Origin of the sequence: Kitasatospora sp. NPDC127067, assembly GCF_042724755.1 — a bacterium.
Taxonomy (GTDB): domain Bacteria; phylum Actinomycetota; class Actinomycetes; order Streptomycetales; family Streptomycetaceae; genus Kitasatospora; species Kitasatospora lactacystinica.
This window is the reverse complement of sequence record NZ_JBHXEM010000041.1, coordinates 1-57,671: the sequence shown is the minus strand read 5'-3', so window position 1 is coordinate 57,671 and position 57,671 is coordinate 1. Positions and strand designations below refer to the sequence as shown.

The window sequence follows — 57,671 nt, the reverse complement described above, 5'->3', positions numbered from 1 at the left end:
CTCCAGACGCCGATCGCCCGGGCGCGCTGCCGGGAGTCGGTGAAGGTGTTGCTGATGATCGACATGGCGACGGGGTTGAGCATCGATCCGCCGACCGCCTGGAGCATCCGCGCGGCGATCAGCCAGCCGAGCCCGGGGGCCAGGCTGCACAGCAGGGAGGCCGCGGTGAACACCACCAGTCCGATCCGGAACACCCGGCGGCGGCCGATCCGGTCGGCGGTCGAGCCGGAGAGCATCAGCAGGCTCGCCAGCACCAGGGTGTAGGCGTCGACCGTCCACTGCAGGCCGGACACCGTGGTGTCCAGGTCGCGCCGGACGGCGGGCAGGGCCACGTTCAGGATGGTGTTGTCGAGACTGACGATCAGCAGGCTCATGCAGCAGATGGCGAGCACGAGCCAGGGCCGCGGTCGAGCGGCATCGGGCATGACGAACGCTCCAGAGTTAGTTGTGTTGCTGTAATCATTGTGATGCTACAACTAATCCGGGGGGCTACTCCACCCCCGACCGGCCCTGGACAGCGCAACGGCCGCGCCCCGCCGATCTCCTCGACGGGGCGCGGCCGCTGGGGGCCCGCGGATCAGGCCTTCTTGACCACGCCGGACTTGAGCTGCATGGCACCGAAGCCCTCGATGCGGCAGTCGATGTCGTGCCCGTCGACGCCGTCCACCAGGCGGATGTTGCGGACCTTGGTGCCGGCCTTGATGCCGGAGACGCTGCCCTTGACCTTCAGCGCCTTGACCACCGTCACGGTGTCGCCGTCGCTCAGCACGTTGCCGACGGCGTCCTTGATCACGCGCTCGCCGGCCGGCGCGCCCGCCTGGTCGCCGCCGCCGGGCACCCACTCGTGGGCGCACTCGGGGCAGACCATGAGGGCGTTCATCTCATAGGTGTACTCGCTGGAGCACTGCGGACACGGGGGAAGGTTGTCGCTCATGTGTTCAGGATATCCAGCTGTTCGGAGCTGATCCGGGCACCAGCGAGGAGGTCAGCGGGGGTACCGGTACCGGTCGGCCGCCGCTCCCGGTGGGCACGGGGTCATGCCCGGTGGCCGCACCCGCCCGGCCTTCCCCGCCCGCCTCCGCCGCCGGGCCGTCACCCGCCCAGCGGCGCGGGCAGCGGACGGGAGTGCAGGACGTCCAGCCGGGAGACCGCCCGCGTCACCACCACGTACAGCCGGTGCAGGCCGCGCGCCTCGGCCTCCACGATGGCGGCCGGCTCCAGCACCACCACGTGGTCGTACTCCAGCCCCTTCACCAGCGAGGCCGGCAGCACCGTCACCCGCGCCGTGGTGCCGACCTGATCGGCCGCCCCGGTCGGGATCCCCGCCGCGAGCAGCGCCTCGGCGGCCTCCGCCACCGCGCCGTCCGCCGCGATCACCGCGATCGAGCCCTCGCGCTCCAGCGCGGCCCGCACCGCCGCGACCGCCGCTCCGCCCAGGCCGCCCCCGGCCACCCGCCGCACCGTCAGCTCCCCGTCCTGCCGCAGCGACACGGCCGGCGGCACGTCCACGTCCAGCGCGCCCAGCAGGGTGTTGGCGAGGGCCGTCACGGCGGCCGGGACCCGGAAGCCGGTGGTCAGCGGCACCACCGCGGCCTGCGGCTTGCCCAGGTGGGCGAGTTGCTCGGGCCAGCTGCGGGCTGCCCACGGGGCGGTCGCCTGGGCGAGGTCGCCGAGGACGGTCAGGGAGCCGAAGGCGCTGCGGCGGGCGATCGCCCGGCACTGCATCGGGGAGAGGTCCTGGGCCTCGTCCACCACGACGTGGCCGAAGCCGGCCGGGCGCTCGATCAGGCCGGCCACCTCGTCCAGCAGCATCAGGTCGTGCTCGGACCACTTGGCGCTCTTCTCCGAGCGCGGCGGCCGGCGCCACAGGATCGCCGCCTGCTCCTCGGGGCCGAGCACCCCCTCGGCGGCCTCGGCCAGCAGGGCGGGGTCGCTCAGCAGCGCGGCGACCACGGCCTCCGGGCGCAGATTCGGCCAGGCGGCCTCCAGGAAGGCGGCCACCGGCCCGCAGCGGCCGATCTTCCGCGACCAGGCTCCGGACCGGACGCCGGTCCGCCGCTCGGCCTGGTCCTGGAGCATCGCCACCACCCGGGTGCGCAGGCTCTCCCGGCCGATCGCGTACGGCGGCGCCTGCTCGCGCAGTTCGGCGACCGTCCGTTCCAGCCGCTCCGGGGGCACCCGCCACCGGTAGGAGCCGTCCGGTACGACCAGCGGCTCCGGGCCCGTCGCCCGGATCCGGCCGTACAGCGCCCGGCGCAGCACCGTCGCCATCCGCGCGTCCTGCTTGACCGCGGCGGCCCGCTCGTCGTCCACGACGGCGACCGGCCGGGTGGCGACCAGGTCCTCGACGGTGCGCTGGGTGACGTCGATCTCGCCGAGCGCGGGGAGCACCTCGGCGATGTAGCGCAGGAAGGTCCGGTTGGGGCCGATGACCAGCAGGCCGCCGCGCTGGATCCGCTGCGGGAAGCTGTACAGCAGGTACGCGGCGCGGTGCAGCCCGACCGCGGTCTTGCCGCTGCCGGGCGCGCCCTGCACGCAGACCGACTCGCTCAGCTCGCCCCGCACCAGCACGTCCTGTTCGGGCTGGATGGTGGCGACGATGTCCCGCATCGGGCCGGTGCGGGGCCGCTCGATCTCGGCGGCCAGAATGCCGCCGGCACCGCCCTCGCCACCGTCCGCCGCGCCGTCGCCCGCCCCGTCGCCAGCCACCGCGTCGCCGTCCGCCGGGCCGTGCCCGCCGTCCGCGCCGAGGGGTTCGTCCTCCAGCCCGGTCAGCTCCTCCGGCGCGCCCAGGCTCCACGGCGCCCAGCCGAACCGGCGGCGCCGCGCGAGCCCGAGCGGGGCGTGGGCGCTCGCCTGGTAGAACGCCCGGGAGACCGGGGCACGCCAGTCGACCACCAGCGGCGGCACCGTCGGGTCCTCGGAGATCCGCCGGCGGCCCACGTAGTAGCGCTGCCGCCGGTGGTCCCCGGCCTCCGCGGTGTCGGCGAAGTCGAGGCGGCCGAAGAAGGACGGGCTCTCCGGCAGCTCCGTCATCCGCTTGGCGCGGGTGCGCAGGTACCGGCCGAGCGCCTCCGCGCCGGCACCGTCGCCGGAGACGTCCTCCGCGGCGACGACCTGGTGGCCCGCGTCCTCGACCTGCCGGGCCGTCGCGACCCGGCAGACCTCGACGTAGGCCCGCTCCCGTTCCAGTTCGCCGTCCAGGTTCCGGATTTCCGAGGTCATCGTTCGCGCCCCTTCCCGCACAACGGGCTCATCTGCCGCTCGGAGTCCAGCATAACTTAACTCAGTAAAAATACTGACTTGGTTGCTGCTCCAGGGAGCGGGTTCGGCCCGGGCGCCTCAGGACACCAGGGGCGCCTCCTCCAGCTCGGTCAGCGTCACGGTGCACAGGCCGCCGCGCTCCGCCCGGACGTCGGTGACCTCCAACTGCGTGCCGGGCAGCAGGATGAACTCCTCCTCGCCGGTGAACGCCGAGAAGTTCCTGATGCCGGCGGCCCGCACCGGACGCACCTCGAACAGCGTCCGCTTGCCCCGGCTGCCCAGGAAGGACCGCGCGACGCCGAGCTCGGAGGTGCAGGAGGAGACGCCCCACCACGTCACCGTCCTCCCGAGCGGGTACTGCCGCCGCAGGTCCAGCGAGACCCCGCGCCACAGCGGCGCGGTGCGGACGGGCAGCCGCGACACCGCCGCGAACAGCAGCCGCAGGTACGGCAGGTAGGGCACCAGCCGGCTGCGGTCCGGCGAGCGCAGCACCGCGTTGATCTCCCGGTAGAAAGCGGACTCGCAGGTGTACAGGTACAGCGCGGCGATCTCGTCGGCGGACAGGCCGGTGGCCGCCTCGTCCGCCCGCCGCTTGCCGAAGTCGTGCGACAGCGACACGTGCCGGTCCAGGCCGCGCAGCAGCTCGGCGACCGGCGACACCGCCTCCCGGAAGCCCGTCGGCGGGGTGTCGAACACGCCGGTGATCGCCGGCAGGACGAGGCCCTCGTCCTTCACCCCGGCGAGTCGGTCCAGGTAGAGCTGGTGCAGCTCCATGGTGGAGGCGATGAAGGCACCCATCCGCTCGGCGACCCCGGCCTCCGCCCCGCCGCCCTGCGCCGACGGCGCGTTCCACCCCGTGCTGGGCAGCCAGTCGACCTCGTCGGCACCGAGCGAGGCCAGGGCTGCGTTCACCGTGGCGAAGTGCTCGCCGTCGCAGAAGATGTCGCCCTGGGCCGCCGGGTTGGCGTGGTCGATGTGGCGGACCTCGACCTCGGGGTACTTCTCCTGCAGCCGCAGCACGACGTTCTTCAGGCTGCGGGCGTGCGCGCCCCACCAGGCGAAGACCACGTAGCGGTCCTCCTCGGCGGCCCGCTGCTTGGCGCGGAGGATCTCCTCGACGATCCGCTCGGCGACCGGCCGCCAGAACCCGGTGTGCTCGTCCGGCCCCATCGCGCCGTCGCTGCTCGCGGTGAGCGCCGCGTTCAGCAGCAGGACGCCCTGGGTCAGCATCGCCTGGAACCACTCCGGCGGCTGGACCGTCTCCTGCTTCTTCAGCAGCGCCCGTATGTCGGCGATCGGCGTCTTCTTGGGGATGCCGTACTTCCACATCGCCGCGGCCTTGATCAGGCAGCGGATGCTGATCACCCGGCCGAACTGGCTGTCCTTCCAGTCGTGGAAGGTGTTGTCGAACATCGCGATGCCGGTGGCGCTCTCCGGCCTCGGGTACGGGTTCTGGCCGAAGACGACGACCTTCCACCGGTGCGGCGCGTGCGGCTTGAGCGCCTGGAAGGTCAGCTCGCGGACCGGGACGACCTCCGGGCCGCGGCCCGGGCCGATGAACGAGGCCGCACCGGGCTGCGCCTCGATCACCGGCTTCAGCAGCGGCAGCCACGGCTCTCCGCCGCCCGTGAAGAGGTCGGCGAGGGCGAGCGGGTCGTTCGGGTCGGGCTGGGTGGCGGGGGTGTCGACAGCGCTCATGGTGGTGCGACTCCGGCTGGTCGGGACCGTACGAATGTCAGACGAACGGCAGGTGATGGACCGTCAGCTTCCCTGGCGGACACCACAGTCCTACCAGCAGGTTCCGACAATCCGGCCCGCGCCGACCGGCCGCCGACCGGCGCGGGCGAGGCGCCGACGGGGTGCCGAAGGAGCCCGGACGGATTGTCAGTGCCGGGCGCTAGCTTCGTCGGTGTCACCAAGGAACCGGCCCACCGGGCACCCCCGACCGACAGGAGCCCAGCATGACCACGGACCGCACCGAGCCGCCGCTCAAGGTGGTGCTGACCGACCTCAACGCGACGGTCGTGGAGTCCTGGCGGGCGGCCTTCGCCGACGTCCCCGGGATCGACATCCGGCACGCCTCGCTGCTCACCGCGAAGGCGGACGCCTGGGTCAGCCCCACCAACTCCCGCGGCCGGATGGACGGCGGGACGGACGCCGCGATCAAGCGCCACCTGGGCGCGGGCATCCAGCTGCGGGTCCAGAAGGCGATCCGCGAGCAGCACGCCGGCAGCCTCCCGGTCGGCAGCGCGGTCTGCGTCCCGTCCGGCGCCGTCAACCCGGCGTTCCTGATATCGGCCCCGACCATGCGGACCTCCTCGCAGAACGTCAGCGAGACCTTGAACGTGGCCCTGGCCTGCGCCGCCGCCTTCCAGGCCGTCCACCGGCAGAACCGGCTGCGGCCGGGCTCGATCCGGTCCGTCGCCCTGGTCGGCATGGGCGCCGCGACGGGCAAGGTCCCGCCCCGGGTCTGCGCCAACCTGATGTGGTCCGGCTACACCCTGTTCAACGACCACCACTTCGAGGACGACGACGACCTGCGCGCCACCGTCCTGGCCCAGTTGGACGACCTCGAAAAGGCGCCCGCCACCGAGCGGGTGCGCATCGTGCCGCCCGCACGCCGCGGTTCGCCCGCCCGCCGGGCCTGACCCCACCTCGGAGCGGCCACCCGCACCGCCGCCCACCGTCCCTCGCATCACGGCCGCCGGGCGGCGGCGCCACCCCCACCCATCTCCACCCGGCCCCGGCCGGACGCCCGCCCCGTGCGCCCTCAGCCCGCCGTGAGCGCCAGCCGGATCCAGCGCTCGGACTCGGCGACCGCCAGCCCCACGTCAAAGGCCTTCGGAGCGGCCGCGGCCTGCACCACCAGCCCCTTGAGCAGCCCCACGAAGGCCAGCGCGAAGGCGCCCGGGTCCACGCCGGGGCGCAGCTCGCCGTCCCGCTGCCCCTGCCCGACCACCTCGGCCGCCCACGCCCGGGTCCGGGCGTCCAGCTCCGCCACCGCGGCGGCCAGCTCCGAGGCCCCGGCGAGCGCCTCCGCGCCCAGCACCACGAAGGCCCGGCCCAGGTCGGTCGGGTTGCGCACGCCCTCCAGGCAGCCGCGCGCGAACCCGCACAGCTCGTCCACCGCGCCCGCCCCGCTGCGCTCCGGCGCGGCCACCGCCATCGCCTCGGCCAGCGCCGCCTCCTGGAGCCGGGCGAGCAGTGCGGCCTTCGACCCGAAGTAGTGGGTGGCCAGGCCCCGGCTGAAGCCCGCCTCCTCCCCCACCCCGGCCAGCGTGACCCCGGTGCTGCCGTGCTCGGCGATCAGCCGGGCGGCGGCGGCGATCAGCGCGGACTCGGCCCGGGCCCGCCGTTCGGCCTGGGTGCGGCGCGCGGGCGCCTCGCGGAGCGTCCCGGGTCCGCCGGTTCGGCCCTCATCGTGCGTAGACATGCCACCATGCTACGGTGAACTTGCTTGTTGGATAACAAGTAACTTCCGGAGCGGCGGACACTCCCCCGGCCCGCCGCCCCCGCGAGAAGGGAAGTCCTGATGACCGCCACGATGCTCGCCGGCCGGCTCGACGTCGCCAAGGGCGCCTTCGCCGTGGAGGAGGTCCCCGTCCCGGTGCCCGGTCCGGGCGAGGTGCTGATCAAGGTCGAGGCCGCCGGCGTCTGCCTCTCCGACGTCCACCTGATCGAGGGCATGCTCAAGCCGCTCTTCCTCAAGGGCGACAAGGTCACCCTCGGCCACGAGGTCGCGGGCACCGTGCACACCCTCGGCGAGGGAGTGACCACCGCGGCCGTCGGCGACCGGGTGCTGCTGCAGGCCGGCGAGAACCGCGACGGCGTCGTGCACACCCGCGGCGTGGACTACGACGGCGGCTGGGCCGAGTACGCGCTCGCCACCGCCACCACCCTGGTGCCCATACCGGACGAACTCCCCTTCGAGCAGGCCTGCTTCATCCCCGACGCGGTCTCCACCCCCTGGGCCGCCATCACCGCCACCGGCGCCGTGCGGCCCGCCGAGGCGGTCGGCGTCTGGGGCGTCGGCGGCCTCGGCGCCCACGGCGTGCAGCTGCTGCGGGCCATCGGCGCCTTCCCGATCGTCGCCGTCGACCCGCTGCCGGCCGCCCGTGAGCGCGCGCTGGCCTTCGGAGCCGACGCCGCCCTCGACCCGGCCGACCCCGCGTTCGTCCAGCTGCTGCGCGAGGCCACCGGCGGTCGTCCGCTGTCCGTCGCCTTCGACTTCGCCGGGGTCGCCCCGGTGCGCGAGCAGGCCATGGCCACCCTGGGCGAGCACGGCCGTCTGGTGCTGGTCGGCCTCACCGACAAGCCGCTGACGGTCACCAACGGCACCCTGGTCAGCTACCTGCGCCAGCAGATCCGCGGCCACTACGGCTCCGAGGGCCAGGACGTGGTCGACCTGGTCAACCTGGTCCGCGGCGGCCGGCTCGACTTCTCCCGCTCGGTGAGCGGCACCTTCCCGCTGGCCGAGGCGGCCCGCGCGGTCGAGGCGCTGGAGCGCAAGGAGGGCAACCCGATCCGCCTGGTGCTCAAGCCCTGACCCGGCCCCGCCGACCCGGCGCCGCACCTCCGGACTGAGCCCGGCGGGTGCGGCGCCGCCGCTTTCCCGGCCCCCGCACCTCGACCCCACGCGCCCCGACCCCGGAGCATGCAGCACGCAGCACGCAGCCCAAACGCCCCAACTCCGCGCCCCCGCAGGGAAAATGGCATGCACGCCACTAGCCAACCGGCCAGTAGCACCCCTACCGTCGACTCTTCCGTGAGACTTCGACGGAGGAGTCCGCCTTGCGTTCACGCCAGCGCCCCCGCCCCCGCTCCCTCCGACTCCCGGCCGCCGCCCTCGCCTCGGCCCTGCTCGTCACCGCCGCCCTGACCACCAGCCCCACCGCCACCGCCGCCCCCACCCCGGCGACGACCGCCGCCAACGACTACTGCGGCGGCCACTGCGCCGACATCCTGCCGCCCGGCGAGAACGGCAACGCCACCCTCGCCGACATCCTGCTCAACCGGGCCTTCGGCACCCGCCCCGCGCACACCGACGACCAGCTCGGCCCCTACGCCGCCCTGGCCTCCGGCTACCCCGGTCTGACCGAGGCCAAGCTGCGCGACTTCTTCAACGACGCCTCCTTCGGCGTCCCCGCCGACCAGGTGGCGAGCACCACCAGCCCGCGTCCGGACGTCACCATCGTGCGTGACAAGGCCACCGGCGTCCCGCACATCTCCGGGACCACCCGCTACGGCACCGAGTTCGGCGCGGGCTACGCCGCCGCCCAGGACCGCCTCTGGGTGATGGACCTCTTCCGGCACGTCGGCCGCGGCCAGCTGTCCGGCTTCGCGGGCGGCGCCGCCGCCAACCGCCAGCTGGAGCAGACCTTCTGGCAGGCCGCGCCGTACACCGAGGCGGAGCTGCAGCAGCAGATCGACGCCATCGCCGCCCGCGGCGGCCGGGCCACCCAGGCACTCGCCGACGCCAACGCCTACCTCGACGGCATCAACCAGTACGCCAAGGAGTCCTACAACGCCCGCACCTTCCCCGGTGAGTACGACCTCACCGGGCACATCGACCCGATCACCAACGCGGGCTCGATCGAGCCGTTCAAGCTGACCGACCTGGTGGCCCTCGCCTCCGTGGTCGGCGCGCTGTTCGGCTCCGGCGGCGGAGGCGAACTGGCCTCCGCCCAGGTCAAGTCGGCCGCCGAGGCCCGGTACGGCAAGGACGCCGGGGACGCGGTCTGGAAGTCGCTGCGCGAGGCGGACGACCCGGAGGCCGTCCAGACCCTGCACGACGGGCAGAGCTTCCCGTACGCGACCGTCCCGGACCAGCCGCAGGGCACTGCGCTGCCGGACCCCGGCTCGGTGGTGCCCGAGCGGGTCGTCTACGACGCCACCGGCTCGGGCAGCTCCGCCACCACCAAGGCGAACGGCGTCCTGCCCGGAAACCTGCTGACCGCCAAGCACGGCATGTCCAACGCCCTGCTGGTCTCCGGCGCGCACACCGACGACGGCCACCCGGTGGCCGTGTTCGGCCCGCAGACCGGCTACTTCGCCCCGCAGCTGCTGATGCTGGAGGAGATCCAGGGCCCCGGGATCAGCGCGCGCGGCGCCGCCTTCGCCGGCCTGAGCTTCTACGTGCAGCTCGGCCGCGGCCAGGACTACGCCTGGAGCGCGACCTCCGCCGGTCAGGACATCACCGACACCTACGCCGTCCCGCTCTGCACCACCGACGGCTCCCCGGTCACCACCGCCGCCAACTCCTACCTGTGGCACGGCCAGTGCCTGCCCTTCGACCGGCTGGAACGCAAGAACGCGTGGAAGCCCACCACCGCCGACTCCACCCCGGCCGGCTCCTACACCCTGGTGATGTACCGCTCCAGGTACGGCCTGGTCAGCGCCCGCGGCACCGTCGGCGGCGCGCCCGTCGCCTTCACCTCGCTGCGCTCCACCTACCGGCACGAGGCCGACTCCATCATCGGCTTCCAGGAGCTGAACGACCCGGGCGCGGTGCAGGGCGCGGCGGGCTTCCAGCGGGCCGCGCAGGACATCAACTACACCTTCAACTGGTTCTACGCCGACTCGCGCGACATCGCGTACTACAACTCCGGCAGCAACCCGGTCCGCGCCCCCGGGGTGGACCCGGGGCTGCCCGTCCAGGCCCAACCCGCCTACGAGTGGGCCGACTTCGACCCGGTCGCCAATACCGCCCGATACACCCCGGCGGCCGAGCACCCGCAGTCCGTCAACCAGGACTACTACATCTCCTGGAACAACAAGCAGGCGAACGGCTTCACCTCGGCCGGTTTCGGCAACGGCTCGGTGCACCGCGGCAACCTGCTGGACGACCGGGTCAAGTCCCTGCTCAGGAACGGCGGCAGGGCGGGCCGGGTCTCGCTCACCCAGGCCATGGAGAGCGCCGCCCTGGCCGACCTGCGGGCCGAGGACGTGCTGCCCGACCTGATCCGCGTGCTGCGCAGCGCGCCCGTCACCGACCAGGCCGCCCTCACCGCCCTGCAGCAGCTGGAGGCATGGCTCGCCAACGGCGCCCTGCGGAGGGAGACTTCGGCGGGCAGCCACGGCTACGCGGACGCCACCGCGATCCGGGTGATGGACGCCTGGTGGCCGCTGGTCGCCGAGGGTGTCATGCGGCCTGGCCTCGGTGACCCGCTGTTCGGCGCGCTGACCGGCGCCCTCCAGATCAACGAGTCCCCCTCGGGCGGGCAGACCGGCTCGGCCACCGGCCCGGTGAGCGCCAACGAGTCCATCCCGCACAAGGGTTCGGCCTTCCAGTACGGCTGGTGGAGCTATCTGGACAAGGACCTGCGCGCCGTCCTCGGCGACCAGGTGGCCGGCCCGCTGGCCCGGCCGTTCTGCGGCGGGGGCGACCTCGCGGCCTGCCGGACCGTCCTGCTGAACACCCTGAAGCAGGCCGCCGCCCAGACCTCCGCCCAGGTCTACCCGGGCGACGCGGACTGCTCGGCCGGCGACCAGTGGTGCGCCGACACGATCATCCAGCGACCGCTGGGCGGCGTGACGGACGCCAGGACCACCTGGCAGAACCGCCCGACCTACCAGCAGGTGGTCCAGTTCCCGAGCCACCGCTGACCGACGCGGGCGGTGCCCCCGGCGAGGGGCACCGGCCGCCGGTCACTCCGCGGCGCCCACCCGCTTCGCGACTGCCGCCGTGTCCTCGCGCAGGTACCGGGGCTGGACCCGCAGCCGCCGGACCGCCTTGATGTACGTCTCCCGGCTGTCGCCCGTGGTCATCCGGTCCGAGGCGGCTTCGGCCAGCTCGACGATGGCCTCCATCAGTCCGGCGAGCGCCCCCAGCAGAGCCGCCTCCTCCTTCTCCGGAACCCTCTCCCGGCTGCTGTCCCGCGCCTTCGGCAGCGCGTTCTCCCGCAGCTGCCGCCGCGCCTCGTCCACCGCGTCGACCATCGCCCGTACGCCACTGTCCATCGCGACCCCCTCGCCCCTTCGCTCCTCCGGTGTACTCCGCGAGCCTTCCCACCCCGCCCCCCGCTCAGACCCGACCCGACGCGCGGCCCGCGGGAACTGCCCCTAGCGTGGTCCGGGGACCGCCCGACCACCCCCGGGCCGAGACCCGGGCCCCGCACCAGGAGGCATGCCGACCATGACCGCCAACCTCTCCGAGCTCACCGGCGACTACGTCCTCGATCCCACCCACACCCGGATCGGCTTCGTCGCCCGCCACGCCATGGTGACCAAGGTCCGCGGCGCGTTCCACCGGTTCGAGGGCACCGCCCACCTCGACGGCGGCGACCCGTCCAGCTCCTCCGGCCAGGTGGTGATCAAGGCCGAGAGCATCGACACCGGCGTGGAGCAGCGCGACCAGCACCTGCGCACCAACGACTTCCTGGACGCGCCGAGCTTCCCCGACATCACCTTCCGCTCCACCGCGGTCGAGGTGCGCTCCGGCACCGACTACCGGGTCACCGGGGACCTGACCATCAAGGACACCACCCGCCCGGTCACCATCGACTTCGAGTACACCGGCAACGTCGTCGACCCGTACGGCAACCTGCGGGTGGGCCTGGAGGGCTCGGTCACCATCAGCCGCAAGGAGTACGGCGTCACCTGGAACGCGGCACTGGAGGGCGGCGGCGTCCTGGTCGGTGACAAGGTCGTCCTGGAGTTCGACATCTCGGCGGTCCGCCAGGGCTGACTCCTCCCCCGAACGGCCGGAACCGGTACCGCCACGAACGGGTTCCCGCCGCGGCCCGCCAACCGCCGGACCGCACGGAGGCCGCCCGGCTAGTCTCCTGGCATGCCGACAGAAGACTCCCTCGCGACCGGCCAGCGCTCCCTCGGCGACCCCGCGCTCGACTACCCGCTCTGGCCCCCGCTCACCGCCGGCTGCCCGCGCACCGGCACCGAGGACGTCTCCTACCCCGTCGAGGTCGACTACGCCTACGACAAGGCCGACCCGGCGGGCCTGTTCGCCCCCGCCCCGGTGCGCGGCGGCCTGGAGCGCTGGGCTCCGCTGCTGCCCCCGCTGCTCGCACCGGGTCTGGGCGAGGGCGCCACCCCGACGGTGGAGATCGAGCCCGGGGTGTACGTCAAGGACGAGTCCCGCAACCCCACGTGGAGCCACAAGGACCGGCTGAACCGCTGCACCACCAGCGCGGCCGTGGGCGCCGGCGCGCCGGGCCTCGCGGTCGCCTCCTCCGGCAACCACGGCGCCTCGGCCGCCGCCTACGCCGCCCGCGCCGGACTGCGCTGCGTGGTGTTCACCGGCCCGGACCTGCCGCCGAACGTCGACGCCTTCCTCAACGCCTACGGCGCGGTGGTGCTCCCGGTGCCGTGGGAGGCCCGCTGGCCGCTGCTGCGCCAGGCGGTCGACCGGCTGGGCCTGCACCCGGTCAGCAACCTGACCACCACCCACACCGGGCACGCGTACGGCCCCGAGGGCTACAAGACCGTCGCGTACGAGATCTTCCAGGACGTCGGCCTGCCGAGCGCGGTGTTCGTCCCGACCGGCTACGGCGAGCTGCTGTTCGGCGTCTGGAAGGGCTTCACCGAGCTGCGCCGGCTGGGCCTGACCGACCGCGTTCCGCGCATCCACTCCTGCGAGACGGCCACCTCCGGGCCGCTCGCCCGGGCGATCGCCGAGGGCCTGCCGGCCGCCCGGGTGACGGTCGGCCCGAGCGACGCGTACTCGATCGCCTCCCCGGTCAGCGGCTACCGGGGCGTGCTCGCCGTCCGGGAGAGCGGCGGCCGGGCGCTGACCCTGGACGACGCTCAACTCGCCGACGCCCAGCGGGAGCTGGCCCGGGCCGGGCTCTGGACGGAGCTGTCCTCGGCGGCCGGCCTGGCGGGGCTGCGCAGCCTCGGCGAGCCGGACCTCGCCGAGGGCCCGGTGGTCTGTGTCTCGACCTCCAGCGGGTTCAAGGACAAGGGCGTCGGCACCGGTCGGACCGAGCCGGTCGCCCCCGACTGGGAGGCGGTCGCCCGCCGCCTGCGCGCGGCCGGCATCACCGGCTGAGCCCGGTCCTTCACCGCCGCGAGGCCCGCTGTTCGCCCGCCCGCCCACGCTCGTAGGGTCTCCGTAGGGTCAGTGTTCGCCGAGCGCCAGCAGGCTTGCACTCTCCGTCAACTCCCGTCACCTGCCGAAGGGTAGCCACCGTGTCGCGTTCCCTCCGCCGCCTGCTGCCGCTCGCCGTCGCCGTCGCGGCGGTGCCCGTGCTCGCCCTGCCCGCCCTCCCGGCCGGCGCGGTCACGTACGGCACCCCGACGATCACCTTCTCGGCCGGATACCTGTCCGGCGCGGTCGGCGCCACCGGCGACCCGACCGTGACCGTGACGGTCGCCCAGTCCGGCGCCGCGGCCTCGGCGCTGACCGTCGCCGCCTCGGCCACCACCCGCAGCTCCGTGGCCCGCACCGGCGACGTCACGGTGACCGGCACCGGCGGCACCCGCACCCTGGCGGTCGCCGCCCAGGGCGTCGGCTACGCCGACCTCACCGTCAAGGTCACCGGCCTCGGCGGCAAGAGCGCCACCCGTACCCTGCACTACGCGGCCTCCCCCGCCGTGCAGTCCTCCGCCACCAGCCGCTACCTGACCGGCTCCAGCGACGCCTCGGCCGCCGTGGACGCGGGCGGCGGCTACATCCTGGTCGGCGACGACGAGTCCAACACCCTGCGCCTGTACGACCGCGACAACTCCGGTTCGCCGGTCCGCACCTGGGACTTCAGCTCGGCCCTCGGCGTCTCCAAGGAGATCGACATCGAGGCCGCCACCCGGGTCGGGAACACCATCTACTGGACCGGCTCGCTGGGCAACAACAAGGACGGCGTGGTCAAGCCCGACCGGCACACCGTCTTCACCACCACCGTCACCGGCTCCGGCGCCGACACCCAGCTGTCCCTGGCCGGCTCCTACGACGGCCTGCGCGACGACCTGATCGGCTGGGACAACGCCCACGGCAAGCGCTACGGCTTCGCGGCCGGCGCCGCCGACGGCCAGGCGCCCAAGCAGATCGACGGGTTCAACGTCGAGGGCCTGGAGTTCGCCCCCGGCAGCACCAGCACCGCCTACATCGGCTTCCGCGCGCCGCTCACCCCGGCCGTCACCGGCGGCCGGGCGCTGCTCGTCCCGGTCACCAACCTCCCGTCCCTGCTGAACGGTTCGGCCGCGCACGCGACCTTCGGCGACCCGGTCGAGCTGGACCTCGGCGGGCTGTCCGTCCGCGACATCCGGCGCAACGACCTCGGCCAGTACCTGATCGTGGCCGGTTCCTGGGCCGCCGAGGACAACTCCGCCCCGTACGCGCTCTATCGCTGGAACGGTCAGCCCGGCTCCGCCCCGACCAAGCTGATCGACCTGCCGACCAGCGACTACGGCGCCTGGGAGGCCCTCCCGGACGTCCCGGACCTGGACGCCCCCGGCGCCCGCGCCCAGCTGATCACCGACGACGGCTCCGCCGACCTCTACAACGACGCCACCGCCGCCAAGGACCTCACCCACCCCGAGTGGAAGAAGTCCCGCAGCACCTGGTTCACCCTGAACTGACCGTCCCGCACCGGCCGCGCGCCGGGGCCCTTCGGCACATCCGCCGAAGGGCCCGCGGGCGTCCTGGAACGAACACGCTCAGAGTTCGACCAGCACCTTCCCCTTGCTCGCCGACCGGTCCCGGTAGAGGCCGCGGTAGGCCGCCGGGATGCTGTCGAACCCCCGGTGCACCGTCTCCTGGTAGGTCAGTTCCCCGCTGCGGACCAGCGCCCCGAGGTCCCGCCGCAGGGCGGCCCAGTTCTCCTCGGTGAACCACTCCAGCGAGAAGATGCCCCGGATCGTGGTGCGCGGGAACATGATCATCGGCAGCAGCCGCGGCCCCGCCCAGTCCCCGCCGACCTGGCTCCCCCACTGCCAGCAGACGGCCACCCGGCTCTCCACCGCGAGCATGCCGAAGACCACGTCGGTCAGCGTCCCGCCGAGGCTGTCGAAGTAGCGGTCGATGCCCCCCGGGGCCAGCTCGGCCAGCTCCTTCTCCAGCCGCTCCGGCGCGTCGCCGTCGCGGTACAGCAGCACCCCGTCGAAGCCCAGCTCCCACAGCCCCGCCGTCTTCTCCGGCGACGCCGTGGTCCCGATCACCCGTGCGCCCCGGTGCTTGGCCAGCTGCCCGACCAGCGAGCCGACCGCCCCGGAGGCGCCGCCGACCAACACCGTCGACCCGGGGCGCACGTCCAGGAACTTCTCGACCGTCCCCCAGGCCGTCATCCCGGGCCCGCCCAGGATGCCGAGCGCGGTGGACAGCGGCAGGTCCTCGTCGTAGTCGGCCGGGTCCAGCCGGCGGAAGGCCGGGAAGACCATCGGGAACGTCCCGGTCTGCCAGAGCCTGGGCGCGCCGTTGCTGACCAGGTGGCTGCGCCAGCCGCCGAAGCCCTGCACCAGGTCGCCCGCCGCGAAGCGCGCGGCGGGCCCGGCGTCCAGCACCTCCATGATCGAGTCCGCGCCCATGTGGTCGCCGATCGGCGTGTCCAGCGCGATGCCCTGGAGGTACGGGTCGACCGAGACGTACCGGGTGCGCAGCAGCATCTCGTCCGCCGCGAGCCGGACGTCCAGCTCCTCCACGACCTTCCGGTACATCCGCTCGACGTCCGGCACGCCGTCCACGTGCTCCCCGACGACCCACTTCTCGATCCTCACGAGGTGACTCCAAACTGGCGGTCGGCGGGGCCGACCGGTTCGATGAGCACGGTGGGCAGCGGCGCGCTGTCGTCCACCTCCGCGGTGAAGGGCTTGCCGTCGTCCCGGCAGATGAACTGGACGACGTGCCGGCCGGCCGCCGCCGCCCGGATCAGTCCGCCGGTGGTCGCCCAGACCCCGGAGAGGTAGAAGTTCGCCAGGCCGGGCAGCCCCGGGCCGTTGCGCTTGACCTCCTCCTCCAGCGTCTCGCCACTCTCCACGAAGGGCTGCCAGCCCAGCACCGTCCCGTTGTAGTTGCCGGTGTAGCGGACCTGGGTGAGCGGGGTGGAGACGTCCTTGACGGCCACCGCCTCCCGGAGCCCGGGGTGGTGGCCGTCCAGGAACTCGACGATGGCGTCGCGCACCCGGCGCTTCTGCCGCTGGTACTCCCGTCCCCGGCCGACCGGCAGGGTGTGCAGTTCCTCTCCGCGCCGCACCCGGGGCTCCTGCTCCGGCCCGGTGCTCAGCTCCCGCCAGGGTTCGATGTCGCAGAAGTAGCTGGCGTACACCACGGTGGTGTCGGCGGGCGACAGCTCCGGGTAGTGGCGGCTGCGGAACTGGACGTTGATGCTCGGGTGCCGGATGCCGGTGAGCCGTTCGGCGACCTCGTCCTCCAGCAGGTAGGTGGTGCACGGGTCCCCGGCCGGGAAGGGCCGGCGCAGGCCGAGGAAGACGGTCACGTAGCCGGGGAAGACCATGCCCGGCTCGGTGATGGTCTGGGTGTACAGCCGGCGGTAGGTGTCGCTCAGGTAGCGGCCCTTGAGCAGGTCCATCATGGTGGTCCGGCCGTCGCAGGCGGCCACCACGATGTCGGCCCGCACCTCCTGGCCGTCGCTCAGCCGCACCCCCACCGCCCGGTCGCCCTCGATCAGGACCTCGGCCACCTTGGTGTTGTACGTGATCTCGCCGCCCAGCCGCAGGTAGCGCTGCTCGATCGAGTTGGCCAGCCCCAGCGAGCCGCCCTCCGGCACCCCGGCCGACTGGCCGGCGTGGCAGGCGAGCTGGAAGTAGTTGGGCAGCACCGGGAAGTTGGGGTGCTTCTCGTACAGGATGAAGTTGAAGGCCTCGCGCAGCAGCGGGCTCCTGAACTTCGCCGAGTAGTCGCTCATCAGCACCGTGATCGAGCGCCGGATCACGTTGAAGTACGGCAGGAAGGAGGCGAGCATCCGCGTCCGCTCCCACCGGCCCATCAGCCCGACCGGTTTGAGGAAGGGGTAACGGGCCAGCGCCAGACGGAACTTGCGCAGCCCCGCGCAGAACTGCCGGATCTGCCGGGCGTCCTCCGGGGCCAGTTCCAGCAGGTGGGCCTCCAGCCGGTCGGGGTCGGAGTAGAAGTAGACCGCCCCGCCGTCCCGGGTCCGCACCACGTTGAAGACGTCGAAGTTGCGCATCCGCTTGCCCTGCAGCGCGCCGAGTTCGAGCCAGATCTGGTGCATCTCGTTGCCCGGGCCGCTGCCCAGCAGCCAGCTGATGCAGCAGTCGAAGGTGAACTCCCCGCGGTCCCAGCCGGTGCAGCAGCCGCCGGGGATCTCGTGCATCTCCAGGATCCGGGTGCGGTAGCCGTTCATCCGCGCGAAGCAGCCGGTGGACAGGCCACCGAGCCCTCCGCCGATGATGACCATGCTCTGCCGGCCGCCGGTCGTCGTCCCGCTCACTCCGCCGCTCCCACTTCCGCCACTCCCACTTCCGGCGCTCCCACGGTGGCCCGGCCGAGTTGCGGCAGTCGGCCCCACTTGCCCGCGTGCCAGGGTTCCCGGTTGTCGCTCGGCCAGGCCCGGAACGGCCGGCCGAGCTCCTGGCAGAGGTACTGCGCGGCGAACCGTCCGCTGGTGGCGGCACGGATCAGCCCGCCGAGCGAGGTCCACTGGCCCGCCATGGAGAAGCCGCTCAGCCCGGGCAGCCGCATCCGGTCCCGGTTGACCAGCCGGTTGGCTGCGTCCTCGGCCTCGGAGAAGGCCTGCCAGGCGAGGATGCTGCCGTAGGTGTTGCCGGTGAACCGCTCGGTGGTCACCGGCGACGCCACGTCGACGAGTTCGATCCGCGGGCCGAGCTCGGGGTAGGTCCGCTCCAGGAACTCCCGGACGAACGCGGCGACTTCCTGCTTGCGCGCCCGGTAGGCCCGGCGGTCGCTGCTCCGCAGGTCCTTCCAGGAGCGGTAGTCGCTGAAGTAGGTGCAGTGCAGCACCGACTTGCCGGGCGGGGCGAAGCCGTCCGCGTAGGTGGAGCGCAGCTGCACCACCAGGCTGCGCTGGAGCGAGCCGGGCAGTCGCGCACCGTCCTCGGGCGACAGCAGGTAGGTGGTGCTGTGCGGTTCGCCCTCGGGCAGCGGGCCGTCGACGCCGACGAAGGCGGAGACCACCGCCGGGTACAGGTTGCCCGGCTTGTCGAGCAGTTCGCCGTACAGCTTCTCGGTGGCGGGGCTGGAGTACCGGCCCTCCAGCAGCCGGTCGAGCACCGTCGGACCGTCGCAGGCGGCCACCACATGGTCGGCGAAGTGCCGGGAGCCGTCCTTGAGTTCCACTCCGATCGCGCGCCCGTCCTCGATCAGGATGCGCTCCACCCGGCAGCGGTAGCCGATCACCCCGCCGAGCGAGGTGTAGCGCTCCTCCACCGAGCGGGCCAGCCCGAGCGAACCGCCCTCCGGGAACCCCGCGTTGCCGTTGTGGGCGGCCGCCAGGGTGTACAGGTACGGCAGCAGCGGGAAGCCCTCGGGCTCCTGGAGGAACATGTTGGGGAAGGCCCGCCGCAGCAGTGGGTCCTGGAACCGCTCGGCGAAGCCGCTCATCGGGGTGGTCGCGGTGCGCCAGAACAGCCGGAACGCGGGCAGGACGGTGCGCAGGGTCCGCAGCCGTTCCGCCGTGGTGCGCAGCGGCGGCGGGGTGAGGTCCCAGGGCAGTTCGATCGCGGCGTAGCGGCGCAGGTCCCGGCAGAAGGCCCGGATCGGCTTGGCGTCGCCGGGCGCGAGGGCCAGCAGGTGGGCCTCCAGCCGGTCCGGGTCGCCGTAGAAGGTGACGGCCCGACCGTGTTCGTCGACCACCCGGTTGAAGGTGTCGAAGCGGGTCACCGACTTGCCGTCCAGGGCGCCGAGTTCGCTCCAGACCTGGTGCGCTCCGGTGCCCTCGGCGGTGCCGATCAGCCAGTCGATGCAGTAGTCGAACAGGTAGCCGTGCCGGGACCACGCGGTGCAGCAGCCGCCGGGCAGCACGTGCTTCTCGAAGATCCGGGTCTCCAGGCCGCTCATCTGCGCGTAGCAGCCGGTGGCGAGGCCGGCCAGGCCGGCCCCGATCACGATCACCCGGGGCGGGCCGCCGGCGGCCCGTTCCCTGGTGGACCAGTCCGGCCCGCGGTCAGCCGAGGACATCGGCGGTGCCCCCGGCCAGGATGGCGCCGGCCAGTTCGGCGTTGCGGGCGGCGAAGTCCCCGTCGAGCATCTCGGCGTGGGCGCCGTGCCCGACGTACACCGCGGTGCCCGTGGTGGAGGCGCCGTGCCAGGCGCCCGGTTCGCCGCCCACGTGCACGGAGAGCCGGTCGCGTTCGCAGACCACGTCCAACTGGGCCCTGACGGTTCCGGTGTTGGGCGTCCTGCTGCTGAACTCCAGGTAGTCCCTGGCCTGTTCGATGGTCTCCCGGGCGACGATCCGCGAGCCGGTGTGGCGGTGCAGGTGCTCGTGGAGTTCGCGTTCGAAGACGGCCAGGTGCTCCTCACCGAGGTCGAAGGCCTCGGTGACCCGGTAGGCGTCCACCAGCAGCACCGAGGCCACCGTGCGTCCGCGCCGCTCCAGCTCCTTGGCCACCTCGAAGGCGAGGTTGCCGCCGAGCGAGTAGCCGAGCAGGACGTACGGCCCGGCGGGGTGCAGCTCCTCGACCAGGTCCGCGTAGCGGGCGGTCTTGTCGTCGCCGGTCAGGTAGTTGAAGGAGGCGATCCGGTGCTCCGGCAGGTGCGCGGCGAGCTGCCGGTAGACCAGCCCGTGGCCGCCGGCCGGCGGGAAGCAGAAGACCGTGCGGTCCTCGGGCGCCGCGGCGTTGAACCAGAGGTAGGGTTCGCCGCCGGCCACCTCGCCGGTGATGATCTGCTCGACGGTGCGGGCCATGCCGTGCAGGGTGGTGACCTTGAACAGCAGGCCGACCGGGATGCTGATGTTGAACTCGCTCTGGAGGTGGTGGATCAGCTCGATGAGCCGGATCGAGCTGCCGCCGAGTTCGAAGAAGTCGTGCTGGAGGCCGACTTCGTCCAGGCCGAGCAGGTTCTGCCAGTGCTCGGCGACCCTCGTCTCGTAGAGCGTGACGGGCGGTTCGTGCTGGGCCCCGGCGGTGTCGGCCTTCGGCTCGGGCAGGGCCGCGAGGTCCACCTTGCCGTTCGGGGTCAGCGGCAGGGCGGGCAGTTCGGTGAGGTAGGAGGGGATCATCACGGTGGGCAGGTGCTCGGCCAGGTGGCGGCGCAGCTCGCGGCGGTCCAGCACGGTGCCCTCGGCGGGCACCACGTAGGCGGCGAGGGCGGCCTCGCCCCGGGCGTCCTGGCGGACCGCCACGCAGGCCTGGGCGAGTTCCGGACGGGCGGTGAGGTGGGCCTCGATCTCGCCGAGCTCGATCCGGTGGCCGCGGACCTTGACCTGGTTGTCGATGCGGCCGAGCAGGTGCAGGGTGCCGGCGGTGTCCCAGTGGCCGAGGTCGCCGGTGCGGTAGAGCCGCGCGGGTGCGCCGTCGAGCTCCAGGGTGACGAAGCGCCGGGCGGTCTGCTCCGGGTCGTTGGGGTAGCCGGCCGCGACGCCCGCGCCGCCGATCCACAGCTCGCCGGGCACGCCCACCGGGACGGGCTCGCCGTACGGGTCCAGGACGTACACCGCGCTGTTCGGGAACGGCCGGCCGATCGGCACCATCCGGCCGGGTTCCAGCTGCTCGGTCGCGCCCTCGTAGTAGGTGCTGTCGACGCTGGCCTCGGTCAGCCCGTAGGAGTTGACCAGCCGGGTCCGCGGGCCGCACAGGGCGCGCACCCGCTGGTGCTCGGCGGCCTTCCAGGAGTCGGAGCCGACGATCAGCAGCCGCAGGAAGTCCAGCGTCAGGCCCTCGCGTTCGCAGTGGGCCAGCAGCCCGCGGGCCACGGCGGGCACGAACTCGCCGCCGTCCACGGCCTCCTCGCGCATCACCCGGTACAGCCGGGCGGTGTCGAAGAGCAGCTCGCGGTCGACCAGGACGAGGGTGCCGCCGGTGCTGAGCGCCCGGGCGAAGTCCCCGGAGAAGACGTCGAAGGCGGTGCCGGCCATCTGGAGGTGCACCCGGACCTCGATGTCCAGCCGGTACTCGGCGCGCCAGCCGGCGGTGACGGCGGCCAGGTTCCGGTGGTCGACCCGGACTCCCTTCGGCCGGCCGGTGGAGCCCGAGGTGTGGATCAGGTAGGCGGGCCGGTCCGGGTCGGCGGCGGGCAGCGGCACGGCGCCCCCCAGGACCGGCCGGTCCAGCTCCTCCAGGGTGACCGGCTCGGCGGGCAGGTCGGCGGGGAGCGGGCGCCGCTGGTCGACCACCACCAGCGCCGCTCCGGCGTCCGTCACCTGGTGGGCGAGCCGGTCGGCCGGGTGCCCGGGGTCGAGCGGCAGGTAGGCGGCGCCGGCCCGCCAGATCCCCAGCAGGGTGGTGATCAGCTCGGGCGACTTGTCCAGGCAGACCGCGACCACCGAGCCCTCGCCGACGCCGAGTTCGCGCAGTCTCACGGCGGTGCGCTGGGCCTGGCGCTCCAGTTCGCCGTAGGTCAGCCGGCGGACGCCGTCCCGGCCGGGCGCGACCACCGCGACGGCCTCGGGCCGTTCGGCGGCGGCCTTGGCGATCAGCTCGGGCACCGGGGTGTCGTGCTCGATCCGGCGCTCGGCGCCGCTGAATCCGGTGAGGATCTCGCGCCGTTCGGCGTCCCCGAGCATCCGCAGCCGTCCGACCGGCTCGTCCTCGGCGGCGCGGGTCATGGCCTCCAGCAGGTTGCGGTAGTGCGCGGCCAGCCGCTGGACGGTGGCGGGCTCGAAGAGGTCCGAGTTGTACTTGAAGACGCAGTGGAAGCAGCCGTCGGCGCGGTCCTCGTAGGCGGACAGCGTGAGGTCGAACTGGCCTTCCTCCTCGGGGAGTTCGATGTACTCCAGGCGGTATCCGAAGCGCTCCACGGCGACCTTGTGGGTGAGCAGGATGAACATCGCCTGGAACACCGCGGAGCGGCTCGGGTCGTGCTGGAGGCCCAACTGCTCGACCAGCAGCGGGAAGGGGTACTCCTGGTTGTCCAGCCCGCCGAGCACGCTCTCCCGCACCCGGCCCAGCAGCTCGGCCACGGTCGGCTCCCCGGCCAGGCTCACGTGCAGCGGCAGCGGGTTGACGAAGTAGCCGTAGACGGAGGCGAACTCCTCCTGGGTGCGGCCGGTGACCGGGCTGCCGACCACGATGTCCGGCTGCCCGGACCAGCGGTGCAGCAGCAGGTAGTAGGCGCTGAGCAGCACCATGAACGGGGTGGCGCCGTTGGCCCGCGCCAGCTCGTGCACCCGGGCGGTGAGTTCGGCGTCCAGCTGGAAGAACTCGGAGGCCCCGTTGTGGGTCTGCACGGCCGGGCGCGGCTTGTCGGTGGGCAGTGCCAGCACCGGCATCTCGGCCGGCAGGTGGCCGCGCCAGTAGTCGAGCATCCGCCGTGCCTCGGGCCCGGCCAGGAAGCGGTTCTGGCGGTTGAGGAAGTCCAGGTAGCGGGCGGGCACCGGGGGCAGTTCCGGGGTGCGGCCCTGGCGCAGCGCCTCGTAGACCTCGAACAGCTCCTCGATGAAGGTGAAGGTGGAGATCGCGTCCGAGACGATGTGGTGGACGGCCTTCATCAGCACCCAGCGGTCCGGCCCGCGCCGGAACAGCCTGAGCCGCACCAGCGGGTCCTCGGCGAGGTCGTACGGCCGCCGGTACTCGTGGACGATCAGGTCGTGGATCTCCTCCCACGGCCGGCCCTCCACGTCGAACAGTCCGGTGTCGGCCTCGGCCTCCTCCCGGATCCGCTGGACCGGGCGGCCCTCCTCGGCGGTGAAGGCGGCGCGCAGCTCGGGGTGCCGGGCGACGAGGTGGCGGAAGGCCCCGAACATCAGCTCCGGGTCGAGCTCCGCGCGGACCTCGACGGCGCCGCCGATGTTGTACGCGAAGCCGTCCGGGTGCAGCAGGCGCAGGAACCAGAGCGCCTGCTGGTTGTGGGTGAGCGGGAAGCGGGACTCGTCGGCGTACAGCTCGACGTCGGCCTCGGCCGGGCCGCCGTCGGCGGTGAGCCGCTCGGCCAGGCCCTCGGTGAGCAGGTCGACCAGGTCGCCGACGGTGCCGTTGCTGAGCAGGGCCACCACCGGCAGGGCGACGCCCTGTTCGCCGTGCACCCGGGCGCGCAGCTCCATCGCGAGCAGCGAGTCCAGGCCGTGCGCGCCGAGCCTGGTCTCCGCGTCGATCCGTTCGGCGCCGATCCGCAGCACGGCCGCGGCGGCGGCGGTGAACCGTTCGACGACCAGCTCCCGGCGGGCCTGCGGGTCGGCCGCGCGGTAGGCGTCCAGGAAGCCGCCGGTCTCGACCGGGGCCTGCTCGGCGGCGCTCGCCGCCAGGTCGGCGACCAGCGGCGGCGGCGCCGGGTACCAGGCGAGGAAGGTCGGCCAGTCGACCACGGTGGCGACCAGCAGCTGGGCGCGGTCCTGGCCGAGGACGCGCTCCAGGACGGCCGTTCCGGCGTCTGGCGGCAGCGAGCTCATGCCCCGGGCGTCGCGGTAGTGGGCGACCAGGCCCAGCTCCTCGATCATGCCGGTGGCCCAGGGGCCCCAGTCCAGGCTGAGCCCGGGCAGCCCCTCGGCCCGGCGGTGGTGGGCCAGGGCGTCCAGGAAGGCGTTGCCGGCCGCGTAGTTGGTCTGGCCGGCGGTGGTGAGCAGCGAGGCGACGGAGGCGAACAGCACGAAGTGGTCGAGCGGTTCGTCCCGCAGCAGCCGGTGCAGCAGGTGGCCGCCGATCACCTTGGGGGCGTAGCCGGCGTCGAAGGCCGGCCGGTCCATCTGGGCCAGCAGGGTGTCCCTGACCTGTCCGGCGAGGTGGAACACGCCTCGAATCGGCGGGAGTTGGTGCTGCCGGTAGTCGGCGAGCCAGTTGGCGAGGGCGGCCTCGTCGGTGACGTCGATCGGGGCGAGCAGCGGTTCGGCGCCGAGCGCCTGGAGCTCGCGCAGGAAGGCGATCCGCTGCCCGACGGGGGTGTCCGGGTCGGTGTACGCCCACTCGGAGCGCTCGGGCAGGACGGTGCGGCCGACCAGGATCAGCCGCCGGGCGCCGCGCCGGACGAGGGTGCGGCAGAGCAGCCGGCCGAGGGCGCCGAAGGCGCCGGTGACCAGGTAGCTGCCGTCGGGGCGCAGGACCGGCGGCAGCGGGCGGGTGAGGCCCTCGGCCTGCCGCAGCCGGCTGGTGAGCCGGCCGCCGGACCGCAGGGCGATCTCCTGCTCGTCCCGGGCGGCGAGTTCGGCGAGCAGCGCCTCGGCCTGGTCGGCGGCGTCGACGGCCGGGTCGAGGTCGATCAGGGTGCCGCGCTGGGCGACCAGCTCCTGCTGCCACAGCACCCGGCCGATGCCCCAGGCGGGGGCGCCGAGCGGTTCGACCCGGTCGCCGGGGACGGCGGGCTGGGTGCCCCGGGTGACGATGTGCAGCCGGCCGTCCGGGCGGGCGGCGGGCAGGGCCTGGGCGAGGGCGATCAGGGAGTAGGCGCCGAGGGTCGCGAGCGGGCCGAGCCGGTCGGCGGTGGTGGCGGCCAGGGCGGGCTGGTCGAGGTTCCAGAGGTGGACGACGGTGGCGAAGCCTGGGTCGAGGTCGGCGAACAGTCGCCGGACGTCCTCGGCGGAGTCGGGCCGCACGGTCGAGTGCCCCTCGCCGTGCCGGTACTCGGTGCCGGGCCGGACCAGGTGGCAGCGGGCGCCCCGGCCGGTGGCCAGGGCGGCCAGCCGCTCGGCGAGGCCTCCCTCGTCGGCGAACAGCAGCAGGTCGCCGGGGGTCCCGTCGACGGCCGGCGCGGCGGCCGCCACCCAGTCGACCTCGGTGAGCCAGCCGTCGATGGTGGCCAGCCCGACGGAGGCCGGGGCCTGGGCGACGTCGGCGACCCGGAAGCCGGTGACCCGGCCGACCGGGGTGCCGTCCTCGGTGTAGAGCGCGAGGTCGCCGACGAGTTCCTCGCCGCTGTCCCGGGTGACGGTGGCGTGCACCCACAGCGGGCGGTCGCCGATCTCGTCGAGCCGGACCTCGGCGATCGAGACGGGGAGCCGGACGCTGCCGCCCTCGTGCTCCTCCAGCCGCGTGGTGAGCAGGGTCTGGAAGCAGCCGTCCAGCAGCACCGGGTGGAGGTGGTGGTCGGCCGCGTCCGGGCCGAGCTCGGCGGTCGGCCGGATCCGCGCGAGCGCCTCGCGGGGGCCCGCCCACACCTCGGCGATGGCCTGGAAGGCGGGCCCGTAGTCGTAGCCGCGCGCGGCCAGCTGCCGGTAGCAGTCCGGGCCGTCGAGGTGCCGCCCCCGGGCCCGGAGGACGTCCGTGTCCAGTGCGGGGCCGTAGCCGCGGCGCTGGCCGGTGCGGACCCGGCCGCCGGCGTGCACGGCGGGCTCGCCGCCGGCGGGGGTGGAGGCGATGGTGAAGCGGGCGTCCTCCGGCGCGTAGCCGAGCTGGACGGGGACGGGCTCGGTCTCGGAGAGGAACAGCGCCCGGTTCAGCTCGATCTCGGCCAGCGTCACTTCGGTGCCGCCGGTCAGGGTGCGGACGGCCTGGGCGGCCATCTCCAGGTACCCGGCGGCGGGGAAGACGACCTGGCCCTCGATCCGGTGGTCGGTCAGGTAGGGCAGCCGCTCGGGGTCGAGCGCCACGGTCCAGCCGGGCTGGGCGCTCGCGGTGCGGCGGCCGAGCAGCGGGTGGTCCAGCTGCCCGAGCCGGACCTGCTCGACCGGCTTGGGCTCCACCCAGTACCGGTCGCGCCGCCACGGGTAGGCCGGCAGCGGAACCGGGCGGCCCGCCGGGTGCAGCGCGTCCCAGCTCAACTCGACGCCGAGGGTGTGCAGTTCGGCGAGGCTGCGGGCGAGGCGCTCGGGCTCGTCCTGCTGCCGGCGGATCGACGGCAGGACGTGCGCCCGCTCCGCGCACTCGCGGATCGCGTGGCCGAGCACCGGGTGCGGGCCGATCTCCAGGAACAGTCCGTGGCCGTCCTCGGCCATTCGCTCGACGGCGGCCCGGAAGCGCACCGGGTTGCGGACGTTCTGCCACCAGTACTCGCCGTCCAGCTCCGGCCCGCGGGCGAGCCCCTCGCGGGCGGTCAGGTAGAGCGGCAGCCGCGCCTCCTGGGGCTTGATGACGGCGAGCGCGGCCACCAGCTCGTCCCGGATCGGGTCCATCCGCACGCTGTGGTACGGGACTTCGACGTCCAGCAGGCGGGCGAAGACGCCCTGCTGCTTCAGCTCCTCGGCCAGCTCGGCCAGCGCCTCGGCGTCCCCGGCCAGGGTCACCGCGGAGGGGCTGTTGATCGCGCCGAGCGAGATCCGGGAGCGGTACGGGCGGATGCGGCGCTCGGCCTCGGCCTCCGGCAGACCGACCGCGAGCATGGTGCCGCTGCCGGCCAGGCGCTGCTGGAGGCGGCTGCGGGCGAGCACCACCCGCACGGCGTCGGCCAGGTCGTACACCCCGGCCTCGTGGAAGGCGGCGACCTCGCCGGTGCTGTGGCCGACCACCGCGTCGGGGCGCAGGCCGTGGCTCCGCCAGAGCGCCGAAAGCCCCACCTGGACGGCGAAGTTGGCGGGCTGGGCGAGCCAGGTCTCGGCCATCCTGGAGTCCACCTCGTCCCGGCCCAGCTCGGTCAGCAGCGACCAGCCGGCCTGCGCGCGGATCTCCTGGTCGACGGCCTGCACGGCCTCCCGGTAGACCGGCTCGTGCTCGTACAGCCCACGACCCATGCCCCACCACTGCGGGCCCATGCCGGTGAACACCCAGGCCAGCCGGCGCTGCCGGCGTTCCCGGGCACGGCCCTGGACCACTCGCGGGTGCTCCTCGCCGCGCACGTACGCGGCCAGCGCCTCGTCCAGGTCCTCCCGGGTGGAGTAGACCACCCCGAGCCGCTCGGGCAGGTGCTGGCGGCGGTGGGCCAGGGTGTGGCCGAGGTCGGCCAGGGAGGTCCCGCCGGCGAGCTCCTGCCGTACGGCGTCGGCCAGTTCGGGAAGTGCGGCGGTGTCCTTGGTGCTCAGCGGCAGCACCGAGCGGGCCGGCCCGGCCACCGGTGCGGCGGGATCGGGCCGCGGCGGCTCCTCCAGCAGCACGTGGGCGTTGGTGCCGCCGAAGCCGAAGGAGTTGACGCCCGCGCGGGCCGGCCCCCGGTGCTCGGGCCAGTCCACCGGGACGGTCGGGATCTCGAACGGCAGTGCGTCCAGGTCGATGCCGGGGTTGGGCCGCTCCAGGTTGAGGTGCGGCGGGATGCGGCGGTGCTTGATCGCGAGCGCGGTCTTGATCAGCCCGGCGACGCCGGCCGCCGCCTCGGTGTGTCCGATGTTGGTCTTGACCGAGCCGACGTAGCAGCGGTCCCCGGGCCGGCGGCCGATGCCGAGCACCCGGCCGAGGGCGGCGGCCTCGATCGGGTCGCCGACCGGGGTGGAGGTGCCGTGCGCCTCGACGTACTGGAGGCTGCCGGGCACCACCCCGGCCTCGGCGCAGACCCGCTCGATCAGGGTGACCTGGGCGTCCGCGCTGGGGACGGTGATGCCGTTGGTGCGCCCGTCCTGGTTGACGCCGGTGCCGAGGATGACGGCGTGCACCGGATCCCCGTCGCGCAGCGCGTCGGAGAGCCGTTTGAGCACGACCACGCCGACGCCCTCGGCCCGGACGTAGCCGTCGGCGGAGGCGTCGAAGGCGCGCGACCGGCCGTCCGCGGAGAGGAAGCCGCCCTTGGTCTCGGCGATCGTGTATTGCGGCGCCATGTGCAGCAACGCCCCGCCGGCCAGGGCGAGTTCGGTCTCGCCGCGGAGCAGGCTCTGGCAGGCGAGGTGGACCGCGACCAGCGAGGAGCTGCACGCGGTGTCGATCGAGACGCTGGGCCCGCGGAAGTCGAAGCAGTGCGAGATCCGGTTGGACACCATCGTCATCATGGTGCCGGTGGCGGTGTGCGCCGCGATGGTGCCGAAGTCGAGGTCGGCGAACTGGAGGATCTTCCAGTCGAGGGTGAAGGCGCCCATGTAGACGCCGACCTCGCGGCCGGCCAGTTCGCCGGGGCGCAGGCCGCCGTCCTCCAGGGCCTCCCAGCTGACCTCCAGGAGCTTGCGCTGCTGCGGGTCCATGTGTTCGGCCTCGCGCGGGCTGATCCCGAAGAAGTCCGGGTCGAAGGTGTCGAAGCCGTCGATGTAGCCGCCCCGGCCACCGATCAGCCGCCCCGGCTTGGCCCGGTCCCTGCTGCCCAGGGTGCCGGTGTCGTAGCGGTCGGCGGGCGTCTCTGCGAGACAGTCCCGGCCCTCGATCAGGTTGCTCCAGTAGGACCGGTGGTCGTTGGCGTGTCCTGGCAGGCGGCAGCCGATACCGGTGATCGCGATGCGTTCGCGGGGCACGGCGAAGGGCGAGGAGGTCATGGTCCAATCCGGGGGTGATGGCGTGGCGCCGGGGACACGGGCAAGTGGGGGCGGCCGCTCGGGCCGGGGTTCAGACGGACTGCTCGGTGGTCTTCGCCCGGCGCCAGGGGTGCAGCAGAGTGGCACCGAGCTCCCCGGTGGTGGGGAACGCGGCCGGGTCGGTGAGGCCGACGGCCTCCGGCACCCTGCCGGGCCGCCAGGTGAAGCTCCCGAACACGTGGTCCCAGAGCGAGAGGTCGGAGGCGTAGTGGCCGGCTTCGGCGAGGTCGGTGCTGTGGTGCAGGCGGTGGAGTTCCGGCCCGGCCAGGACGTGGCCGAGCGGGCCGATTCGGACTTCGATGTTGGCGTGGACGAAATACCCCTGAGCCAGGACGAATATTCCGACCACGAACACTGAATCCGGCGAGAATCCGATCAGCGCCAGCGACAGTTGGACCACGGACTGTGCGACGAGCACGTCCAGGAAATGATTCACGCCGTTGTTCGCGACGTTCACCTTGTCCGGGACGTGGTGCACCCCGTGCAGCCGCCAGAGCCACCGGTTGCGGTGGGACCAGCGGTGCACGAGGTAGTCGCCGAGCGAGCCGACCAGCAGCGCGAGTGGGATCTCCATCGCGAACGGCAGCGCCGGGTGGGCCGGGCCGAGCACTTCCACCAGCGTCGCCACCAGCCCCTGGGCCAGCGCTCCGCCGACCATGCTCAGCACGAAGTAGACGCTGTACCAGCCGAGTTCGCGGCGGCTCGGATGCCAGTCGATCCGGTACGGGATCACCCGTTCCAGGACCGCCAAGTATCCGAGGACGGCGACCAGGAAGAGCGGGGAGACCCGGTCCGGCGCCCAGTGGAAGTGCAGGGTCGCGACGGCCGTGCACAGCACACCCAGGAGCAGCAGCGGGTGGGCGAGCCGGCGGGCAATGGCTGACAGCACGCGCCCCCCGTTCTTCGCGGACTAACGACTGGAAACGTCAGAGACTCTAGCGGCAGACGCGCGCCGTGACAGTCATTCGACGTGTTAACTCCATGAATGACCCGATCGGCGGACTATACGCTCACGAAGTTGACGTTCGTACGGCGTGAAGGGGGCGCATTTTCGAGAAGACGTGGGAATTAGCGGCGTGCGACCGCATCCGTCCAGGTCGGCGGGCGCTGGTGTGCGCCCCTTCCGCGCCACCCCGCGCGGCCACCTGATCCAGCCAAACGGGCGGCCGTCGCCGCGGCCCCCGGAGCACCGCCCGATCAGGAGCGGGCCGGCTCCGCCAACCGGTGTGCGGCACGGGGCGCGTGCGCCGCGAGACGGTCGCGCAGACCGCGCAGCTCGTACTCGACCAGCGCGGGCAGCGCGGGCAGAGCGGTCACGCCGGTCGCCTCCAGGGCGGGGCCGAGCAGTTCGACGGCCGTCGCCGGGTCGTGCGCGCAGACGTGGCAGTCGGCTGCCCGGACGATGAAGAGCAGTCGACTGGAGGGCAGTTGGTCCGGACCCAGCAGGCCGAGGGCGGTCTCGGTGGCGTCCAGCGCGCGGCGGGCCAGCCGGGGGTCGTCGGTGGCGGCGGCCAGGTCGCGCAGCGCGGCGGCCGCGGCGGACTCGACCCGCATCCGCATCGAGGCGATCGAGAGCCAGGGCACGTCGACCTCGTCCTCCGCGCCGATGTGGTCCAGGTGCGCCCGCGCCAGCCCGATCTGCCGGACGGTCGCCCGCACGTCACCGGTGAGCGCGTACGCCCGGGCCCGGCCGATCCGGCCCATCGCGCCGGCCCAGTGCCGGTCCGGAGCGACCCGTTCGATCTCGCGGGCGTAGCCGAGCGCCGCGACCGGGTCGCCGTCCAGCCGGGCCAGGACGCTCATGTCGCTGAGCGTGCCGACCTGGGTGGCCCGGTCCACGGCCAGCCCGGCCCAGGTGAGGGCGCGGTCGTAGCAGGCCATCGCGGTGGCGTTGCGACCGTCCTGCATCCGCAGCGCACCGGCCGCGTGGGCGTGCTCGGCGGCCAGCCGGACCAGCGGACCGCGCTGCGCGACGGGGGCGCCGGCGAGCCGGGCGAGCACCGCGTGCAGGGTGCGCTCCACGGCGGCGGCCAGGCCCGGCCGGTCGCCGGTCTCGCCGGAGCGCAGGCGGGCGGCGAGCAGCCCGGTCAGGGCGTGCGCGGTGACGTCGTCCAGCGGGCGCCCGGCGGCCGGGTCGGCCAGGCCCTCCGGGGCGCAGAACTCGGCGTGCAGGGCGACGAGTTCTCCGGCCTCGGGGACCGCGCAGCCCTCGGCGCCGTGCAGCGGACAGAGCAGGCCGTAGTCCGGCAGTCGCAGCGGAGCGGGGGCCGGGGGCGGGACGGGCACGCCGGGCGCCGCCCCGCCCGGCAGCGGAGGTCGGAGCAGAGCGGGTGAGAAGGCGTCCAGCACGCACAGCTCGGCGCTCTCGGCGCGCTGGCAGGCGGCGCTCAACTCGCCTTCCGCGCCGAGGAGCTCGTCGATCCGGTCGGCGACCCGGGGGGTGACCCGGCGGGCGCCGTGCTCGATCTTGCTGACCGCGGTGTGGTCGTAGCCGATCCCGGCGCCGAGCTGCGCCTGGGTGAGTCCGGCCCGGCGCCGCCAGTGCCGCAGCCGGGCACCGAACTCGCGCCAGGCGTCCTGCCCCCGGCCGGTCGGGGGTGCCGCCCCCGCCGCCGCAGGGACCACACGGTTGCGCTGCACGGCTGCCTCCCCGGGCGGGTCGTCCTCGGCCGGTCGCAGGGACTGCCGACGGTTCCAGTGATTCCGACGACTCCGATGACGAGGACGGTACTCGATCGCCACCGGCTCCGTACATGAGGTGGTCTCAACCACTTGAAGGAAAGCCCAGCTTGACGCAAAGCCGGACCCGCGGGCTTGACGGAATTTGCCAACCCCTTGCCTCGCACGCACCAGCCATTGACCTGGGCATGACGCCGTGTGAGGGTTCGGGCACCCGAGCGCGGACGGCCCGCACGGCCGTCCCCCCGATGCGGCCCCTGCGGTGCGCCACCGGCCTGCCGTCCGCGGTCGAGGACCCCCACACGCGAGGAGCCCCGATGCAACGCAGGATTTCCGCGGGAAGGTTGCTGACCGCGGCGACCACCCTGACCGTGCTGGCCGGCATGATCGCCGCCACCGCGGGGCCGGCCACCGCCGCACCCGCCCCCTCCCCGGCGCCGCCGAGCGCCCTGGCCGCCGCCGTCAACGCCGCCGACGCGGCCGCGAACGCGGGATTGGACGCGCTGGCCAAGGGCCCGGGCGAGACGTACGAGCGCAAGGCCGTCACGCCCTGGCTCGGCGGCCTGTACTCCGTCTCGTACGAGCGCAGTTACCACGGCCTGCCGGTGGTCGGCGGCGACGCGGTCGTCCTCGCCGACTCCCAGGGAAAGGTCCGCGCCCTGCAGTCCGCCGCCACCGGCCCCGTCGGCGGCTCGACCACCCCGCAGGTCAGCGCGGCGGACGCGGAGAAGACCGCCCGTACGAAGCTGGCCACCGTGGACTCGGTGGACTCCCGCCGCCTGGTCGTCCGGGTCAAGGACGGCACCGGCCGGCTCGCCTGGGAGACCGTCCTCAAGGGCCGCACCGCGTCGGCGCCCAGCACACTGCACGTCTTCGTGGACGCGGCCACCGGCGAGGTGCTCGACAGCTACGACGACGTGCGCGCCGGCACCGTCAACAGCAAGTGGAACGGCCCCGCCCCGGTCACCATCAGCACCACGAGCTCGGGCGGCTCCTACTCGCTGCGCGATCCCAACCGGCCCGGCCTGTCGTGTTCCGACTACAGCACCGGGCAGGTCTTCTCCAAGTCCAGCGACTCCTGGGGCAACGGCAGCCCGTCCAGCAAGGAGACCGGCTGCGGCGACGCGATGTTCGCGGCGCAGAAGGAATGGGACATGCTCCGCGACTGGCTGGGGCGCAACGGCCACAACGGCAACGGCGGCAGCTGGCCCGTCAAGGTCGGCCTGGGCGACGTCAACGCCTACTGGGACGGCAGCACGATATCCATCGGCCACAGCCAGGCCAACGAGTGGATCGCCTCCATCGACGTCGTCGGCCACGAGTTCGGCCACGGCATCGACCAGTACACCCCCGGCGGCGCCAACAACGAGTCCGGCCTGGGCGAGGCCACCGGCGACATCATGGGCGCGCTGACCGAGGCCTACGCCAACGAACCCGCCCCCTACGACTCCCCGGACTACACCGTCGGCGAGATGGTCAACCTCGTCGGCAGCGGCCCGATCCGCAACATGTACAACCCCTCCCTGGTGAGCAACAACCCCAACTGCTACTCGGCATCCATCCCGAACACCGAGGAGCACGCCGCGGCCGGCCCGCTCAACCACTGGTTCTACCTCCTCGCCGAGGGCTCCGCCCCCGGCGGCGGCAAACCCACCAGCCCCACCTGCAACAACTCCTCCGTCACCGGCATCGGCATCAAGGACGCCGGCCGGGTCTTCTACGGCGGCATGCTCCTCAAGACCAGCGGCATGACCTACAAGCGCTACCGCACCGCCACCCTGACCGCCGCCAAGAACCTCGACCCCACCTGCACCTTCTTCAACCGCGCCAAGGCCGCCTGGGACGCCGTCAGCGTCTCCGCCCAGACCGGCGACCCCACCTGCACGCCGTCCGGCAACAGCGACTTCTCGCTCTCCCTCGGCCCGGCCTCCGGCTCCGTCCAGCCCGGCGCCTCCACCTCCTCCACGGTGAGCACCGCGGTGACCTCCGGCACCGCCCAGACCGTCGCCCTGACCGCCTCCGGCCTGCCCTCCGGCGTCACCGCGAGCTTCAACCCCTCCTCGGTCCAGGCCGGCTCCTCCGCCACCCTGACCCTGAACGCCTCCGCGACGGCCGTGGCCGGGACGTACCAGATCACGGTCACCGGCACCGCCGGCACCACCACCCACACCGCCCAGTACAGCCTCACCGTCGGCGGCGGGGGCAACCCCGGCGGTCCCGCGCCCGACATCGACGTCGCCAAGATCCAGGCCCACCTGTCCCAGCTGAACAGCATCGCGAGCCAGAACGGCGGCCACCGCCGGGCGGGCAGCGCCGGGCACAGCCAGTCGCTGGCGTACATCAAGGGCAAGCTCCAGACCGCCGGTTACAGCGTCACCGAGCAGACCTGCACCTCCTGCACCTACCAGTCCAACAACCTGATCGCCGACTGGCCCGGCGGCCCGGCCGACCAGGTCACCATGTTCGGCGCCCACCTGGACAGCGTCTCGGCCGGCCCCGGCATCAACGACAACGGCTCCGGCTCGGCCACCCTGCTGGAGAACGCGCTCGTGCTCGCCCAGCAGAACCCCGGCCTGACCCGGCACGTGCGGTTCGCCTGGTGGACCGGTGAGGAGCAGGGCCTGCAGGGCTCGCAGTCCTACGTCGGCCAGCTGGGCTCCGCCCAGCGCTCCGCGATCAAGGCGTACTACAACTTCGACATGATCGCCTCGACCAACGCCGGCTACTTCATCAACAACATCAACTCCGCGGCCTCCGCACCGATGAAGGCCTACTGGGACTCGCTGAACCTCAAGCCGGAGGAGAACGTCGAGGGCCAGGGCCGCTCGGACGACTACTCCTTCCAGCAGGCCGGCATCCCGACCTCCGGCTACGCTGCCGGCGCCAGCGACACCAAGACCTCGGCGCAGGCGGCCAAGTGGGGCGGCACGGCGGGCCGTTCCTACGACTCCTGCTACCACTCCTCCTGCGACACCACCGCCAACATCGACGCGACGGTGCTGAACCGCAGCGCCGACGGCGTGGCGTACACCATCTGGAAGACCTCGGTCGGCGGCACCACGCCCACCAACGACTTCTCCGTCTCGGTGAACCCCACCACCGCCACCGTCAAGCCCGGTGAGACCACCACCGCGACGGTCGCCACCTCGACCACCTCCGGCTCGGCCCAGACGGTCAACCTGACCGCCTCGGGCGCGCCGACCGGCGTGACGGTCTCCTTCAACCCGTCCTCGGTGCAGTCCGGCGGCTCGGCGACGCTCACCGTCGCCACCTCCGCCTCGACCCCCACCGGCACCTACAACATCACCCTGACCGGGACCGGCTCGGCCACCCACAGCACCAGCTTCTCCCTGGTGGTGGGCAACGACTCGCCCAACCCCGGCGGCACCTGGACCGCCGGCACCACCTACCAGGCCGGCGACATCGTGACCTACAACGGAGTCAGCTACCGCTGCCTCCAGGGCCACACCGCCCAGGTCGGCTGGGAGCCGCCGATCGTGCCCGCGCTCTGGCAGCAGGTGTGACCGGGACGCCCTGACACCCGGTGAAGCCGCTGCGCCGCGGTCCGTCGAGGGGGACGGACCGCGGCGCAGCCGTGCGCCCGGGCCGTCGGGGTCCCGGCCCGGGCCGTCTCAGCCCGGGTGGAAGGCGACCCGGACGGTCTCGTTGAAGGGGACGATCAGGCCGTTGCCCGTCTCCCAGGTCCAGGTGCGCGGAATCAGGAACATCCGGCCGCCGGAGTGGGCCAGCAGGCGCAGGCCCTCGTAGCGGTAGCGGAACCGCTCCCCCGGCTCCACGCCCGGCAGCGCCGTCTCCCGCACCCCGGACCATCCCAGGTGGAGGTGCTCCGGGGTGTCCAGGACCACCGCCGGACGCCGGTAGAGGTGCCGGGCCAGCTGCTCCGCGTCGGCCGTGCCCTTCTGCTGGGCGTAGCCGCCGACCGCCCAGAACGCGCAGAGCACGACGATCGCCACGCTGATCCCCAGCGCCGCCCGCTCGCCGGTCAGCGGGTACGGCGCGCCGGTGCCGCGCACGTACAGCAGCCGGGCCAGGACCGCGAGCAGCAGTCCGCCGCCGATCAGCAGCGGGGTGCCCATCGGGCCGGCGTCGAACACCTCGAAGCCGGCCAGGAAGCCGAGCAGCAGCAGCGGGACGACCAGTACGGCGACGGCCGAACAGGCCCGTCGCACCGTCCGGGCGCCGACCGTGCCGGCCTCGGCGGCCCTGGTCGCGACGTGGTAGCCGAGCGCGCCGACCAGCGCCCCGCACAGGGCGACCCCGGCCGGCGCGTAGAGCGCGGGGGAACTGCGGAGCAGCAGGTCCTGGGTGGCGAAGCCGATCATGCCGGCGTCGATGCCGAAGTAGCCGTAGAGCGAACTGGTGTAGGCGTAGCCGAAGAAGAAGAGCAGCGCGGTGAGGAGGGTGGTCGGGGCGACCCAGGTGGCGAGCTTGGCGATCCAGTCCGACCAGGAGCGCGAGGACGGCCGCTCCGGCTCTCCCGGGGGTGCCTCCTCGGCAGGGCTCAGGGGGTGCTCCCGGTGCCGGTGGGGGCGCCGGTGTACGGGATCGACCCGCCGGTGGGCGTCGAGCCGTTGGTCCCGCCGTTGCCGGTGCTGGCCCCGCTGTCGGGGCTGATGACCTCCACCGAACCCACGGCCTCGATCCGCTTGGTGGAATTGTCGGCCGTCACCGTGAGGCAGATGTTCCGGCTCTTGGTGCCGGGCTTCCACGGTGGGAGCCGGAACTCGACCCGCTCGGTCTGCCCGTTGGTCACCTGGACCTGCTGCGAGGCGGGGATGGCGTACTCCGTACTGCCGCAGTCGGACACCTTGCTGATCACGGCCGTGAAGCCGGTCGTGGTGCCCGACGGGAAGGACAGGCTGATCCGGGCGGTGCGGTCGCTGCCCTGGACGTTCGCCGAGGGCTCGCCGGCGTTCCGGAAGCCGCCCTGGTCCCCCTCGTCCTTGGTCCGCTGGTCGTCCGGCTGCCCCGAGGCGCTGTTCTGGCCGGTCTGCCCGGCCTGGGGGGCACCGGCCGACCCGGAGCCGCCACCGCCGCCGCAGGCCGCGAGGGCCGGGAGGAGCAGGGCCGCCGCAAGCCACCGGGCCGCTCGGCGGGTCCGGCCGCCTCCGAAGTGCCGGGTCCCGGGCATGCGTTCTCCCATCCGCGCAACGAGCAGGGGCCGGTCGGCCCGGTCGCACGCTAGCCGTGCGCGGACGTCCCGGCGGGCCCCCGCGCCGCCCGGGGCCGGGGCCGCCACCCGTTCGGCGCAGCCCGGACGGGCCCGCCCTGGCATAGAGTCGGGCCGCAACGGACGCACCGTCAGCCGAACGGAAGGACCCGCCCCGTGAGCACGGACACCCGCCCGGTACCGGAGCTGGCCGCCGAGGCCGTCGAGCAGTGGCGGGCCGAGGAGGCCGAGCTCGTCGAGCTGCTGGCCCGGACGCGGCGCGGCGTCGGCGGCATCGCCGCGTTCCGGCTCGGCCCGGCGCCGACCGTCCTGGTCACCGACCCGGCCGCCGTGCAGCACGTCCTGGGCCACCACCCGGACCGGTACGTCAAGCGCTCGCACCGCGCCCGGATGCTGGTCGGGGACGGCGTGCTGTCCGCCGCCGGCGACGCCTGGAAGCGTCAACGGCGGCTGCTGCAGTCGCAGTTCACCGGCACCGGGATGCGCCGCTACGAACACCGGATCGCCGCGGCGGCGCGCCGCACCGCCGAGCGCTGGGAGGGGTACCGGCGCACCGGGGAGACCTTCGACGTCGGCGAGGAGATGCGCGGCTTCGCCCTGGACACCGTCTGGCGGGCGCTCACCGGGCAGCCGCTGGACGACCGGACCGACGGCGAACTCCGTTCGGTGGAGCGGGTGGTGGCCGCCATGCCGACGCTGCCGACCAACGCGGCGGACGCCCGGGACGCGGTCGCCGCGGACCTCGCCCGGATCGACGCGGTGGCGCACGCGGCGATCGAAGCGGCCCGCTCGGCCGACCCGACCGAGGAGCCCGGGGTGCTGCGGATGCTGGTCGAGGCGGGCGAGCGGCACCCCGAGTACACCGACCGGCTGATCCGGGACGAGCTGGTCACCCTGCTCGTCGCCGGCCACGAGACCACGGCCACCACGCTCACCTGGCTCTTCCTGCTGCTCGACCGCCACCCCGAGGCCCGGACGGCCGATCCGCAGGCGCTGGTGAGCGAGACGCTGCGGCTCTACCCCTCCGCCTGGCTCCTCCCCCGGCACGCCCTGGAGGACGACGTCATCGCCGGGCACCGCATCGCCGCCGGGACGGACGTGCTGGTCTGCCCGTACCTCACCCACCGGGACCCGGCACTGTGGCCCGACCCGGAGCGCTTCGACCCCGCCCGCTTCGCCACCGACGCCGACCGACCCGGGCAGCTCGGCGCCTACTTCCCGTTCGGCCTCGGCGCCCGCGCCTGCCTGGGCACCCGGTTCGCGCTGCGCGAGACCACGGCGCTGCTGGAACTCCTGCTGCCGATGGGGCCGTTGGTGTTCCGTTCGCGGCCGGCGGGGGCGGCGTACAGCATCACCGTGCGGCCGGACGGGCCGACGCCGGCGGTGCTGGGCTGAGGCCTCCTACGGTGCGGAGCCGTCCGGCAGCGGGCGCTCCGGCCGCTGGTGCTCCGGCAGCGGGCCGTCCGGCAGCCCGGGCAGGAAGCCGTCGGAGAGCTCCTCGCCCGCCAGGGCGGCGTCCACCCGGGCGCTGATGTGTGCCCGGGTGGTCGGGCAGTCGAGCGGGCGGTCCCGACTGCACAGCAGCATGTGGGTGAGGACGGCCGCGGCGTGTTCCAGCCGGCGGGCGCGGGCGAGCATCCCGTCCCGCTGGGCGTGCAGCATCGCCCTGCGCTCGGCCGCCTGCTCGCTGGCCAGTACGGCGGCGGTCCCGCTGACCGGGATCATCCCGTCCACGTGCCAGAGCTGGACCAGGGCGAGGCGTTCCAGCGCCTCCCGGTCGTAGTGGCGGACCCGGCCGCGGCGCACGGCGGGGGCGACCAGGCCGCACTCCTCGTAGTAGCGCAGGGCCGGCACCGAGAGGCCGAAGGCCGCCGCGACCTCGGTGATCGAGTGGAGCTCCGCCATCTGCCGCCTCCTCCGTCGGGGGTGGGCCCCGACCGAATCATGCCCGGACCGGATCGTGTTCGGGCCGGGTTGCGCTCAAGCGCGCTTGAGCGAGAAAGCTTAGGCAAGCCTAACCTCCTGTCGAAGCGAAGGGCCCTCCCCTCATGCCGCCCACCGATGCGCCCGCCACCACCGCGCCGGTCACCGCCGTACCCGCGCACGCCGTACCCACGCCCGGCACCCCCCGGGCCTCCGGAGCCCTGCTCGTGCTCGGCTTCGTCCTGCTCAGCCTCAACACCCGGGTCGCGTTCGGGCAGATCGGGCCGCTCGCGCCGGTCGCCGGATGGGGCCCGGGCACCGTGACGCTGCTCGCGCTGCTGCCGCCGCTGTGCATGGGCCTGTTCGCACCGCTCGGCGCCCTGGCCCGGCGGCGGCTCGGCGAGGAGCGCGGACTGTTCTGGGCGAGCGTGCTGCTGCTGGTCGGAGCGGCGCTGCGGACGGCGGGCCTGCCCGGGCTGTACGCGGGCACGGTGCTGGTGGCGGTCGCGGTGGCGGTGGTGAACGTGCTGATCCCGGTGTTCGTCCGGGCCCGCTTCGCACCCCGGCGGATCGGCACCATGACGGGCGTCTACGCGCTGTCCATGGGCGCCGGTTCGGCGGTCGTCGCCGCGTTGGTCGCGCCGGTCGCGGACGCCTGGTCCTGGCAGGCCGCGATCGCGATCGCCGTCGTCCCGGCGGCCCTGGCGGCGGCCGGCCTGGTGCCGCAGCTGCGGGTCGCACGGGAGCTGCGGGCCGCACCGGAGCCGGCCGGGCCCGCCGCACCCGTCGGACGCCGACCGGTCGGGCGGACGGCGCTCGGCTGGAGCCTGACGGCCTTCTTCGGCGTCCAGACCCTGGTCTTCTACGCGACGCTGGCCTGGCTGCCCACCCTCCTGGTCGACGCGGGACTGAGCCGGACCGCCGCCGGCACCGACCAGGCCGTGCTGATCCTCGGCCTCGCCGTCGGCGGGTTCCTCGCCCCGACCCTGGCCGCCGCCCGGACCGACCAACGGCCGCACATCCTGGGCGTGGTGGCCGTCTGCGTCCTCGGTCTGCTCGGCCTGATGCTCGCCCCGGCCGGCGGGGCCCCGCTCTGGGCCGCCGTCCTCGGCATCGGCATGGGCGGCGGACAGGCGCTCGCCGCCGTCCTGTTCGCCCGCCGGGGCACCGACCCGGAACACGTCGCCGCGCTCTCCACCATGGCCCAGACCTGGGGCTACCTGCTCGCCGCCACCGGCCCCGCGCTCGCGTCGGCGCTGCGCACCGCGACCGGCACGTGGACCGCACCGTTGCTCGCGATGGCCGGCCTGCTGGTGGCCGGCTGCGTCCTCGGACTGCGGGCGGGGCGGGCTGTCACAAACCCGCGCCGGGATCCGTCGGACAGGTGACCGCACGGTCCACCCACCCGCTCGGAAGAAGAGGAACGCCACCATGAACACCCGCCCGATCACCGCCGAGGTCCCGCTGCGCCCGCGCATGGCCCAGGACCCGGTGGAGCTCGTCCCCGAGATCTCCGAGGTCTCGGCCGCACTGTTCAAGGCCACCGGCAACGGGTCCGTCCCCCGGAGCACCATCAGCCTGGTCCAGCTGCGGGCCGGCCAGATCGCCGGCAGCACCTACCTGACCGTCCTGCACACCGGTTTCCTCCGCACGGCCGGCGAGTCCGAGGAGCGGATCGCCTCGGTCGCCGGCTGGCCGGACTCGCCCTGGTTCACCGCCCCCGAGCGCGCGGCACTCGCCCTGGTCGAGGCCGTCCTCCGGCCCAGCCCGCACGGCGAGCGGGTGTCGGACGCGCTGTACGCCGAGGTCGCCGGGCACTACGACGACAAGGCGCTGACCACGCTCATGCTCGCCATCGGCCAGGTCAACTTCTTCACCGCCATCGCCCTGGTCGCCAAGCCCGTCCCCGGCCGGTCCTTCACCGACCCCTGGGCCTGACCGGCCCCGCACCCCTGCGGCCCGCCCGGCCGATCACCGGGCGGGCCGTTCCGGTCGACCGATCACCCGTCCCGGCATAGGCTGATCCGCGCCCGAACGGACTTTCGTCCGGTCGGGCCGAGGCGGGCCGACATACCGGAGGGGGCGTGCCCGCAGCACACGAAGGATCACAGGGGGGACGGCGCCATGTCCGGGGAGCGGAAGAACGACCAGCACGACGAGTACGACCGACATGACCAGTACGTCGAGGACGGCGGACGCAGCGGGCACGACGGAGTCCACGGGCACGACGGGCTTCACGGGCACGACGGGCTCCAGCCGCAGGACGGATACGGCGCCCACCGGGAGTACGACGAACTCGCCGACGACGACGTCCGGTACGAGCCGTTCGACGAGGACGAGGGGCAGGACGACGGCGGGGCCCCGCGCGGATCGACCGCGCGCCGGGTCGTGATGGTGGCGGCCGGCGGGGTGTTCGCCGCCCTGCTGGCGGTCGGCGGCTACGGCGCCTACAACGTGCTGAACGCCGTGACGGACAACGGCCCGTCCGGCGGCCACCAGGGCGCCGGCACCGTGTCGAAGGCCCCGCAGGACCCGCCGACCGCCGAGCAGGCCGAGGCGGCGGCCAAGGAGTTCCTGGCCGCCTGGAGCCGCGGCGACATCGCGGCCGCCGCCGGTCTGACCGACCGGCCGGAGACCGCCCGCGCCGCGCTGACCGCCTTCCAGGAGCAGGTGGGCCCCCGCTCGCTCGCCCTGACCGGGACGGGCCGCGCCCAGGCCGACTCCCCGAGCGAACCGGCCCTGGGCTTCCGGGTGAAGGCGGAGTTCGAGGGCACCCCGGACGCCTGGGAGTACGACGGCGTGCTGAGCGTCGTCCGCTCCCAGGACGGCCGGCCCGTGGTGCGCTGGAAGCCGTCCGTGATCCACCCGCAGCTCGCCCAGGGCGGGACCATCGCGGTGAAGGCACTGCCCAACGCCGTCTCCAAGCCCACCGACCGCAAGGGCCGGCCGCTCGACACCTTCCCGTCGCTGCGCGCCGTCCTCCCCCAGATCGCCCCGCCGGACGGCGCCGCCACCGTCACCGGCCGGGCCGTGGTGCTCTCGGGCCCGGGCGGCGGCGGCAGCAGCGAGCCGGAGCAGTTGTTCGTGCTGACCCCGCCGAGCGCCCCGCAGGTCAAGCTCACGCTGGACGCCGACCTGCAGCAGGTGGCCGAGGAGGCGGTCAAGCAGCAGTCGGCGAACGGCAATCCGGCCTCGCTGGTGGCCGTCCAGCCGAGCACCGGGAACATCCTGGCGATGGCGTACGCCCCGCAGGGCGGCTTCAACCGCGCGATCGCGGGCGGCCAGGCGCCCGGCTCGACGATGAAGGTGATCACCGCGGCCGCCCTGCTGGAGGCCGGGGTGGGCCCGGACACCGTGGTGCCCTGCAAGGCCACCACCTACTCGCCGCGCGCCTGGCACAACGACGAGCCCGGCGACTTCCCGTCCTACACGCTCGCCGACGACTTCTCCCACTCCTGCAACACCGGCTTCATCGACAAGGGACTTGAGAAGCTCCAGCCCGGCACCCTGGGCACGGTGGCCCGCGACCAGTTCGGCCTCGGGCTGGAGTGGCACATCGGCGTCCCGAGCCGGGACGCGACCGTCCCGGCGCCCGGCAACAAGGACGAGGCCGCGGCCTCGTACATCGGCCAGGGCCGGATCCAGGCCAACTCGCTGGCGATGGCCTCGGTCGCCGCCACCGTGCAGAGCGGGACGTTCCGCCAGCCCGTGCTGCGCGAGGACGCCAAGCGGGCGACGGCACCCGGCAAGCTCCCGGCCGACGTCGCCCGGGACCTGCGCGCCATGATGGCGAAGACCGCCACCCAGGGCACCGCCCGTACCCCGATGGCCGGCCTGTCCGGCCAGATCGGCGCCAAGACCGGCACCGTCGAGGCCGGCGGCCAGGCCAGCAACAGCTGGTTCATCGCCTACCGCGGCGATCTCGCCGTCGCCGCCGAGGTCGAGGGCGGCGGGCACGGCTTCAGCGCGGCGGGCGTGGCCGCGGCCCAGGTGCTGAAGGCGGGCGGCAAGGGCTGAGCCGACCGCCCCCCGGCCCCCGGCCGGGCCGGGATGTCCGGCGCGCACCGCCCGCGTGCGCGCCGGGGCGCGTGCGCGGGGGTGGATTGGAGCAAGTGCGGTGGCGCGGAGTGTGGTTCAGGCGGTGCCTTCGCCCTGGATCAGGCGGAGGTCCGGCACGCCGGGGAACGGAGGGGTGTGCTCCGCCTCCCGTTCGGCGATCAGGTCGGCCAGCATCCGGGCGCCCATCGCGCGGAACCCGGCCTTGCGCTCCTCGTCGGCCTCCTCCTCACCCGGGTAGAGGATGGCGTGGACGGCCCCGTGCTCGTCGTCCCAGGTGTAGCTGCGGTACGGCGGCGGGCCGGGCTCGCCCGCCCCTTCGGCTTCGCCCGCCCCTCCGGTCTCGTCCGTCGTTCCGGTCTCGTCCGTCATGGGAACCTCCGGTGGTCTTCCTCGGGTGGTCTTCCGGTATGGGAAACGATTCGGGAGCAAAAAGGGCCCGGTCCCGCCGCGGCCGTCCGCCGTGCGGCGGAGCGCGGCGGGCACACGCGGGCACGCACGGCCGCCGGTGAATCCGGACGGCTTCCGCTGGGCCAACTTCCGTATGCCGACCGTCCACTTAACGGCACGTCAGCGCTTGATAGCGTCGACCGGGACGCCGCGTCACCACGGCGCCGCACCTCCCACGAAACGAGAGAGCGCCACATGGCCCCCAGGACGATCCGCCGAGCCGTCATCCCCGCCGCCGGCCTCGGCTCCCGCCTCCTGCCGCTGACCAAGGCCACGCCGAAGGAGATGCTGCCCGTCGGCGACAAGCCGGTCATCGAGCACACCGTGCGCGAGCTGATCGAGAGCGGCATCACCGACATCACCATCGTCGTGAACGGCGACAAGGGCCTGATCCAGGAGCACTTCCGCCCCAACCCCGTCCTGGTCGAGCAGTTGCGCCGGGACGGCAAGGCGGCCTTCGCGGCGGCGGTCGAGGAGGTCGGCGAGCTGGCCCGCAAGGGCCACATCAGCTACCTCTACCAGCACGGCCCGTACGGCAATGGCACCCCGGTGCTCAACGCCGCCCGCCACTTCGGCGACGAGCCCTGCCTGGTGCTCTGGCCCGACGACGTCTTCGTGGCCGAGGTCCCCCGCGCGCAGCAGCTGATCCGGGCGTACGAGCAGACCAACGCGCCGGTGCTCGCGCTGATGCCGATGGCTCCCGAGGACTCCTACCGCTACGGCGTGCCGGTGGTGAAGGAGGACCTCGGCGGCGGCTCGCTGCGGATCACCGGTCTGGTCGAGAAGCCGAAGCCGGCCGACGCGCCCTCCTCGTACGCGGCGATCGGCGGCTACGTCATCACCCCCGGCATCGTCGACGAGCTGCGCGAACTGACGCTCCGCTGGCACGAGAAGCCCGAGGACGAGGTCTACCTGACCGACGCCATCAACGCCTACGCGGCGCGGCGCGCGGTCTACGGGCAGGTCATCGCCGGCACCTGGTACGACACCGGCAACCCCGCCGCCTACCTGCGCGCCCAGTTCGCCGCGGCGCTCGCCAACCCCGAGTACGGCCCCGATCTGCGCCGGCTCGCCGCGGAGCTCTCCCCGGCGGTCGCCGGCTAGGCGGTACGGCCCGTGCCCGGCGGGGCTCCGCCCACCGGCCGGTGAGCGGAGCCCCGCCGGTCAGTGGTCGGCTGATCAGTGGTCCGGCAGGTCAGTAGTCCGGCAGGTCGAAGTCGAGGGCCGCCCGGAAGGCAGCTTCCAGCTTCGGGTCGGACTGCCCGAGGTTCGTGACGGTCTCGGACCGGGCCTTCCGGTCCCCGGTCACGTCGAGGATCGCCTGGTTGGCGGCCACGTGGTCGCGCAGCCGCCGCTCGTAGGCGGGGTAGGCCGCGTGGTGGTCGCCGTCGGCCGCGCGCAGTTCGCCCGCCAGGACGTAGGCGGCGGTCAGCGCCACGCTGGTGCCCTGGCCGGTGGCCGGGGAGCAGCAGTAGCCGGCGTCGCCGAGCAGGACGACGCGGTCGTTGGACCAGCGGTCCATCCGGATCTGGGCGACGACGTCGTAGTGGAAGGCGTCGGACTCCCGCATCGCCTCCAGGAAGCGCGGCAGCTCCCAGCGCGCGTGGGCGGAGCGCTCGGCCACCAACTGCCGCTGGCGGGCCGGGTCGCGCGGGAGCATGTCGTCGATCGGCTCGTCGCTGTGGAAGCCGACGAAGACGCGCAGTTCGCTGTTGCCGCGGACGGTCATCGCCATGCAGAACCAGTTCGGGTCGTCGCCGTCCCGGTGGGCGATCTCCCAGCGGTCGAGACCGAGGTGGTTGGGCGCGCTCCAGCCGGCGACGTAGGTGTTGATGGGGTGGAGGTAGTCCGCCTCGGGGCCGAAGACGAGGCGCCGGGTGTTCGAGTGCAGGCCGTCGGCGCCGACGACCAGGTCGAAGGAGCGCTCGGTGCCGCCGCGGAACCGGACGTCGACGCCTTCCGGGTGCTGCGCCAGGGTGGCGATCGAGTCGTCGAAGCGGTACTCGACGCCGGGCCCGGCGGTCCCGGCGGTCCCGTCACCCGCGGCGCCACCGTCCGCTCCGGCGATCAGCTCGGCGAGTTCGTCGCGCAGGATCTCCACGTCCGGGCCGCCGATCGGCCCGCCGCTGGCCGTCCACTCGGTGGTCCTGCGCAGCTCGCGGCCGTCCGCGTCGACCACGGACATCCCGCGCAGCCCGGTCCGGCGGGCCCGGACCTCCTCCAGCAGCCCCATCCGCTCGACCACCGTCAGGGCGGTGCCGCGGATGTCCACCGCCTGCCCGCCGCCGCGCAGCGAGGGGGCCCGCTCCACGACCGTGACGCGGAAGCCGTAGCGGTTCAGCCAGTGGGCGAGCGCGGTGCCGGCGATCCCGGCGCCGGAGACCAGCACCGAGGTGGGGCGGGTGCCGGAGTGCGGCCGGATGCTGTTGGACATGGTGACCTCCCGTGGGTTGCTCCGTTTCAACACCAGCGTGGGCCGGGGCACTTGCACCGCGCGGACAGGACGCGGACAGGGCGCTGTCGCCGCTGACAGGACACCGGCGGCGCGCTGACAGGACGGCGACCGCTCAAGCCTCGGCGGGGCGCCGTGACCGATCGGTGGACGGTGTGTCATGAATCTGCAACAGCGCCCCCACCAGGCGCGATACGAATTGCCCGGGCACCGGACGGCCCGTATGGTGCTCGGACGCCGTCGCGCGGACGGCTCGGGGGACGCACGAGGGGGAACCATGGCGCAGGGGTCGGGGTACGCGATCCAGGCCGGCGGGGCCGAGGGCCAGGCGAAGGCGCTGGACAAGGCGTCCGGGGACGAGGGCACGATCGGGACGGCGATCAGCGATCCGGTGTGCTACACCGCTGACGTGTTCGGGGGCGAGGACGTCGATCCGGCGTACCAGAACTTCAGCAGCTCCTGGCAGGCGCAGAGCGCGACGATCAAGAGCGCGCTGAGCGAGCTGGCGGGCAAGGTCCGCGGTTCCTCGGCCGGCTACCAGTCGGCCGACGGCACCGTGGTGAAGGACCTCGTGGCGGCCTCGGGCAGCGGCGGGTACCGGCCCTTCGGCTGAGTCAGGCACACGGGCCGCGGCCGAACGCGCGGCTGTACGCGTGTCCGAACGCGCAGCCGAACGCGCAGCTGTACGCGCAGCCCGGCGGCCGACGAGGAGCCGACGGGCAGCGGCAGGAACCACACCACGGGCAACGGGAACGGGGCGAACGAGCCGCCATGGCAGGCGAATCCACCACGCAGCGCTGCAAGGCGCTGAGCGACCGGTTGAAGGACGTCCGCGAGGCGGACAGCAAGAACGGGCTGATCTCCGCGATCAAGGGGGCCCTCGCGGTCCACGCGCCGGTCGGGGACCCGGGCACCATCGAGGCCACCGGCAACCGCTACAAGAACGCGGCCGCCGACTCGAACCAGCTCCACCAGGACGTCCTGGCGGTCGCCACCGCCGGGCTGCCGGACGTCTGGACCGGTTCCACGGGGGCGAAGGCCGCCGAGGTGGTGGCCGCCGCGGCCCGCGCCGTCGACGAGCAGACCAGCGCGCTCCACAACGGCGGGATAGCCCTGCTCCACCTCGCGGACGCGCTGCGCAACGCCCAGGGCCAGGACAGCGCCGCGCGGTCCGCGCTCCAGCAGGTGCTGGGCTCGCTGGGCGGTGAGGACGGCTGGTTCGACGACTGGTTCGAGGGCGACGACGAGGAGGCGGCGCGCAAGAAGGCGCAGCAGGCCGCCGTGCCCCAGGTCGACGCGATGCTGAGCGCCGCCAAGCGCGCCGACGAGGCGGCCCGTGCGGCGGCCCGCGACCTGAACAAGCTGGCCTCCGAGGCCCGCGCGGGCAAGATGAAGACCGGCGCGGTCACCGCCGCCGACAAGCTCGTGCTGGCCGAGACCTCCGGTCCGGACGGTCCGACCGAGCTGAACGAGCTGTTGACCGCCAACGACATGAAGCGGTCCGGCGAGTACCTGGACAGGATGAACGAGAAGGACCGGGCGGACTTCGAGAAGCTGCTCGCCGACTCCAAGTCCCCGCAGGAGCGCGCCTATCTGATGAAGGCGCTGGCGGCCGGTCACAACATGGACGAGATCCGCGCGTTCCAGGGCAAGATCCACGGCAAGGACCCGGAGTGGCTCCGGACGCACCTGACGCCCGTCCACACCGAGGACGACGACACCACCAGCGGCGGGACCAACGGCGACGGTTCCAACAAGAACACGGACGAGGTCACCTTCGACGGCGCCCGCTGGCAGCAGGCGAACACCGAGGGCACCTGCGTCGCCTCCTCCACCGTCACCGCCCGGGCGATGGTCGACCCGCTCTACGCACTGGACCTGACCGGCGGGCCGACCGGCCAGGAGGACGACCCGGCGGCGTTCCAGCAGCGGCTGCTGGCCGAACAGCACCGGGTGCACCAGGAGGGCGACGGCGGCGACAACTGGGACGGCATGGGGGCGGACGGCAAGGAGAAGGTGCTGGAGAAGGAGGTCAGCCCGCACACCGGCGCCGACTTCGACTACAAGAAGATGCCGAATCCCGACGACCGGCGCGAGCTCCTGCCGGACATCGAGAAGGCGGTCGCCGACGGCAAGCCGGTGCCGGTCGGGGTGGAGGGCTACGACAAGGACGGCAAGCGGTCGGGCCACGCCATGATGATCGTCGGCCAGGAGGGCAACATGCTGCAGATCTACAACCCGTGGGGCACCACCACTTGGGTCAGCGAGGACGACTTCGTCAACGGCCGCATGGGCGGCGCCTCGGACAACCGGCTGCCCACCGCCTACGCCGTCCACCTGCCGAAGTGACCGGGACGGTGCGGATGTTCACGAGGATGCCGGTCCGGGCGGCGGCGCTGGCGGCCGTCCTGGCGGCCGGGCTGACGGCCTGCGGGCAGGACGCGAAGGCCGCGCGGAACGGGCCGGAGCGCGGCCGGGTGCTCGGCGCGGAGGAGCGCTCGGTCGACCTCGCCGTCGGCGAGCGCTTCACGGTCGCCGTCCCGGACAACACCTCGGCCGGCGACCGCTGGAGCGTCGTGGACCCGAGGCCGGACGCAGCCGTCGCCGCCCTGGCCGACGAGCGACTCGACCTCCCGGAGAAGTCGAAGACCTCGGACGGCGTCGGCGGCACCCGCTTCTACACTTTCGAGGCCAAGGGCCGCGGGACCACCGCCGTCACCCTCCTCAACTGCTTCCGCAGCTACTGCAACCTGCCCGCCCCCAGCGACGAGAACAGGAAACTGGTCGTGCGCAACACCTACACGGTGACGGTCCGATGAGCCCCGACGACCGCTTCCGCCCCAGGACGGACGACGAGCTGCGGCAGCTCGACGTGTCCGCCATGCTCCGCTACGGCCTGGCCTTCGCCGGCCCGCACCGGGCCGCGCTGTTCGGCGAGGGCGCCATCGCGGCCGCGCTGGCCGCCGACCGGCTGGGGGTGCTCCCCCGGTCGCTCGCCTTCCTCGCCGAGGTGGTGCGCAGCGGCGGCGCCCGCTACGCCGCCGACCTCCCCGAGCCGCTCCCCGGGACGGAACCGGCCCGGCTCGCCCGCGACTGGCTGGGTTCGGCGGCCACCACCGTCACCACCGTCGACGGCGACCAGTTGCTCGCCCGCTGGCTGGAGGCCGTCGCGGAGATCCTGGGACTGCGCCGGGACGTCCGCGGTGGAGCGGGGGGCTGAGGGGCGGCCCGGCCCGGGGCCGGTCCTGCGGATCGGGGTGAAACGGAGCGTTACTGCTTGACAGGGTGCGTAATACTGTAACGCGATACGCCCGCGGACCACGGCCCCGCGGCCCCGCCGGGTCCCTGTCCCCGCAGCTCGGAGCAGCACATGCACCCCTTCCTCGACCACCCCGGGCCGCTCGCCTTCGCGCACCGGGGCGGTGACCTCGGGCGCCCCGAGAACTCGTTCGCCGCCTTCGAGGCCGCCGTCGCGCTCGGGTACCGCTACCTGGAGACGGATGTTCACGCCACCGCCGACGGCGTGCTGGTGGCCTTCCACGACTCACGCCTCGACCGGGTCACCGACCGCGCCGGGGCGGTGGCGGAGCTGCCCTGGGAGGCCGTCAGGCGGGCCCGGATCGGCGGGACCGAGCCGGTGCCGCTGCTGGAGGACCTGCTCGGCGCGTTCCCCGGCGCCCGCTTCAACATCGACGTCAAGGCGGCGCCGGCCGTCGGTCCGCTGGTCGAGGCGATCCGCCGGACCGACGCCTGGGACCGGGTCTGCGTCGGCGGCTTCTCCGACACCCGGCTGGCCGCCGTCCGCGCCGCCGCCGGCCCCCGGCTGGCCACCTCGCTCGGCCCCCGCGAGGTCGCCCGGCTGCGGCTGCGTTCGCTGGCCGAATCGTTCCTGCCGTCCGCCGGTCCGGGGCCGCTGTCCCGGCGCCGGGGGGCTCCGTTCGCCGGGCTGTGCGCCCAGGTGCCGGAGCGTCACCGGGGCGTCCGGGTGGTCGACCGGGCCTTCGTCCGCACCGCCCACCGGCTCGGGCTCCAGGTGCACGTCTGGACTGTGGACGATCCCACACGGATCAGGGCTCTCCTCGACCTGGGCGTGGATGGCATCATGGCCGATCGCATCGACGTCCTGCGGGACGTCCTCGGCGAGCGCGGCTGCTGGACGGACGGCAGTACCGGCTCCAGCACGGTGATGGGGACCCCATGAGCACCACGAACTCGGCGACGCACCTGCCGGACGACCCACCGACCGATCCCGCCGCCGGCCCCGCGGCCGCCGACGACGACGGACGGGCCCTGCGCCGGATACAGTTCGGCTGGTACGTCAACGACTGGGCCAACGCCGCCTTCTCGGCCACCGTCCTGACGGTGTTCCTCGGCCCGTACCTGACCTCCGTCGCCAAGGACGCCGCCGACGCGGCCGGCAATGTGCACCCGCTCGGCCTGACGATCCGTGCAGGATCGTTCTTCCCGTACACGGTCTCCTTCTCCGTGCTGCTCTCGGTCGCGGTGATGCTGTTCACCGGCACGGTCGCCGACCGCACCGGACGGCACAAGGAACTGATGTGCGGCTTCGCGTACCTCGGCTCGCTCGCCACGATGGGGATGTTCCTCCTCCAGGGCGACCGCTACCTGCTCGGCGGCGCGCTGCTGGTGGTCGCCAACATCTCGTACGCGGTCTCGGTCGCGCTCTCCTACGCCTACCTGCCCGGCCTGGCCTCCCCCGACGAGCGCGACAAGGTCTCCTCCAAGGGCTGGGCCTACGGCTACGCGGGCGGCGGACTGCTGCTGATCGCCAACCTGGCGCTCTTCCAGGGCCACGACGCGTTCGGCCTGGACTCCGGCACCGCCGTGCGGATCTGCCTCGCCTCGGCCGGCCTGTGGTGGGCGCTGTTCACCGTCGTCCCGATGCTGCGGCTGCCCTCCCGGGCCGGCATCGCCCCCAGCCCCACCGCCGCCCCGGCCGAGGACGGCGAGCCCACCGGCGGCAGCCTGCGCCAACTCGCCGACACCCTGCGCGGCATGCGCAAGCACCCGCTCACGCTGCTCTACCTCGCCGCCTTCCTCTGCTACAACGACGGCATCCAGACCGTCGTCTCCCAGGCCTCGCTCTACGGCAGCGAGGAACTCGGCATGGAGCAGACCTCGCTGGTCACCGCTGTCCTCCTGGTCCAGGTCGTGGCGATCGGCGGCGCCCTGCTGCTCGGCCGGATCGCCCACCGGTACGGCGCCAAGCGGACCATCCTCGGCTCGCTGGTCGGCTGGGTCGTCACGCTGGCCCTGGGCTACTTCATGCCCGCCCACCAGCCCGCCTGGTTCTACGCCCTGGCCTGCATGATCGGCCTGGTGCTCGGCGGCAGCCAGGCGCTCTCGCGCTCCCTGTTCTCCCACCTCGTCCCGCCGGGCAAGGAGGCCGAGTACTTCAGCTTCTACAAGGTCAGCGACCGCGGCACCAGCTGGATGGGCCCGCTGGTCTTCGGCCTCGCCTACCAGATCACCGGCAGCTACCGCTCGGCGATCATCTCGTTGCTGATCTTCTTCGTCATCGGTTTCGTCGTCCTGCTGAAGGTGCCGGTCCGCCGCGCCATCGAGGCCGTCGGCAACCCGGTGCCCGAACGGCTCTGACGGCGCCTCCGCCTCCGACGGCCCTGTCGGCCCGCCCGACGGACCCGGGCCCGGCCGCTCCCCCGACCGATCGGGGGAACGGCCGGGCCCGGAGTGCTTCCAGCGCTCGGTGCCGCGCGTCAGCCGGTGATCATCGTCCTGCCTTCGATCGTCGTCCAGCCGCCCCAACCGCCCGGGGCCGGGTCGGCCTTGTAGGTGACGTGGTTCAGGGCGCCGTTCTGCCCGGTGGCGAAGAGGTCCAGCACGCCCGCCGTGGCGTTGAACGTCACGGTCGGGAAGCGGCCGGTGGTGAACTTCCAGTCCCCGACGGAGGTCCAGTCGCGCCACCGCTTGTCGTCGGGCTGCCACTCGGCGCGGGCGAGGACACCGTCACCGCCGACCACGAACAGCTTGAAACCGCCGGTGGCGGGGTCGAAGACCGTCGACGGCGAGCCCGCGAACTGCCGGCCGGGGATCTCGTACCAGCCGCTCCACTTCGTCATGCCCGGCGTGTAGTACGCGTGCGCGACGACCCCGTTGGCCTGGGTCCCGAAGACCTCCACGGTCCTGGTGACCGGGTTGTAGGCGGACGTGGGGCTGCCGGTGAACTTCCGGTCGTCGGCCTGGTAGTACCACTCGTGCCAGTTCTTGCCGTCCGGCAACCAGTACGTCTGGAACAACACGCCGTTGGTGCCCACCGCGAACAGCTCGATGGCGCCGGTGGCGGGGTTGTAGACGGCACTCGGGCTGCTCGCGAACTGCCAGTTCTCGTAGATGCCGTACCAGCCGCTCCACTTCGTCATGCCCGGCGTGTAGTACGCGTGCGCGACGCCGCCGTTGGTCTGGGTGGCGAAGACCTCCACGGTCTTCGTCGCCGGGTTGTAGACGGCGGTGGGGCTGCCGGTGAACCTCCGGACGTTGTCCTGGTAGTACCACTCGCGCCAGCCCTGGCCGTCCGGCGCCCAGAACGTCTGGGACAGCACGCCGTCGGTGCCGATCGCGAACAGCTCGATGGCGTCGGTGGCGGGGTTGTACACCGCGGTGGGAACGCTCGCGAACTCCCAGTTGCCACCGACCTGCGCCCAGCCGCTCCAGGTCGTGCCGTCCGGGCTGGTGGAGAACACCACGTGGCGGTTGCTGTCGACGGCGAAGACCGTGGAGGTCTTCCGGACCGGGTCGTAAACCGAGCTGCGGGCGGCCGGGTTGGCGGTGACGGTGTCCCACCAGCCGCCGCGGACCTGGTCGATCCACCCGCCGAGGTCGTCGACGCGGGAGGAGTACGCGCCGGTGCGGGTCTCGGTGGCGGGCACGCCCAGGCAGCCGCCCTGCCAGGAGCGGGAGGCCACGGCCACCAGCTCGGCCCTGCCGTTGACCTGGCGGATCGCCGGGGCGCCCGTGTCGCCCTTGCAGACCGCCGCGCCGCCGGTCCCGGTGGTGCCGATGCCGGTCGGGCTCACGGTGTCGAGGCTGAACGCGCCGCTGTGCAGCTTGTTCGTGATCCACTCGGCCTTGGTCCGGCCGTACCCGGGCACCCGCAGCGTCTCCCCGGCGCTGGGGGCGGTGGTGGCGACCGCGATCGGGGCGATGTCGGTGACGGGCTTGGCCAGCCGGGCGAGGACCAGGTCACGGTCCTGGCGCGGCGCCAGCTCCACGACCTCCGTCACCGTGCCCGCGCCGGTCGTCAGGTCGGTGCGGCCGATGGTGGCGGTGGTCTTCCACTTGGGCGCGCCCGCCGCGAGGGCCTGCGGCTGCGCCGGGTCGTCGGAGAAGCAGGAGGCCGCGGTGGCCACCCAGTAGCGGTCCACCAGCACGCCGGTGCAGGCGCGCACGTTGTCGCCGATCACCAGGCGCGCGGTGTAGGCGTAGCTGCCGTCGGCGGCCGGGTCGCCGACCACGGCGACGGCCGGGGTGAAGGTGCTCAGCGTGCCGGCGGCAGCGGCCGCGACCAGCACGCCGGCCCGCCAGGAGCGGACCTGGGACTTGCGGGACATGAGGGATCTCCCTGGAACGTTCGGGAAGGAGGGCACGCCGCAGGTGCGCGGGGTGCGGGGTGCGGGGTGCGGAGGAGATTCACCGGCCGGGGCGCGGCCCGCCCCGCGCTCGGCGGGGCGGGCGCGGACGGCACGGCGAGGATCAGACCGAGGGGCCGCCGCGGAAGCGGGCCCAGGTGGGGCCCGCCGGATCGAAGGACCACAGGGTGTTGCCGGAGTCCCGGACGTAGGTGACCGGGTGCTTGGTGACCGGGTCGAGCACGGTGTGCGGAACCGAGTCCCCGGCCAGGGTGCGGGCGAACGGCGTCAGCGTGCCGGTGGAGAAGTCCAGCGCGTTCAGCTTGTAGTCCGGGCCGTTGACGTACACCACGGTCCGCTTGCCGGCCTCGTCGGCGAACGCGACCGGGTCGGTGGCGGCCACCGGGCCGTGGTCGCGCCAGCCGGGACCCCACGGATCGGCGGACCACAGGTGGTGGGCGGTGTCGCGGACGAACGTGGTGAAGTGCCCGGTGGCGGGGTCCACGACCGTCGAGGGGACGGCGTCCGGGGCCATCGCCGTGCCGGACGTGGTCAGGGGGAACTCGACCCGGCCGGCGCTGCGGCGGTCGATGTAGTTCAGCCGGTTGTTCGGCCCGTTGAAGAAGACCACGACGTGGCCGTCGCTCGGGTTGACCACCGGCACCGGGTCGGTGGCGGCCAGGCCGCCGTAGTCGTACCAGCCCTCGCCCTGCGGGTCCACCGACCACAGGTGGTAGGAGGTGTCCCGGACGAAGGTGACCAGGTGCTTGGTGGTCGGGTCCACGACCGTGCGCGGCACCGCGTCGGGGGCCAGCGCCGTCCCGGCCGGGGTCAGGACGAAAGGGGTCCAGTGCTTGGTGGTGCGGTCGTAGGACCAGAGCTTGTTGTCCGGCCCGTTGACGTACACCATCACGTGGCTGTCGGCCGGGTCGGCGGCCGGGGTGGCGATCGCCGTGGGGCGCGCGGCGGCGTAGCCGCCCAGGTCGGACCAGCCCTCGCCCAGCGGGTCGTACGACCACAGGTGGTTGCTGCTGTCCTGGACGAAGGTCAGCGGATGGTTGGTGGCCGGGTCGACCACCGTGAACGGCGACGACTTCACCACGGTCCCCGAGGGGGTGGAGTTCCTGGTCCTGGTGATCCACGGACCGAGGTCGTCGACCCGGGCGGCGTACGCGCCGGTGCGGGTCTCTGCGGCGGGGGTGTCCAGGCAGCCGCCCTGCCAGGAGCGGGAGGCCACGGCCACCAGCTCGGCCCTGCCGTTGACCTCGCGGACCACCGGGGCGCCGGTGTCGCCCTTGCAGACCACCGCACCGCCCGTCCCCGTGATGCCGACGCCGGTCGCGCTCACCGTGTCGAGGCTGAACGCCCCGGTGTGCGCCTTGTCCGGGACCCACTCGGCCTTGGTGCGCCCGAAGCCGGACACCCGCAGCGACTGCCCGGCCGTCGGCGCGGCGGTGCCCACGTCCAGCGGCGTGACGCCGTCGACGGGCGAGGCGAGGCGGGCCATCACCAGGTCACGGCCCTCGGCCTTCACCAGCTCGACGACCTGGGCCGACTTCGCGCCGACGGTGGCGGTGGTGTTCCACTTCGGCGCGCCGTCGGCGAGCGTCTGCGGCTGCGCCGGGTCGTCGGCGAAGCACGACGCCGCGCTGAGCAGCCAGTAGTGGTCGATCAGCGCGCCGGTGCAGCCGCGCAGGTGGTCGCCGACGACGATCCGCGCGGTGGTGGCGGAGGTGCTGTCGGCCGCCGTGTCGCCGGAGACGGCACCGGCCGGGGCGAAGGTGGTCAGCGTGCCGGCGGCGGCCGCCGCCACGGCGGCCAGCACACCCGCCCGCCGGGAGCGGAACTGGGACTTGCGGGACATGCGGACTTTCCCTTCGAGTGGGCCTGCGGAGACCCGCGGGGGCGGTCGGTCTCGTGCCGACGGCCCCCGCGGGGAACGGGTGCGGGGCGGGTCAGCCGGTGGTGGCGGCGATGCCCTGGATGGCGCTGCTGTCGACCTTGTAGAAGGTGGTCCAGCTGCCGTCGGCCTTCTTGTCGGCGGTCCAGATCGCGTCGTCGGTACCGAGGGCGAACAGCCGGACGGTGTCGCCGATGGTGGTGGTGGCGACCTGCTTGACGCCCAGAACGCCGGGCACCTGGTCGAAGGTGGTCCAGGGGCCGTTGGCGGTGCTGTCGGTGGTCCAGATCTGCTGGTCGCCGCCGACGGCGAACAGGCGCACCGTGCTGCCGATCGTGGTGGCGGCGATGTGCCGGATGGAGCTGCTGGCGATCTGCTCGAAGGTGGTCCACGTCCCGGCGGTGTAGTCGCCGGTGGTGGTCCAGATCGTGTCGTCGCCGCCGATCGCGAACAGGCGCACGGTGTTGCCGACGGCGGTGGCGGTCACCTGCTTGATGGAGCTGCTGGGCAGGGGCTCGAACCCGGTCCAGGTGCCGGCGGTGTAGTCGCCCGCCGCGGTGTAGATGCGCTGGTCGCCGCCGATCGCGTACAGCCGGACCTTGTCGCCCATGGCGACGGCGGTCACCTGCCGCATGCCGCTGTTGTCCGGCACGGGCTGGGGCGGGCTCCAGTTGCCGGAGGTGGTGTTCTTCGCGGCGGTCCAGATCCGCTGGTCGCCGCCGATCGTGAACAGGCGCACCGTGTCGCCCATCGTGACCGCGCTGACCTGACGCGTGCCGATGCTGTCCGGCACCGCCTCGAAGGTGCCCCACACGTTCGTGGTGTACGCGCCCTCGTTGGTCCAGATCTTGCTGTCCCCGCCGAGCGCGAACAGCTCGCTGGCCGGGCGGGAGGCCTTCACCTGCTTGACCCAGGCGCCGAGGTCGTCGACCCGGGAGCTGTAGGCGCCGGTGCGGGTCTCGGTGGCCGGGGTGCCCAGGCAGCCGCCCTGCCACGAGCGCGAGGCCACGGCCACCAGCTCGGCCTTTCCGTTGACCTCACGGATCGCCGGGGCGCCGGTGTCGCCCTTGCAGACCGCCGCGCCACCGGTGCCGGTGCTGCCGATGCCCGTCGGAGCCACGGAGTCGAGGCTGAAGACACCGGAGTGGAGCTTGCCCGGCACCCACTCGTCCTTGGTCCGGCCGAAGCCGGGAACGCGCAGCGACTGCCCGGCCGTCGGAGCCGTGGTCGCCAGCGGCAGCACCGCGACACCGTCCACCGCCGTGGCCAGACGCGCCATCACCAGGTCACGGTCCGAACGCGGCACCAACTCGGCCACCTGCGCCGACTTGGCACCCACCGTCACGGTCGTCTTCCACTTCGGCGCACCCGCGGCGAGCGCCTGCGGCTGCGCCGGATCGTCGGAGAAGCACGACGCGGCCGTGACCACCCAGTAGTGGTCGACCAGCGCACCCGTGCAGCCGCGCAGGTTGTCACCGATCACCAGCCGCGCGGTGGAGGCGTAGGAACCGTCGGCGGCCGTGTCGCCGACCACGGCGCCGGCCGGGGTGAAGCTGCTCAGCGTGCCGGCGGCGGCGGCCGCGACCAGCACACCCGCCCGACGGGCGCGGACCTGGGAGTTGCGGGACATCAGGAATTCCCCCTGAGGAGTACGAGAAGTGGGTGCCCCGCCGGACCGGCGGCCGGGTGGCGGCCGGCCCGGCGGGACGTGGTGCGGGCCGGGTCAGCCGGTGGTGGCGGCGGTGATCGCCTTCACACCGAAGGCGCCCCCGGGGACCTCGACCCACGGCGTCCAGTTGCCGGCGTTGTAGTCGGCGTCGCGGGTGTAGACCTTGGTGTCCTCGTTGACGGCGACGAGGTGGACGACGTTGCCCTCGACGCTGCTGGAGATGGCCTTCAGGCGGTTCTCGCTGACCTTCTGCCACTGCGGGTCCCAGCCGCCGAGGCCGTAGTGGCAGTAGGTGGTGAACAGGTCGCCGCTGCCGCCGATGATCTGGAGGTCCACGGTGTTGCCGCGGGCGGCGGCGGTGATGCCCTGGACGCCGACGGCGCCGCCGGGGATCTCGCCCCACGGGGTCCAGCTGCCGTCGGGCCTGTTGTCACGGCCGTAGACGCGAAGGTCCTCATTGACGGCGAAGACGTGGACGACGCCGTCCGCGGTGGTGGCGCTGGTGATGGACTTCAGCTTGTTGACGCCGACCTGCTCCCAGCTTCCGCGCCAGCCACCGGCCGCGTAGTCGGCGTGGGTGCTGTAGAGGGAGCCGTCGGAGCCGATGATCTGGAGGCTGACGGTGTTGCCGCGGACCGCGGCGGTGACGCCCTGGGCGCCGCCGGCGCCGCCGGGCACCTCGACCCACGGGGTCCACGCGCCACCGACCCTGCCGTCGTGGGTGTAGACCTTGCCGTCGGAACCGACGGCGTAGACGTGCACGGTGTCGCCGATGGCGACGCTGTCCACGGCGGTCGGCGACGGGCTACTGGCGGTCGACCAGCTGCCGAGCCAGCCGCCGCCCTTGGAGTCGTCGACGGTGTTCCACACCCTGCTGTTGATGTCGATGATCTGCAAGTGCAGGCCGGCCTTGACCTCCGCCGTGCGGTAGCGCAGGTCGTTCACCCAGTCGCCGAGGTTGTCGACCCGGGAGCTGTAGGCGCCGGTGCGGGTCTCGGTGGCCGGGGTGCCCAGGCAGCCGCCCTGCCACGAGCGCGAGGCCACGGCGACCAGCTCGGCCTTTCCGTTGACCTCACGGATCGCCGGGGCACCGGTGTCGCCCTTGCAGACCGCCGCGCCACCGGTGCCGGTGGTGCCGATGCC

38 protein-coding genes and 1 pseudogene (1 of these 39 running past the window's edge) are annotated in these 57,671 nt (G+C 73.5%); 18 read left to right on the top strand and 21 right to left on the bottom strand.

Annotation, left to right across the window (positions count from 1 at the left end; translation table 11 throughout):
• From ACFWJ4_RS18560 to ACFWJ4_RS18545, 4 genes are all read right to left on the bottom strand, one after another.
• Positions 1–425, bottom strand: partial view of an MFS transporter gene (locus ACFWJ4_RS18560; RefSeq protein ID WP_380545190.1) — the 5' end (the start) only. The gene continues 1,039 nt to the left of window position 1, outside the view; 425 of the gene's 1,464 nt are visible here — the first part of the coding sequence; it begins with the start codon at positions 423–425; its stop codon lies off the left edge, out of view.
• 152 nt (positions 426–577) lie between these two features.
• Entirely contained in the window at positions 578–934 is a 357-nt protein-coding gene (locus tag ACFWJ4_RS18555) for a zinc ribbon domain-containing protein YjdM (protein ID WP_380545188.1), read from the bottom strand.
• Positions 935–1,092: 158 nt separating this feature from the next.
• Positions 1,093–3,225, bottom strand: coding sequence for a HelD family protein (locus ACFWJ4_RS18550; protein WP_380545186.1), 2,133 nt, complete (start codon positions 3,223–3,225; stop codon positions 1,093–1,095).
• 117 nt (positions 3,226–3,342) lie between these two features.
• Positions 3,343–4,962, bottom strand: coding sequence for an ADP-ribosyltransferase domain-containing protein (locus tag ACFWJ4_RS18545; RefSeq protein ID WP_380356924.1), 1,620 nt, complete (start codon positions 4,960–4,962; stop codon positions 3,343–3,345).
• Between the two features lie 263 nt (positions 4,963–5,225).
• Between ACFWJ4_RS18545 and ACFWJ4_RS18540 the strand changes: the two genes are divergently transcribed.
• On the top strand, positions 5,226–5,912 hold the full coding sequence (locus tag ACFWJ4_RS18540; RefSeq protein ID WP_380545184.1) for a macro domain-containing protein: 687 nt from the start codon (positions 5,226–5,228) through the stop codon (positions 5,910–5,912).
• Positions 5,913–6,034: 122 nt separating this feature from the next.
• Here the strand turns inward: ACFWJ4_RS18540 and ACFWJ4_RS18535 are convergent, their stop codons facing one another.
• The gene (locus ACFWJ4_RS18535; RefSeq protein WP_380545182.1) at positions 6,035–6,697 is read right to left on the bottom strand and encodes a TetR/AcrR family transcriptional regulator; all 663 of its coding nucleotides are present in this window, start codon (positions 6,695–6,697) and stop codon (positions 6,035–6,037) included.
• A gap of 99 nt (positions 6,698–6,796) precedes the next feature.
• On the opposite strand from ACFWJ4_RS18535, the gene ACFWJ4_RS18530 reads away from it, so the two are divergent.
• Both ACFWJ4_RS18530 and ACFWJ4_RS18525 read left to right on the top strand, forming a co-directional pair.
• Complete coding sequence (locus ACFWJ4_RS18530; protein WP_380545180.1) at positions 6,797–7,810, top strand: zinc-binding dehydrogenase; 1,014 nt, start codon at positions 6,797–6,799, stop codon at positions 7,808–7,810.
• A gap of 245 nt (positions 7,811–8,055) precedes the next feature.
• Entirely contained in the window at positions 8,056–10,869 is a 2,814-nt protein-coding gene (locus tag ACFWJ4_RS18525) for a penicillin acylase family protein (protein WP_380545178.1), read from the top strand.
• A gap of 42 nt (positions 10,870–10,911) precedes the next feature.
• Here ACFWJ4_RS18525 and ACFWJ4_RS18520 read toward each other — a convergent pair whose 3' ends face one another.
• Positions 10,912–11,223, bottom strand: coding sequence for a hypothetical protein (locus ACFWJ4_RS18520; protein ID WP_380545176.1), 312 nt, complete (start codon positions 11,221–11,223; stop codon positions 10,912–10,914).
• Positions 11,224–11,398: 175 nt separating this feature from the next.
• Here ACFWJ4_RS18520 and ACFWJ4_RS18515 point away from each other — a divergent pair, with 175 nt between their 5' ends.
• From ACFWJ4_RS18515 to ACFWJ4_RS18505, 3 genes are all read left to right on the top strand, one after another.
• Positions 11,399–11,950 carry a YceI family protein gene (locus ACFWJ4_RS18515; protein ID WP_380545200.1) on the top strand — a complete coding sequence of 184 codons (552 nt, stop codon included), beginning with the start codon at positions 11,399–11,401 and terminating at the stop codon, positions 11,948–11,950.
• A 102-nt stretch (positions 11,951–12,052) separates the two neighbouring features.
• Complete coding sequence (locus tag ACFWJ4_RS18510) at positions 12,053–13,270, top strand: pyridoxal-phosphate dependent enzyme (protein ID WP_380545174.1); 1,218 nt, start codon at positions 12,053–12,055, stop codon at positions 13,268–13,270.
• A 140-nt stretch (positions 13,271–13,410) separates the two neighbouring features.
• Positions 13,411–14,796, top strand: a complete 1,386-nt coding sequence (locus ACFWJ4_RS18505) for a hypothetical protein (RefSeq protein WP_380545172.1) — start codon at positions 13,411–13,413, stop codon at positions 14,794–14,796.
• A 78-nt stretch (positions 14,797–14,874) separates the two neighbouring features.
• Here the strand turns inward: ACFWJ4_RS18505 and ACFWJ4_RS18500 are convergent, their stop codons facing one another.
• From ACFWJ4_RS18500 to ACFWJ4_RS18475, 6 genes are all read right to left on the bottom strand, one after another.
• Positions 14,875–15,930: a zinc-binding dehydrogenase gene (locus ACFWJ4_RS18500; protein WP_380545170.1), complete on the bottom strand. Its 1,056-nt coding sequence runs from the start codon at positions 15,928–15,930 to the stop codon at positions 14,875–14,877.
• A complete protein-coding gene (locus ACFWJ4_RS18495) occupies positions 15,927–17,591 on the bottom strand; it encodes a phytoene desaturase family protein (protein WP_380545198.1) in 1,665 nt (554 codons plus the stop codon). The genes ACFWJ4_RS18500 and ACFWJ4_RS18495 overlap by 4 nt, the downstream gene beginning before the upstream one ends.
• Positions 17,592–17,620: 29 nt before the next feature.
• A complete protein-coding gene (locus tag ACFWJ4_RS18490) occupies positions 17,621–19,330 on the bottom strand; it encodes a phytoene desaturase family protein (protein ID WP_380545168.1) in 1,710 nt (569 codons plus the stop codon).
• The gene (locus tag ACFWJ4_RS18485; protein WP_380545166.1) at positions 19,317–28,562 is read right to left on the bottom strand and encodes an amino acid adenylation domain-containing protein; all 9,246 of its coding nucleotides are present in this window, start codon (positions 28,560–28,562) and stop codon (positions 19,317–19,319) included. Before ACFWJ4_RS18485 ends, ACFWJ4_RS18490 begins: the two co-directional genes overlap by 14 nt.
• 70 nt (positions 28,563–28,632) lie before the next feature.
• On the bottom strand, positions 28,633–29,490 hold the full coding sequence (locus ACFWJ4_RS18480) for a sterol desaturase family protein (RefSeq protein ID WP_380545164.1): 858 nt from the start codon (positions 29,488–29,490) through the stop codon (positions 28,633–28,635).
• A gap of 308 nt (positions 29,491–29,798) precedes the next feature.
• Positions 29,799–31,241, bottom strand: a complete 1,443-nt coding sequence (locus tag ACFWJ4_RS18475; RefSeq protein WP_380545162.1) for a helix-turn-helix domain-containing protein — start codon at positions 31,239–31,241, stop codon at positions 29,799–29,801.
• Between the two features lie 356 nt (positions 31,242–31,597).
• Between ACFWJ4_RS18475 and ACFWJ4_RS18470 the strand changes: the two genes are divergently transcribed.
• Complete coding sequence (locus tag ACFWJ4_RS18470) at positions 31,598–34,804, top strand: M28 family peptidase (protein ID WP_380545160.1); 3,207 nt, start codon at positions 31,598–31,600, stop codon at positions 34,802–34,804.
• A 108-nt stretch (positions 34,805–34,912) separates the two neighbouring features.
• Here the strand turns inward: ACFWJ4_RS18470 and ACFWJ4_RS18465 are convergent, their stop codons facing one another.
• Both ACFWJ4_RS18465 and ACFWJ4_RS18460 read right to left on the bottom strand, forming a co-directional pair.
• Complete coding sequence (locus ACFWJ4_RS18465; protein ID WP_380545158.1) at positions 34,913–35,623, bottom strand: hypothetical protein; 711 nt, start codon at positions 35,621–35,623, stop codon at positions 34,913–34,915.
• Between the two features lie 179 nt (positions 35,624–35,802).
• The gene (locus ACFWJ4_RS18460; RefSeq protein WP_380545157.1) at positions 35,803–36,432 is read right to left on the bottom strand and encodes a hypothetical protein; all 630 of its coding nucleotides are present in this window, start codon (positions 36,430–36,432) and stop codon (positions 35,803–35,805) included.
• 195 nt (positions 36,433–36,627) lie between these two features.
• Here ACFWJ4_RS18460 and ACFWJ4_RS18455 point away from each other — a divergent pair, with 195 nt between their 5' ends.
• Positions 36,628–37,866 (top strand): cytochrome P450, encoded by a 1,239-nt coding sequence (locus ACFWJ4_RS18455; RefSeq protein ID WP_380545155.1) that lies wholly within the window; start codon positions 36,628–36,630, stop codon positions 37,864–37,866.
• A 6-nt stretch (positions 37,867–37,872) separates the two neighbouring features.
• Here ACFWJ4_RS18455 and ACFWJ4_RS18450 read toward each other — a convergent pair whose 3' ends face one another.
• Positions 37,873–38,376 (bottom strand): MerR family transcriptional regulator, encoded by a 504-nt coding sequence (locus ACFWJ4_RS18450; protein ID WP_380545153.1) that lies wholly within the window; start codon positions 38,374–38,376, stop codon positions 37,873–37,875.
• Positions 38,377–38,519: 143 nt separating this feature from the next.
• Between ACFWJ4_RS18450 and ACFWJ4_RS18445 the strand changes: the two genes are divergently transcribed.
• The 3 genes from ACFWJ4_RS18445 to ACFWJ4_RS18435 all read left to right on the top strand — a co-directional run bounded on the left by ACFWJ4_RS18445 (position 38,520) and on the right by ACFWJ4_RS18435 (position 42,411).
• Positions 38,520–39,782 carry a CynX/NimT family MFS transporter gene (locus tag ACFWJ4_RS18445; RefSeq protein WP_380545151.1) on the top strand — a complete coding sequence of 421 codons (1,263 nt, stop codon included), beginning with the start codon at positions 38,520–38,522 and terminating at the stop codon, positions 39,780–39,782.
• A gap of 43 nt (positions 39,783–39,825) precedes the next feature.
• A complete protein-coding gene (locus ACFWJ4_RS18440; RefSeq protein WP_380545149.1) occupies positions 39,826–40,332 on the top strand; it encodes a carboxymuconolactone decarboxylase family protein in 507 nt (168 codons plus the stop codon).
• A gap of 186 nt (positions 40,333–40,518) precedes the next feature.
• On the top strand, positions 40,519–42,411 hold the full coding sequence (locus tag ACFWJ4_RS18435; protein ID WP_380545147.1) for a penicillin-binding transpeptidase domain-containing protein: 1,893 nt from the start codon (positions 40,519–40,521) through the stop codon (positions 42,409–42,411).
• Between the two features lie 117 nt (positions 42,412–42,528).
• Here the strand turns inward: ACFWJ4_RS18435 and ACFWJ4_RS18430 are convergent, their stop codons facing one another.
• Positions 42,529–42,822 carry a hypothetical protein gene (locus tag ACFWJ4_RS18430; RefSeq protein WP_380545145.1) on the bottom strand — a complete coding sequence of 98 codons (294 nt, stop codon included), beginning with the start codon at positions 42,820–42,822 and terminating at the stop codon, positions 42,529–42,531.
• 273 nt (positions 42,823–43,095) lie between these two features.
• On the opposite strand from ACFWJ4_RS18430, the gene ACFWJ4_RS18425 reads away from it, so the two are divergent.
• Positions 43,096–44,004 carry a UTP--glucose-1-phosphate uridylyltransferase gene (locus ACFWJ4_RS18425; RefSeq protein ID WP_380545143.1) on the top strand — a complete coding sequence of 303 codons (909 nt, stop codon included), beginning with the start codon at positions 43,096–43,098 and terminating at the stop codon, positions 44,002–44,004.
• Between the two features lie 91 nt (positions 44,005–44,095).
• On the opposite strand, the gene ACFWJ4_RS18420 is transcribed toward ACFWJ4_RS18425, so the two are convergent.
• Positions 44,096–45,334, bottom strand: coding sequence for an FAD-dependent monooxygenase (locus ACFWJ4_RS18420; protein ID WP_380545141.1), 1,239 nt, complete (start codon positions 45,332–45,334; stop codon positions 44,096–44,098).
• Positions 45,335–45,629: 295 nt separating this feature from the next.
• Between ACFWJ4_RS18420 and ACFWJ4_RS18415 the strand changes: the two genes are divergently transcribed.
• From ACFWJ4_RS18415 to ACFWJ4_RS18390, 6 genes are all read left to right on the top strand, one after another.
• Positions 45,630–45,965: a hypothetical protein gene (locus ACFWJ4_RS18415; RefSeq protein WP_380545139.1), complete on the top strand. Its 336-nt coding sequence runs from the start codon at positions 45,630–45,632 to the stop codon at positions 45,963–45,965.
• Between the two features lie 158 nt (positions 45,966–46,123).
• Positions 46,124–47,701: a peptidoglycan-binding protein gene (locus ACFWJ4_RS18410; RefSeq protein WP_380545138.1), complete on the top strand. Its 1,578-nt coding sequence runs from the start codon at positions 46,124–46,126 to the stop codon at positions 47,699–47,701.
• A gap of 14 nt (positions 47,702–47,715) precedes the next feature.
• A complete protein-coding gene (locus tag ACFWJ4_RS18405; RefSeq protein ID WP_380545136.1) occupies positions 47,716–48,171 on the top strand; it encodes a protease inhibitor I42 family protein in 456 nt (151 codons plus the stop codon).
• On the top strand, positions 48,168–48,572 hold the full coding sequence (locus ACFWJ4_RS18400) for a hypothetical protein (RefSeq protein WP_359914855.1): 405 nt from the start codon (positions 48,168–48,170) through the stop codon (positions 48,570–48,572). Before ACFWJ4_RS18405 ends, ACFWJ4_RS18400 begins: the two co-directional genes overlap by 4 nt.
• Positions 48,573–48,722: 150 nt before the next feature.
• Positions 48,723–49,553, top strand: a complete 831-nt coding sequence (locus tag ACFWJ4_RS18395; RefSeq protein ID WP_380545134.1) for a glycerophosphodiester phosphodiesterase — start codon at positions 48,723–48,725, stop codon at positions 49,551–49,553.
• On the top strand, positions 49,550–50,971 hold the full coding sequence (locus ACFWJ4_RS18390; protein WP_380545132.1) for an MFS transporter: 1,422 nt from the start codon (positions 49,550–49,552) through the stop codon (positions 50,969–50,971). The genes ACFWJ4_RS18395 and ACFWJ4_RS18390 overlap by 4 nt, the downstream gene beginning before the upstream one ends.
• Positions 50,972–51,090: 119 nt before the next feature.
• Here ACFWJ4_RS18390 and ACFWJ4_RS18385 read toward each other — a convergent pair whose 3' ends face one another.
• From ACFWJ4_RS18385 to ACFWJ4_RS18370, 4 genes and pseudogenes are all read right to left on the bottom strand, one after another.
• Positions 51,091–52,941, bottom strand: coding sequence for a trypsin-like serine protease (locus ACFWJ4_RS18385; RefSeq protein ID WP_380545130.1), 1,851 nt, complete (start codon positions 52,939–52,941; stop codon positions 51,091–51,093).
• Positions 52,942–53,083: 142 nt separating this feature from the next.
• The gene (locus ACFWJ4_RS18380; RefSeq protein ID WP_380545128.1) at positions 53,084–54,823 is read right to left on the bottom strand and encodes a trypsin-like serine protease; all 1,740 of its coding nucleotides are present in this window, start codon (positions 54,821–54,823) and stop codon (positions 53,084–53,086) included.
• 91 nt (positions 54,824–54,914) lie between these two features.
• Entirely contained in the window at positions 54,915–56,489 is a 1,575-nt protein-coding gene (locus ACFWJ4_RS18375) for a trypsin-like serine protease (RefSeq protein WP_380545126.1), read from the bottom strand.
• A gap of 93 nt (positions 56,490–56,582) precedes the next feature.
• Positions 56,583–57,671: pseudogene (locus ACFWJ4_RS18370) on the bottom strand (hypothetical protein); the annotation flags it as partial.

Excerpts from the sequence above, each read along its gene's own strand:
- ACFWJ4_RS18555 (WP_380545188.1), bottom strand. The coding sequence starts at position 934 with ATGAGCGACAACCTTCCCCCGTGTCCGCAGTGCTCCAGCGAGTACACC.
- ACFWJ4_RS18550 (WP_380545186.1), bottom strand. The coding sequence starts at position 3,225 with ATGACCTCGGAAATCCGGAACCTGGACGGCGAACTGGAACGGGAGCGG.
- ACFWJ4_RS18545 (WP_380356924.1), bottom strand. The coding sequence starts at position 4,962 with ATGAGCGCTGTCGACACCCCCGCCACCCAGCCCGACCCGAACGACCCG.
- ACFWJ4_RS18540 (WP_380545184.1), top strand. The coding sequence starts at position 5,226 with ATGACCACGGACCGCACCGAGCCGCCGCTCAAGGTGGTGCTGACCGAC.
- ACFWJ4_RS18535 (WP_380545182.1), bottom strand. The coding sequence starts at position 6,697 with ATGTCTACGCACGATGAGGGCCGAACCGGCGGACCCGGGACGCTCCGC.
- ACFWJ4_RS18530 (WP_380545180.1), top strand. The coding sequence starts at position 6,797 with ATGACCGCCACGATGCTCGCCGGCCGGCTCGACGTCGCCAAGGGCGCC.
- ACFWJ4_RS18520 (WP_380545176.1), bottom strand. The coding sequence starts at position 11,223 with ATGGACAGTGGCGTACGGGCGATGGTCGACGCGGTGGACGAGGCGCGG.
- ACFWJ4_RS18515 (WP_380545200.1), top strand. The coding sequence starts at position 11,399 with ATGACCGCCAACCTCTCCGAGCTCACCGGCGACTACGTCCTCGATCCC.
- ACFWJ4_RS18510 (WP_380545174.1), top strand. The coding sequence starts at position 12,053 with ATGCCGACAGAAGACTCCCTCGCGACCGGCCAGCGCTCCCTCGGCGAC.
- ACFWJ4_RS18495 (WP_380545198.1), bottom strand. The coding sequence starts at position 17,591 with ATGGTCATCATCGGCGGAGGGCTCGGTGGCCTGTCCACCGGCTGCTTC.
- ACFWJ4_RS18490 (WP_380545168.1), bottom strand. The coding sequence starts at position 19,330 with ATGTCCTCGGCTGACCGCGGGCCGGACTGGTCCACCAGGGAACGGGCC.
- ACFWJ4_RS18485 (WP_380545166.1), bottom strand. The coding sequence starts at position 28,562 with ATGACCTCCTCGCCCTTCGCCGTGCCCCGCGAACGCATCGCGATCACC.
- ACFWJ4_RS18470 (WP_380545160.1), top strand. The coding sequence starts at position 31,598 with ATGCAACGCAGGATTTCCGCGGGAAGGTTGCTGACCGCGGCGACCACC.
- ACFWJ4_RS18465 (WP_380545158.1), bottom strand. The coding sequence starts at position 35,623 with ATGATCGGCTTCGCCACCCAGGACCTGCTGCTCCGCAGTTCCCCCGCG.
- ACFWJ4_RS18460 (WP_380545157.1), bottom strand. The coding sequence starts at position 36,432 with ATGCCCGGGACCCGGCACTTCGGAGGCGGCCGGACCCGCCGAGCGGCC.
- ACFWJ4_RS18450 (WP_380545153.1), bottom strand. The coding sequence starts at position 38,376 with ATGGCGGAGCTCCACTCGATCACCGAGGTCGCGGCGGCCTTCGGCCTC.
- ACFWJ4_RS18445 (WP_380545151.1), top strand. The coding sequence starts at position 38,520 with ATGCCGCCCACCGATGCGCCCGCCACCACCGCGCCGGTCACCGCCGTA.
- ACFWJ4_RS18440 (WP_380545149.1), top strand. The coding sequence starts at position 39,826 with ATGAACACCCGCCCGATCACCGCCGAGGTCCCGCTGCGCCCGCGCATG.
- ACFWJ4_RS18435 (WP_380545147.1), top strand. The coding sequence starts at position 40,519 with ATGTCCGGGGAGCGGAAGAACGACCAGCACGACGAGTACGACCGACAT.
- ACFWJ4_RS18430 (WP_380545145.1), bottom strand. The coding sequence starts at position 42,822 with ATGACGGACGAGACCGGAACGACGGACGAGACCGGAGGGGCGGGCGAA.
- ACFWJ4_RS18425 (WP_380545143.1), top strand. The coding sequence starts at position 43,096 with ATGGCCCCCAGGACGATCCGCCGAGCCGTCATCCCCGCCGCCGGCCTC.
- ACFWJ4_RS18420 (WP_380545141.1), bottom strand. The coding sequence starts at position 45,334 with ATGTCCAACAGCATCCGGCCGCACTCCGGCACCCGCCCCACCTCGGTG.
- ACFWJ4_RS18415 (WP_380545139.1), top strand. The coding sequence starts at position 45,630 with ATGGCGCAGGGGTCGGGGTACGCGATCCAGGCCGGCGGGGCCGAGGGC.
- ACFWJ4_RS18410 (WP_380545138.1), top strand. The coding sequence starts at position 46,124 with ATGGCAGGCGAATCCACCACGCAGCGCTGCAAGGCGCTGAGCGACCGG.
- ACFWJ4_RS18405 (WP_380545136.1), top strand. The coding sequence starts at position 47,716 with ATGTTCACGAGGATGCCGGTCCGGGCGGCGGCGCTGGCGGCCGTCCTG.
- ACFWJ4_RS18400 (WP_359914855.1), top strand. The coding sequence starts at position 48,168 with ATGAGCCCCGACGACCGCTTCCGCCCCAGGACGGACGACGAGCTGCGG.
- ACFWJ4_RS18395 (WP_380545134.1), top strand. The coding sequence starts at position 48,723 with ATGCACCCCTTCCTCGACCACCCCGGGCCGCTCGCCTTCGCGCACCGG.
- ACFWJ4_RS18390 (WP_380545132.1), top strand. The coding sequence starts at position 49,550 with ATGAGCACCACGAACTCGGCGACGCACCTGCCGGACGACCCACCGACC.
- ACFWJ4_RS18385 (WP_380545130.1), bottom strand. The coding sequence starts at position 52,941 with ATGTCCCGCAAGTCCCAGGTCCGCTCCTGGCGGGCCGGCGTGCTGGTC.
- ACFWJ4_RS18380 (WP_380545128.1), bottom strand. The coding sequence starts at position 54,823 with ATGTCCCGCAAGTCCCAGTTCCGCTCCCGGCGGGCGGGTGTGCTGGCC.
- ACFWJ4_RS18375 (WP_380545126.1), bottom strand. The coding sequence starts at position 56,489 with ATGTCCCGCAACTCCCAGGTCCGCGCCCGTCGGGCGGGTGTGCTGGTC.